Below are 55,977 nucleotides of genomic sequence, written 5' to 3'. Positions count from 1 at the left end.
TCGAGCCGGCCCGCCCCGGTGGCGTGGTCGTACGACGCCCGCAGGTCGACGTCGTCGAGGGCCGCGGCGGGGCGCGACTGCAGGGTGACGCTGCGGAAGATGCCGGGCATCCACCACTGGTCCTGGTCCTCGAGGTAGCTGGCCGCCGACCACTGGTTCACCCGGACCGCGAGGGCGTTGGCCCCCTCGACCAGCGCGTCGGTCACGTCGAACTCGGTGGCGAGGCGGCTGCCCGTCGTCCAGCCGAGCTCGACGCCGTTCAGCCACACGGTCGCGAGGCCGTCGACGCCGTCGAACCGCAGCACGACGCGCGCGCCACTCCGGAACGACGCCGGCACGACGACCGTGCGTCGGTACTCTCCGGTCGGGTTCTCGTCGGGCACGTGCGGCGGATCGATAGGGAACGGGTACTGCAGGTTCGTGTAGATCGGCGACCCGTGCCCGTGCAGCACCCAGTGCGAGGGCACCGGCAGCTCATCCCAGTCGGCGTCGTCGAGTTCGGGGTCGGCGACCTCGGGGACCCGTGCCTCGTCGTCGAGGGGAGCCTCGGGCAGCAGTCGGAACCGCCACGGCCCGTCGAGCGAATGGGTCGGGGCGTCGCTGTGCAGCCACGAGCGGGGGGCTAGCCGTGAGGCGGAACCGGGGGCGACGTCGTCGAGGTGGGTCATGGTGCTCTCTGTGGTGGGGGCGGTCGCAGGAGGCGCGGGGGGCGGGAGGCGCGCGGGAGGCGCGGGGCGGTCAGACCGCGCCCAACGCCTCCCGGTCCGCGACGATCGTGACACGCGGGTGGCGCCGCAGCAGCGAGGCGGGCACCGACTCGGTCACCGGGCCCTGCAAGGCCGCGGCGAGCGCCGCGGCCTTCGCGCGACCGCGCGCGACCAGCAGCACCTGCCGCGCAGCCATGATCGTCCCGAGCCCCTGCGTGATCGCGTGCGACGGCACGGCCCGGGCGTCGCCACCGAAGTAGCGGGCGTTGTCGAGGCGGGTACGGTCGGCCAGTTCGACCACGCGGCTGCGGCCGTCGAACGGCGAACCGGGCTCGTTGAAGCCCAGGTGGCCGTTGGCCCCGATGCCGACGATCTGCAGCCCGACTCCGCCGAGCTCGACGATGCGCCTCTCGTGCGCGTCGGCGGCGAGGGTCGCGTCGACGGGGTCGGGGCACGACCCGTCGGGCACGACGACCCGGTCGTCGTCGACGCCGAGCGGCCTCGCGATGCGGTCACGCACGAACGTACGGTAGCTCTCGGGGTGGTCGGCCTCGAGCCCCACGTACTCGTCGAGCGCGACGAGGGTCAGGCCGCAGGTGCGCAGGCCGTCCTGTCGGCGCAGCACGAGCTCGGCGTAGAGCGGCTCGGGTGACGAGCCGGTCGCCACGCCGAGCACGCCGTGGGGTTCGGCCCGCACGAAGGCGGCGACGACGTCGGCCGCGTGCTGGCCGATCTCGTGGGCCCCCGAGGCCGCGACGACCTCGGGGCCGACGACGGCCTCGGTCACTTCAGCGCCCCCTTCGCGATGTCACCGATGAACTGCTTGGCACCGATGAGGAACACGATGATCAGGGGCAGGACGGCGAGCAGGGCCCCCGCCATGACCATGCCGTAGTCCTTGCCGTGGGCGCTGTTCAGCTGGCTCATCGCGACCTGCAGCGTCAGCGTGCCCGGGTCGTTCAGCACGATCAGGGGCCAGAGGTAGTCGTTCCACGAGGCGATGAAGGTGAAGACGCCCAAGAAGCCGAGGCCCGGGCGGATCAGCGGGATGCAGACCGTGAGGTACTGACGGAAGAACCCGGCGCCGTCGATCTTGGCGGCGTCGATCAGTTCGTCGGGCACGGCCGACACGATGTACTGGCGCAGCCAGAAGATGCCGAAGGCGTTGGCCGCGGCGGGCACGATCAGGGCCTGCAGCTGACCGACCCACCCGAGGTTGATCATCGTGATGAACTGCGGGATCACGCTGAGTTGAGCGGGCAGCATGAAGGTGACGAGCAACAGGGTGAAGAGCAGTTTGCGGCCCGGGAACGAGAACTTCGCGAAGGTGAACGCCGCGATCGAGTCGAAGAACAGCACGAGTGCCGTGACCGACACGGCGACGATCACCGTGTTGAGCAACGAGCCACCGAAGTCGATGGTCTCGAACACCGCGCGGATGTTGTCGAACAGGTGCGTGCCGGGCACGAGCACGGGCGGCGACTTGTAGATGTCGCTCGTCGTGTTGCTCGCCATGACCACGAGCCAGTACAACGGGAACAGCGAGATGACGGCTCCGGCGGCGAGCAGGCCGTGCAGCACGGCTCGCGAGGTCGGCACCTTCGCGCCGCGCCCGGCGGCCCGGCCACGACGCTGCTTCGGATCGTCGTTCGCCGTGGCGTCGACGACCTCGGCGGTCACGCCGCGGGCGGCGTTCACGATCGTGCTCATCGCGCGACCACCTCCTCGCGCGGGGAGACGGGATCGACGTCCACGGGTTTCTCCTTCTTGCCCGATCCGAGCCGCCAGTTGATGATCACGAAGATCACGACGAGCAGGAACACGGCCCAGGCGATGGCTGCTCCGTAGCCGAAGCGGTTGTAGTTGAAGGCCTGCTGGTAGAAGTACAGGACCGTCGTGAGACCGGCTTGACCCGCGCCTCCGGAGTTGGGGTTCGTCGTCGACGACGACGCCGTCAGCACCTGCGCCTCGGTGAAGCTCTGCAGGCCGGTGATCGTCGAGACCACCAGCACGAAGAGGATCGTCGGGCGCAGCAGCGGAAGCGTGATCGACCAGAAACTACGGATCACCCCCGCGCCGTCGAGCTTGGCGGCCTCGTAGACCTCGCCACTGATCGACTGCATGCCGGCCAGGAACAGGATCGCGTTGTAACCGGTCCACTGGTAGGTGATCAGCACGGCGATGGTGACCTGGATCGCCCAGGGGGTCGACAGCCAGGCCACGCCGTCGAAGCCGAGGGTCCGCAGGCCGGCGTTCAGCAGGCCGAAGCTGTCACCGAAGATCGAGCCGAAGAGCACCGCCATCGCGACGACCGAGGTGACGTTCGGCACGAAGAACGCGATGCGGTAGAACGTGCCGAACCGCTTCGCCGAGTTGAGCATGGCCGCCACGATCACGGCGATGACCATCATCGGGAAGGTCGACAGGGCGAAGATGATCAGGGTGTTCTTGATCGACAGCCAGAAGGTCTGGTCGGCGACCAGGGCCCGGAAGTTGTCGAGGCCGACCCATTCGGGCGAGCCGAGGCCGTTCCAGTCCTGGAACGACAGCACCAGCGAGTAGCCCGCGGGGAACAGCCCGAAGATCGCGAAGAGCACGAAGAACGGCGCGATGGCGACGTAGTAGGGCCAGCTCTTGCGCAGCCCCGCCCGGGAGCGCGCGGTGGGGCGCGCTCCCGGGCTCAGCACGGTGGGGATCACTACTCGGCGGCCTTCAGGGCGGCCTCGCCGGCCGAGACGGCGTCGTTCCAGGCCTGGTCGGGGTCCTTGCCGAGCGACTGCACGTTCTGCAGCTCGGTCATGTAGGGCGCCGCGACCTGGTTCTCGAACGGGCTGGTGTACGCGGTGGGCATGTCGGCGGCGGCCTGCGCGAAGACCTCGACGGTCGACTGACCGCCGAAGAACTCGTCGCCCGCGGTCAGCTCGGGGGCCGAGTAGGCGGCCGTGGCCGACGGGAAGATGCCCTTGTCCTGGTAGGCGACGATCTGGTTCTGCTCGCTCAGGATGTCCTTGATCACGGCGAATGCGGCCTCGGGGTCGTCGGTGCCCTCGGGGATCGTCAAGAACGACCCTCCGATGTTGGCAGGGCCGCCGGGCATCGGTGCGACGCGCCAGTCGCCCGAGGTGTCGGCCGTGGCGCTCTTGATGTCGGCCTGGTACCAGGCGGCACCGAGCAGCGTCGGCAGCGAGCCACCGGTGATGGCGGCGGCCCAGTCGGGGCTGCCGTCGGTGAGCCCGGCGGTCAGGCCCTTCTCCTTGGCCTCGACCGCACGGTCCCAGGCCGCCTTGATCTCGTCGCCGTCGCCGGTGAACCCGCCCTCCTCGTTCACGAAGCGGGCGCTGCCCTGGCCGATCGACTTGGTGAACACGTCGCCCATGTCGACCTCGAGGCTCGCCCCCGTCGCCGCCTTGAGCTTCTCGCCGAAGGCGAAGTAGTCGTCCCAGGTCGAGGTCGCCGCGGCGACGTCAGCGGGCTCGGAGGGCAGACCGGCCGCGGCGAGCACATCGGCCCGGTAGTAGAGGGCGGTGGGGCCGATGTCGATCGGGATGCCGATCAGCTTGCCGTCGGCGGTCGTCGCCTCGGCGAGCTTCCAGGCCGGGAACTGGTCGACGATGTCCTTGGCACCGAGGTCGTTCAGGTCGGTGAAGAGGTCGGATTCGCTGAGGAAGTACGGCATGTCCTCACCTTTGACGCCGCTGACGGCGGGCAGGCCGGTGCGGCCGGTGAACGTGGTGACGAGCTTCTGCTTGAAGTCGCCGCCGATCGTCGACACCTTGATCGGCGTCGTCTCGTCCACGCTGCTCAACACCTTGTCGCTCAGGCCGTCGGGCCAGATCCAGACGTCGGTCTCTCCGGAGGCGTTCGCACCCCCGCCCGAACCGGCGCACGAGGCGAGCAGGGGGGTGACGAGGGCGAGCACGGCGACGGTGCCGGCGATCTTGCCGACGAGGCGTCGGGTGGGGAGTGCCATGGGGTCTCTCAATCGGTTGGGGGGAAGCCGAAGTGGGGCGGGGGGGGACGAGCAGGAGGTACGGGTCAGCGGAACAGCGTCGTGCTGCTCTCGCCCTGGTCGTGGAGGGCCTCGAGCACGAAGTCGTAGCGGCCGGGTTCGGCCGCCGTCGGATGGGCACCGAGCCAGCCGGCGAGTTCGTCGAGCCGAGGGGCGCCCGAGGCGCCACCCGGTCGCGAGACGGTGACGCCGGCCACGAGGCAGGCGAAGTCGACGCGCTGCAACAGCGACCAGTCGGACCGCGAGCCGGCCACGGCCAGCGCGGCACCGAACACGTCGCCCGCCCCGGTGGCGTCGACGGCGTGCACCCGCACGGGTGGACGGACCACCTCGTCACCACTGGCGGAGTCGACGGCGACGACGCCGGCCGAGCCCGAGGTCACGACGCTCAGCGGCACGCGGTCACCGAGGCGGCGTGCGGCGTCGATCGCCGAGTCGGTGCCTGTGTAGGCCATGGCCTCGAGGTGGTTCGGCATGAACGCGTGGCAGTCGTCGAGCTGCTCGAGCAGGGAAGGGTCCCAGCGTTCGGACGGGTCCCATCCGACGTCGGCGAAGACGCGGGTGCCCTGGGCGGTGGCCCGCGCGATCCAGGTGCTGCGCGCCTCCTCGAGGTGCACGAGGGCGACGGCGGCGGCGGGCAGGACGTCGGGCAGCAGCGCGTCCGACCCGATCGGAGCGGGCGTGCCGCCGGTGACCAGCGCGCGGTCGTCGCCGTAGCCGAGGGACGCGGTGACGGGCAGGGCCCAGCCGGGCACGGTGACGAGGTACGACAGGTCGATGCCCTCGGCAGCCAAGGAGGCGCGGGTCATGGTCGAGAACGTGTCGCCGCCCACGGCGGCAGCGATCGAGGTGGGGACACCGAGGCGAGCGCCCACCAGGGCGAAGTTGGCGATGCCGCCGGGGCCGGCCCCGAACGACGAGGTCCAGACCTCGTGACCGAGCACGGGCGCACCGGGCAGGTCACCGAACACCACGTCGGCGAACAGCTGCCCCACGACGAGCATGCCGGCGAGGGCGTCGCTCTCGGCGGGTGGGGCGGTGCGGGGTGCGGTCTGCACGGGGTCCTCCTCGGGTCAGATCGGCGTCGGCGTCGACCTGCTGAGACGTTTCTAGCCCATGTGCGCACAAATGTGAATGATTTTGTTTGTTACAAGATTGTTTCTGCTCGAAATTGCGCGCTACTGTTCAGACCATGAAAGACGTCCGAGACATCGTGATCCTCGATCGGCTGCGCTCCGAGCGGGCGGCGACGGTCACCGACCTGGCCCTCGCCACCAGCACGAGCGAGGCCACGATCCGCCGCGACCTGCAGCGCCTCGACGAGGCGGGGGTGCTGAGACGGACCCACGGCGGCGCCGTGCTCGTCGAGGCGGATGCCCCCTTCGCCGAGGTCGAGCAGGTCAATCGCCGCGCGAAAGAGCGCATCGCCGCGGCGGCGGCATCCCAGGTGGCCGACGGTCAGTCGGTCGTGCTCGACATCGGCACCACGACCCTGCACGTCGCCGAACACCTTCGGGGTCGCGACGTCACGGTGATCACGGCGAGCATCGCGGTCTTCGATCTGCTGCGCGACGACCGTGCCGTCCAGCTCATCCTGCTGCCGGGCGACTGGGACCCGGTCTACCGGTCCGTCTCGGGCCCGCTGACGGCCGAGAGCCTGCGACTACTGCACGCCGACCACGCCTTCATGGGCGTCAGTGGCATCGCCGACAACGGCGACCTCCGCGACACGACCATGAGCCAGGTGCCGATCAAGCGCGCCATGGCCGAGGTGAGCGACCGGGCCACGGTGCTCGCGGACTCGAGCAAGTTCCCGGGCACCGGCGCCGGCCGCGTCGCCCCCAGCGCGTCGTTGACGCAGCTGATCACCGAATCGACGCCGCACGAGAACGTCTCGGCTGCGCTGGCACGCAAGGGAGTGACGGTGACCGTCGCATGAAGCTGACCATCCTGGGCGGGGGCGGCTTCCGCGTCCCGCTCGTCTACTCGGCGCTGCTGCGCGACCACGCCGAGGGCCGGGTCACCTCGGTGGCCCTGTACGACACCGACGCGATCAGACTCTCGGCCGTCGCCCGCGTGCTGCGAGAGCAGGCACTCGAGCACCTCGACGCGCCCGTGGTCTCGCTGCACACCGACCTCGACGACGCCCTGCGCGGAGCCGACTTCGTCTTCTCGGCGATCCGGGTCGGCGGCATGGCCGGTCGCTCCTGCGACGAACGGATCGGCCTGTCGCACGGCGTGATCGGTCAAGAGACCGTGGGCTACGGCGGCATCTCGTACGCCCTGCGCACCCTGCCCGTCGTGATGGACCTCGCCGTCCGCGTCAAGGCCCTGGCCCCCGACGCCTTCGTGATCAACTTCACCAACCCGGCCGGCGTCGTGACCGAGGCGATGTCGCGCGTGCTCGGCGACCGGGTGATCGGCATCTGCGACAGCCCCATCGGCCTCGCGCGCCGCGTGCTCGGAGCCCTCGACGTGCGCGTGCCCGACGACGCCTTCGACAGCGTCACCATCGACTACGCGGGCCTCAACCACCTGGGCTGGCTGCGCGGACTGACCGTCGACGGCGTCGACGTGCTGCCCCGGCTCTTCGAGCAGCCGGAGCGCATCGAGACCTTCGAGGAAGGCAAGCTGTTCGGTGCTGACTGGGTCACCGAACTGGGCGCCGTGCCCAACGAGTACCTGCACTACTACTACTTCACCCGCGACGTGCTGCACGCCGACCAGCTGGCCGTGCAGACCCGCGGTGGTTACCTCGTCGACCAACAGGCCCGCTTCTACGACGAACTCGCCGAGGGCGACGGCTCGGCCCTCGCCCTCTGGGAACGCACCCGACTCGAACGCGAGACGACCTACATGGCGACCAACCGGCAGTCCGCAGGCATGGGCGACCGCGACCAGGACGACCTCGTCTCGGGCGGCTACGAGCACGTCGCGCTGGCCCTGATGCGCGGCATCGCCTACGACCAGAGCGCCCGACTCATCCTCAACGTGCGGAACGGCGGCACCTTGCCCGAACTCGACGCGGACGCCGTCGTCGAGGTGCCCTGCGTCGTCGACGCGAGCGGCGCCCACCCCGTCGTGGGCACCTCGCTGCCCGACTTCGGCGTCGGCCTCGTCACGAACGCGAAGTACGTCGAGCGCCAGACGATCGAGGCCGGCGTCGACGGCTCGAAGGCGGCCGCCGTGCGCGCCCTTGCGCACCACCCGCTGGTCGACTCGGTCACCGTCGCCCGCTCGCTGCTCGGCGACGCGATGGCGAGCTTCCCCGGGCTCGACTACCTGCGCTGAGGCGCGACCCCGCAGGGCCGGGGCGACCCGCGCCTCCTCGACCTCCCCCCGACCACCCTCTTACCCGGCGACGCCGCCGGGGCCCCACCCCGTGAGGACTTACCGTGCACCAGAACCAGAAACTCGTCGAAGAGCGCATCGAGCGCGTGCTGAACGAGCGCATCACCCCCGCCGTCCACTCGGCGACCACCCCGGTCACCCTGCGCGCCTGGCAGGTGCCCGACGAACCGGTGCCGGTCGCCGAGGCCCTGGCCCAGACGTACGACCCCTTCGAGATCGGCCAGCCGTGGGGACGCGCCTGGTCGACCTGGTGGTTCGAAGTCCTCGGCGAGGTCCCTGCCGACTGGGCCGGGCATACGGTCGAGCTCGTGCTCGACCCCGGGTTCATCGGCGACTGGCCGGGCAACCAGGCCGAGTGCCTGGTGCACACCCCGGACGGCGTGCCGATCAAGGGCATCCACCCGCGCAACACCTACGTGCGCCTGCACGACGAGGCCGCCGGGGGCGAAGCCGTGCACTTCTTCGTCGAGGCCGCCGGGAACCCCGACATCTTGGTGAACGAGTTCGTTCCGACCGCCTACGGCGAGAAGTCGACCGCGCCGACGGAGCCGATCTACCGGTTCCGCACCGCGCAGCTGGCCGTCTTCGAGCACGAGGTCTGGGGCCTGCGCTTCGACGTCGAGGTGCTCTACCAGATGATGAAGGAGCTGCACCAGGACGACCCGCGTCGCCACGAGGTGCTGCGAGCCCTCGAACGCTCGCTCGACGTGCTGCGCCTCGACGACATCGTCGGCACCGCGGCAGCCGCCCGCGAGGTGCTCGCCCCGGTGCTCGCGAGCCCGGCCGTCCCGAGCGCCCACACCCTGAGCGGCATCGGCCACGCGCACATCGACAGCGCCTGGCTCTGGCCGATCCGCGAGACCAAACGCAAGACGGCCCGCACCTTCTCGAACGTGCTGACGCTGGCGAAGCAGTATCCCGACTTCCGCTTCGCCTGCTCGTCGGCGCAGCAGTACCAGTGGGTGAAAGAGAACTACCCGACCGTCTTCGAGGGCATCAAGCAGGCCATCGCCGACGGAACCTGGTACCCCGTCGGCTCGCAGTGGATCGAACCCGACGGCAACCTGCCGGGCGGCGAGGCCATGGTGCGTCAGATCACCCACGGCCTGCGCTTCTTCGCCGACGAGCTCGGCGTCGAGACGCACGGCGTCTGGCTGCCCGACTCGTTCGGCTACACGGCGTCGTTCCCGCAGATCGCCAAGCTGGCGGGCCTCGAGTGGTTCCTCACCCAGAAGCTGTCGTGGAACCAGACCAACACGTTCCCGCACCACACCTTCTGGTGGGAGGGCATCGACGGTTCGCGGGTCTTCACCCACTTCCCGCCGATCGACACCTACAACTCGACCCTCGAGGCCGAAGAGCTGCACCATGCGGTGCGGCAGTTCCGCGAGAAGGGCGCCGCCACGCGCTCGCTCGTCCCCTTCGGCTACGGCGACGGAGGCGGTGGCCCGATCCGCGAGATGATGGAACGCCAGCGTCGGGTGAAGGACCTCGAGGGTTCGCCCCGGGTCGAGATCGAGCACCCCGACGAGTTCTTCGCCAAGGCCCGTGCCGAGTACGAGGACGCCCCCGTCTGGGTCGGCGAGCTCTACCTCGAGCTGCACCGCGGCACGTTCACCTCGCACGCCCGTGAGAAACGCGGCAACCGCGAGGCCGAGCACCGCCTCCGCGAGGCCGAGCTGTGGTGGACCACCGCGGCCGTCCGCACCGGTGCCGCCTACCCGTACGCCGCCCTCGACCGCCTCTGGAAGCTCACGCTGCTGCAGCAGTTCCACGACATCCTTCCGGGCTCGTCGATCGCCTGGGTGCACCGCGAGAACGAGGACGACTACCGCCGCAGCCTCGCCGAGCTCGACCTGCTGATCGAGGAGGCGCTGGTCGCCGTGGCCTCGCCCGGCAGCGTCGTCAACGCGGCCGGTCACGACCGCGTTGCCCTGGTGGAGGACGCCTCGGGTGTCGCCGCCGCCCTGGTCGCGGTGCCCGGCTCGGGCGTCGCGCCGCTGGTCGCCGTGGACGCGACCTCGCCGGTGGTGGTGACCCGCGCCTCCTCGGGGGGTGCGACGGTCGAGAACGGGCTCGTGCGCATCGTCGTCGACGAGCGCGGCCTGATCACCTCGATCGTCGACCTGCGGCACGACCGCGAGCTGGTGCCGGCCGGCCGCGCGGCCAACCTGCTGCAGCTGCACGAGGACCTGCCGAACGCGTGGGACGCGTGGGACATCGACGCGCACTACCGCCACAGCCGCACCGACCTGGTCGAGGCCGACGCGGTCGAGATCGTCGAAGAAGGGCCGCTGCGCGTCACGGTGCGCGTCGAGCGCTCGTTCGGCCGCTCGCGGGTCGAGCAGTTCGTCTCGCTCGTGGCCGACGACGCCCGCGTGCACGTCCGCACCGAGCTCGACTGGCGCGAGGACGAGAAGCTGCTCAAGGTGAGCTTCCCGCTCGTGCTGCACGCGCAGCACCACAGCGCCGAGATCCAGTTCGGCCACGTCCGCCGCGCCACCCACACCAACACCTCGTGGGACGACGCCCGGTTCGAGGTGATGGCGCACCGCTGGGTGCACGTCGAGGAGCCCGGCTACGGCGTCGGCCTGACGAACTCGGGCAGCTACGGCCACGACATCACCCGCACCGTGGGCGAGACCGGCGAGGTCGAGACCGAGGTGCGCGTCAGCCTGGTGCGCGCGGCCCGCAGCCCGGACCCCGTGCAGGACATCGGTCACCACCGCTTCGACTACGCGCTCGTGCCGGGTGCGACCATCGACGAGGTCGTCCGCGCGGGGTACGAGCAGAACCTGCCCGTGCGCGTGGTCGGCGCCGGACGCGGCGGGGCGACGTTCGTGCTCGGCGCGGGTGCCGGCAGCACGGCGGGTGCGGGGCACGGCGCGTCGACGACTGCGGAGGTCCCTCCGGCCTCGGACGTCTCGGCCAGCTCGACCACCTCGGCCGCCTCGACGCCGTCGACGTCCTCGGCGGTCGGGGGTCTCGTGTCGCTCTCGGGCGAGCAGGTGCGCATCGAGTCGCTCAAACTGGCCGACGACGAGACGGGCGACGTGGTCGTGCGGCTGTACGAGTCGACCGGCGCCCGGGCCGGCACCCGTGTCGACGCCCACTTCGACGTGACCCGCGTGACCGAGGTCGACGTGCTCGAGCGTCCGCTGACCGAGGCCATGCCCAGCGCGCTGCGCTTCGCGCCCGACGCCACCGGGGCCGACCTGACCCTGCGCCCGTTCCAGGTCGTGACACTGCGCCTGCACCGCGCCTGAGTCGCGTCGGGTCGCGACCCGCGCCTCCTTCCCCCTGAACCGGCAGGAGGCGCGGGTCGACCCGGCCGCGGCGGTGCCACCCGACCGACATCGCACCGCCGAATGGACGTCGCACCGCCGAAGTCGGCGGTGCGACGTTCATCCGGCGGTGCGACACGGGCGCCGGCGCGCCGACGGGCGGCACGCGGGCGGGCGGGCGGGTCAGCCGGCGGGCGCGACGACCACGTCGACGCCGGCGGCCGCGAACTCGGCCAGCGCCTCGGTCGTGGCGGTGGCGTCGGTCACGAGCGTCCAGCCCTCGGGCAGCGCCGCGCGGGCGTGGAACGTCGCGCGACCGAGCTTCGACCCGTCCGCCAGCACGTAGACGCGCTCGGACTGCCGGCACATGAGCTCTTTGAGTCGGGTCTGCACGAGGTCGGCCTCGACCACGTGGCCCGAGGCGAGCACGCCGTCGGCGCCGAGGAACACCCGGTCGAAGGTCAGGCGCTCGAGGGCGGCCTCGGCCAGCGGCCCGACGAAGCCCTGGCTGGCCGGGCGCAGCGTGCCGCCGAGGCACTCGAGGTGGATGCCGTCCGAGTCGGCGAGCTGTTGGATCACGGCGATCGAGGTGGTGGCGACGGTCGCGACGAGACCCGAGCGCGCCTCCCGGGCGAGGGCCGCGACCGACGAACCGGCGTCGAACAGCAGCGTCTCGCCGTCGTGGACCAGCGTGCGGGCGTGCCGCGCGATCTCGGCCTTGGCCACCCCGGCCTCGAGGTTGCGCTGACGGAAGGTCGGCTCGGCACCGGGGGCACCGAGCGGCATGGCCCCGCCGTAGGTGCGGGCGATCTCGCCGCGCCGGGTGAGTTCGGCGAGGTCGCGGCGGATGGTCGACGGGGTCACCTCGAAGCGACGACTCAGCTCGTCGACGCTCGCCAGGCCGGTGGTGTGGGCCAGGTCGACGATGTCGCGGCGTCGCTCGCGTGCCGTGGTGCTCATGCGGTGGTGCTCATGCGATGGCCGTCCTGATCGGTGGGGCGGGCGACGTCACGCCGACGACGCACCGACCCGGGCGGCGTCGGCCGGGCTGGGCGACATCTCGACCGCCTGGCGCAACGCCTCGATCATGCTACCGACGGCCACGACGCCCGTGCCGGCGATGTCGAACGCGGTGCCGTGGTCGACCGAGGTGCGGATCACGGGCAGTCCGACGGTGATGTTGACCCCCGCCTCGATGCCGAGCACCTTCACCGGGCCGTGGCCCTGGTCGTGGTACATCGCCACGATGAGGTCGTAGTCGCCGCGGCCGCCGAGGAAGAACGCGGTGTCGGCCGGCAGCGGCCCGACGGCGCGGATGCCGTCGGCCTGGAGCACCTCGAGGGCCGGGGTGATCTTCTCGGCCTCCTCGCCGTAGCCGAAGAGCCCGTTCTCGCCGGCGTGCGGGTTGATCGCGCAGACGCCGATCCTGGGGTCGTCGACGCCGGCCCGGCGCAGCGCCTCCCAGCCGCGGCGCACGGTGCGCTCGACGAGGCCGGGCTCGATCTTCGCGATGGCGTCGATCAACCCGATGTGGGTCGTCACGTGGATCACCTTGATCTTGGGGGTCGAGAGCATCATCGACACCTCGCCGACGCCCATGAAGTGCGCCAGCAGCTCGGTGTGGCCGGGGAACACGTGACCGGCCTCGTGCAGCGCCGCCTTGTTCAGCGGTGCGGTGCAGATGCCCTGCACGAGACCGGCCATGCCGAGCTCGCACGCGATGCGGATGTACTCGTACGCCGCGTGGCCGGCCTCGGCCGAGACGGCGCCCCAGGGCAGGTCGGCCGAGAGCAGGTGCGGGTCGACGACGTTGATGCGGCCGGGGGTGAAGACGGCGTCGGCGGGCCCGTCGACCTCGACGATCTCGGCGTCGACCCCGAGCGCGGCGGCGCCGAGCCGCAGGCGGTGGGCGTCCCCGACGACGACCGGTCGCGCGTCGCGGTAGGCGGCCTCGTCGAGCAGTGCGCCGACGGTGACCTCGGGTCCGACGCCGGCGCCGTCGCCCATGGTGACGGCGATGAACGGCCGCGTGTCGGGGGTCGTCGTGGTCATGGGGTTCTCCGTTTCGTGGGGGCGCCGGACGCTGCCGACGCGGTGAGGTCGTGGGGGTCGACGCCGGCGCGCGTGCGGCGCACCAGGTCGACGAGGTCGGCGAGCACGGTCGGGCCGCCGAAGCTGCCGGGCTTGGTGGCGACGAGCCGGTCGTCGCCCGCGGCCCCCCGCCCGTCGCCCGCGAGGCTGAGGACGGCGCCGTGCTCGAGTTGGGTGAGCGGCCGCAGGGTGGTCGTCGCGAGCCGGTCGAGCACCGCGCGGGCGGTCTCGCCGCCGGTCAGCACGAGGTCGAGCTCGACGTCGGCGTCGATCCGGGCGACGACCTCGGCGAGGGCCGCCGATCCGACGAGCGGGTCGGGCAGGCGCCGGGCGGTGACCGTCAGCACGGCGACGGACGACCGGGACAAGGAGGCGCGGGTCGCCTCGACGAGGAGGCCGGCGTCGTCCGCCGGGTCGAGCACGTGCACGTCCGCACCGGTCGCGGCGAGCGCGTCGGCGTGGCCCCGGGCTACCTCGGCGGCCGAACCGACCACGACGAGGACGGGCCGCTCGGCCCCGGCCCCGTCGCGGGGCCCGGCCTCGTCGCGGACCCCGGCCTCGTCCGACGCGTAAAGACCAGCCTCCGTGCTCGACGCCGGAGGGACCGCGTCGGCCAGGGCAGCGGCGAGCGCCGCACTGCCCGCGAGGGCGACCGGCCGACGGACTCCGGGAGCGGCGACCAGCCGGAGGACGGCGTCGACCACGGCGGCGAGGTCGTCGTCGGTCTCGGCGTCGACCAGGAGCACCGCTCCCCCGGCGAGGGCCGCGTCGAGGTGCGCCGCGGACGCGTCCGGCCCCGACCGCACCACGTCGAGGCCGACGAGCACCGTCGGCCGATCGACGAGTTCGGCCAGGGTCGAGGGGGCGCCGTGCGGTTCGAGATGCCAGAACGGCGTCTCGGCGAGGGGTCGCCCGTCCACCAGGGGCCGCCCGTGGACGACGGTGCGCCCGAGGGCGGGCAGCGCGCCGGCCACGACGAGGTCGTACCCGCGGGCGGCCAGGGCCTCGAGCTCGGGCCCGACGTGACCGCGCCAGAGCGAGTCCGTCTTCTTCAGCACGAGGGCGCCGGCCGTCAGGGGCAGCGTGTCGATCGCGACCCGCGCCTCCTCGGCGGTGCCGGAGCGGGTGCCGACGTCGACGACCGTGACCGCCGCGGCGGGACCCGCCGGCACGCCGAGCGAGACCACGGTCTCGTGACCGCGCAGCCGGAACTGCTCGGCGGTCTCGGCGGCGCCGGAGAGGTCGTCGGCGATGACGGTGATCGGGCTCATGATGCCGCCATCCTGACACGACTGCGCGTTATGCGCTACCGGTCTTGCGCGAAACGCGCAGCGGTGGCACAGTGTCATCCAGCCCGGACGAGGGCGTCGCAGCGCTGCGGGACCGGGCGCCGTCGACCTCGTCGAACCCCTGGATCGAGAGGTCGATGATGACCGTTCCGTTCGCGGACCACGAGATGTCTCGCCGCACCCTGCTCCGCTGGGGTGCCGCGGCCGGCCTCTTCGTGACCGCCACCAGCCTCGCCGGCTGCGCCGGACCGACCGGGTTGCCCGGACCCGGCACGCTGACCCTGGCCCTCAACCGCTCGCTGGTCAGCCTCGACAACAAGCTGAACCAGTTCGACGCGGCCGTCACGGTGCAGCGGGCGGTGCGTCAGGCCCTCACGCAGATCGGCCCCGACATCACGCCCGAGCTCGTGCTCGCCGAGAGCTTCGAGCCGACGAGCGACACACAGTGGACGGTCCGCCTGCGCGAGGGCGTTCGCTACTCGGACGGGACGCCCGTCACGGTCGCCGACGTCGCCACCGCGCTGCAGATGTACGAGCAGGTGCAGGGCTCGTTCGTCGCCAGCTTCTTCCCCGAGTTCCCGACCGTGACCGCGATCGACGAGCGCACCTTCACGCTCGACTCGTCGCAGCCGATCCCGGTGCTCGACGCGTTGATGAGCAACATCCTGATCACCCCGGCCGCGGCGAACAAGCCCGAGGAGCTGCAGGACGGCGTGGGCAGCGGCCCGTTCGTCGTCACCCGGTTCAACCGCGGCGCCGGCACCTACAGCCTGAGCCGCAACGAGCAGTACTGGGGCGAGGCGCCGGGCGTCGACCGGGTCGAGGTGCGGTTCCTGCCCGAGGAGTCCAGCCGCGTGATCGCCCTGCGCAGCGGCGAGGTCGACGTGATCGACTCGATCACGCCCGACTCGGCGACCCAGTTGCAGGGCCTGCCCGGCATCGTCCTCGACGAGGCCTCGAGCCTGCGCATCAACCAGATCTTCTACAACTTCCGCAAGCCCGAGGGGCACCCGCTGGCCGACGCCCGGGTGCGCGGAGCGCTCAGCCACGCGATCGACGGCCGGGCGCTCGTCCGCGACGTGCTCACCGACTCGGTCACGCAGGCCGACGGCGTCGTGCCGCCGAGCCTGCTCGGCTACGCCAAGACGGGCGAGTACACCTACGACCCCGACCTCGCCCGCCGCACGCTCGCCGAGCTCGGGGCGAGCGACCTCACGTTGCGCATCATCTGGGAGACCGGCGAGTTCGCCGGCGACACCTTCATCATGGAGGCGCTCGTCGAGATGTTCGGCGCGATCGGCGTGCGCACCACGCTGCAGCAGTTCGAGCCCGGCGGCGACATCCTCCAGTGGCGCCAGGGCAAGGCCGGCGACTGGGACCTGCTCGGCAACGGCTTCTCGGCCCCCACCGGCCTCGCCTTGACCATCCTGCAGGGCATGTACGCGGGCACCGCCGAGAAGGAACAGACCCGCGACACGTACCAGGGCTACGTGCAGCCCGACGTGGCCGAGGCGATCGCCCGGGCGTCGACCGAGCCGGACGCGACCCTGCGCCAGCAGCGGCTCGCCGAGGCGCAGCAGGCGGCCTGGGACACCTGGCCCTGCGCCTGGGCCTTCGTGCCCAAGTCGGTGCTCGCCCGTCGCGAGCGGGTCGAGCGCCTCGCCCTCGCGTCGTCCAACACGTATCCGCTCGCCGACGTCCGACTGGGGGCCTGACCATGGCGACCTACATCCTCAAGCGCCTCGGCCAGGGCCTGCTCACCGTGTTCCTCACGGTGTCGACGGTCTTCGTGCTGATCCGCCTCGCCCCCGGCGACCCGGCCGTGGCCTACGCCGGGCCGCTCGCGACCAACGAGCAACTCGCCGCCGTGCGCGAGCAGTTCGGCCTGGACGACCCGCTGCTCCAGCAGTACGGCGTGTTCCTGCAGCAGTTGTTCACGGGCAACCTGGGCACCTCGTACTCGTTCCAGGCACCGGCCGTGCAGGTCGTGCTCGAACGGCTGCCGTACACGCTGACCCTGTCGTTCGCGGCGATCCTGTTGGCGGCGGTCGTGTCGATCCCGCTCGGCGTCTGGATGGCCCGTCGCACCGACACCCGCAGCGAGACCGGCGTCAACGTCGTCGCCATCGCGGGCCAGTCGATGCCCGACTTCTGGACCGGCATCCTGCTGCTCAGCGCCTTCGCCGTCGTGATCCCGATCTTCCCGGCCTCGGGCTTCGCCACCTGGGGCGGCCTCGTGCTGCCGACGGTGACGATCGCCATCCTGCAGGTGGCCCTGATCTCCCGGCTCGTGCGCCGCGAGATGGCGACCAACTTCTCGGCGCCCTACCTGACCGTGGCCCGGTCGCGCGGCGTCTCGGAGCGCGCCCTGACCTGGCGCTACGCCATGGGCAACTCGGCGATCCCCGTCTTCACGGCCCTCGGCACGCGCTTCGCGGCGATGCTCAACGGCGTCGTCGTGGTCGAGGTCGTGTTCGCCTGGCCCGGCGTCGGGTCGCTCATCGTGCGGGCGCTCGAGACCCGCGACTACCCCCTCATCCAGGCGACCGTGCTGGTCACGTCGCTGCTCGCCGTCGGCGTCCAGCTGCTGATCGACCTCGCCTACCCCCTGCTCGATCCGCGCGTGCGGCTCGGAAAGGCGAGTGCCGCATGACCCGCACCGAGACCACCGGACAGCCGTCCGGCACGTCGACCGCCGGCGCGGCCGGTCGCACCCCCGAGGAGGCGCGACGCACCGCGGTCACGCCCCGCCTGCTGAAGAGGTCCGAGGCGGCCCGGCGGACCTCCGCCGCACGGGTGAAGCTCTGGGTCGGCGCGATCTGCGCCCTCGTGGTGATCATCCCGATCGTGCTGGCCCAGGCCCTCCCGCTGCCCGACGCGAACGGCCAGGACCTCGGCAACCGCCTCGCGCCTCCGTTTACCGCCGGCCACCTGTTCGGCACCGACCAGCTCGGTCGCGACCTGCTCTCGCGGGTGCTGCACGGCGGTCAGGTCTCGCTCGCGATCGGCGTGCTGGCGGTCATCGTCTCGGGCGCCATCGGCGTCGTCCTGGGCTCGATCGCCGGGTTCTACGGGCGCTGGGCCGACACGCTGATCAGCCGCCTGCTCGAGGCCCAGATGTCGCTGCCGCTGCTGATGATGCTGCTGCTCGTCGTCGCCCTCTTCGGCCCGTCGATCCCGGTGATCACCTTCGTCATCGCGATCGCGCAATGGCCGGAGGTGGCCCGCCTGACCCGGTCGCTCGTGCTCGTCGAACGCGAGAAGCCGTACGTCTCGTCGGCCCGCACGCTCGGCCTGAACCGCTTCACGATCCTGCTGCGCCACGTCGTCCCGAACGTCATCAAGCAGGCGACGCTCGTCGTGCTGCTGCTGCTCGCGCAGGCCGTGCTGCTCGAGAGCGCCCTGAGCTTCCTCGGGGCCGGCCCGCAGCGACCGTTCGCGACCTGGGGCCGCATCATCTCGGACGGCCAGGACTACGTCACAACCGCCTGGTGGATGGTGACGATCCCGGGTCTGTTCATCGTGCTGCTCGTCGTCGGGGTCAACCTGCTGGGCGACGCCCTGCGGGACCGGCCGCGCCGGTCGACGGCCTCGCGCCTCCGTCGGTTCGTCGGGCTGCGCCCGTCGACCCCGGCCTCGACCCCGGCCTCGGCATCGACCCCGGCCCCGACCCCGACCCCGCAGAAGGGAACGATCGCATGACCTCCGTGACCGACGACACCGTCGACCCCGACCTGCTCCTCGAGGTGCGTGACCTGCAGATCGAGCTCATGACGACCAACGGGATCGTGCGCGCCGTCGACGGCGTCTCGTTCCACATCGCCCGGGGCGAGACCGTCACGATCATCGGCGAGTCGGGGTCGGGCAAGTCGACCACCGCCATGGGCGTGCTGCAGCTGCTGCCCGCCGACCTCGCCGTCGTCTCGGGCCACGTGCGCATCACCGGACTCGACGTGCTCGCCTCGGCCTCGGCCGTGCGCAAGGTGCGCGGTCGGGCCGTCGCCCTGATCCCCCAGGACCCCATGACGGCGCTCAGCCCGGTGCGGTCGATCGGCTCGCAGCTCGGCGAGGCCATCCGCATCGCCGGGGCCGCCAGCGGTCGGGCCGCCGTCACCGCCCGGGCCGTGCGCCTCCTCGAGCAGGTGCACATCCCCGACCCTGCGGCCCAGCTGGGGAAGTTCCCGCACCAACTCTCGGGTGGCATGCTGCAACGCGTGCTGATCGCCATCGCGTTGGCCTGCGAGCCGCAGCTGATCGTGGCCGACGAGCCCACCAGCGCCCTCGACGTCACGGTGCAGGCCGGCATCCTCGACCTGTTGCTCGAGCTGCAGGAACAGCGCGGCATCGGCCTGCTGATGATCACCCACGACCTCGGCGTCGCCCGGCTCGTGTCCGACCGCATCCACGTCATGAAGGCCGGCGTGTTCGTCGAGTCCGGCGACGTGCGGCAGATCGTCGAGCACCCCGCCGAGCCCTACACGCAGGGGCTGCTCGCCGCGGTGCCCACCCTGGGCGCCTGGGACGAGACGCCGTCCACGCCCGCCACGACCAGCACCGACCGACCGGAGGCCACCCGTGTCTGACACCATCCTCGAGGTCGACGACCTGGTCGTCGACTACGGCAGCGGCTCGAGTGCCCACCGCGCCGTCGACCACGTGTCGTTCTCGGTGCGCCGCGGCAGCACCTTCGCCATCGTGGGCGAGTCGGGCTGCGGCAAGTCGACGATCGCCAAGGCGGTCATGCGGTTGCTGCAGCCGACCAGCGGGCGCATCGTGCTCGACGGCACCGACCTGGCGACCCTGTCGGAGGCGCGGTTGCGGCCCCTGAGGCACCGCTTCCAGATGGTCTTCCAGGACCCGTACGGCTCGCTCGACCCGCACCTGAGCGCCCGCGACATCGTCGCCGAGCCGCTCCGGCTGAAGGGCGTGCGGTCGGCCCAGGACCGGGCGACCGAGGCGGCGCGCCTGATCGACCGCGTCGGCCTGCCGTCGACGGCGCTCGACCGTCGCCCGCACGAGTTCTCCGGCGGCCAGCGCCAACGCATCGGCATCGCCCGGGCGCTCGCCTCGAGCCCCGACCTGTTGATCTGCGACGAGGCGACGAGCGCGCTCGACGTGTCGGTGCAGGCGCAGGTGCTCGACCTGCTGCGCGAGATCCAGGTCGACACCGGCATCACCTACGTCGTCATCTCGCACAACCTCGGCGTCGTGCAGCAGATCAGCGAGAGCGTCCTCGTCATGAAGCAGGGCGCCGTCGTCGAGCAGGGCGCCACGGCGCAGGTGCTCACGTCGCCCGCCGAGGACTACACGCGGCGGCTGCGCCGGGCCGCCCTCGACCCCGCGACGATGACCGGCGTCAAGCCGCGCCACGTCGTCCGCAGCCTCTCGTTGGGAGCCACCACATGACCCGGACCGACACCGCCCGGACCGACGCCACCCCGCTCGACCCCACCCCGGTCGACACCGCCCCGCTCGACGCCGCGGACACGGTGGCCGAGGCAGCCACGCGCCCCGCGCCTCCTCGGCTCGTGCTCGGCACGATGACCTTCGGCGACACCGTCGACGAGGCCACCGCCGCCCGCATGCTCGACACCGCGCGCGACGCGGGCGTCACCTGGATCGACACGGCCAACGCCTACGTCGGCGGCACGACCGAGACGATGCTCGGCCGCCTGCTCGCCGGGCGGCGCGACGAGGTCGTGCTCGCCTCGAAGGCGGGCATGCCGCACGCCGACGCGGGCGGACTGCCGCCGCTCTCGGCCGTGGCCCTCCGCGCGAGCGCCGAGGCGAGCCTGCGCCGCCTCGGCACCGACCGTCTCGACCTGTTCTACCTGCACCAGCCCGACCGGGCGACCCCGCTCGACGAGACCCTCTCGACCGTCGCCGCCCTGGTCGCCGAGGGCAAGGTGCTCTCGCTCGGCGTCTCGAACTACGCCGCCTGGCAGATCGGCGACGTCGAGCGCGTCGCCGACGCCGTGGGCGCACCCCGGCCGGTCGTCGCCCAGCAGCTGTTCAACCTCGTGGCCCGCCGCCTCGACGACGAGTACCTCGAGTTCGCGAGCGTCCACGGGCTCGAGACGATGGTCTACAACCCGCTCGGCGGCGGCCTCCTGACCGGCCGGCACCGCTTCGACGAGACGCCGGCCGACGGCCGCTTCGGCGACTCGGCCCTCGCCGAGATGTACACGAAGCGCTACTGGGACGCCGACCTGTTCGCCGCAATCGACCGCCTGTCGGGCGTCGCCGCCGAGGCCGGCGTGACGCTCGTCGAGCTCGCCCTGCGCTGGGTGGCGTACCGGCCCGAGGTCGGGTCGGTGCTGCTCGGCGGCTCCCGGCCCGAACAGCTGACGGCCAACGTCGCCGCCGTCGCCGCCGGGCCGCTGCCCGACGAGGTGGTGGCGGCGTGCGACGAGGTCGGGCGTCAGCTGCGAGGGCCGATGCCTCCGTACGCGCGCTGAGCCGCGCCTCCCTGCCCCCGCACCGCGCCGCACGCCCCCGCACCGCACCGCACCGACCGCACGCCCCGCACGAGAGAGAGCACCATGAGCACCGCCAGCGACTTCGCCCGTACGATCCGCCGCCGCGAGAGGGCGGTCGGCTACTGGATCACCCTCGACGCCCCGCCGGCGATCGAGCGCATCGCGCGGCTCGGCTACGACTACGTCTGCCTCGACGCGCAGCACGGCCTCTTCGGCTACCAGGGCATGATGACCGGCCTGCTCGCCATCGACGCGGGGCAGACCTCGGCCGGCCTCGTGCGGGTCGAGGCGAACGACATCACGCCGATCGGCAAGGCCCTCGACGCCGGGGCGGCCGGCGTCATCGTGCCGCTCGTCGACACGGCCGAGGACGCCGCCTCCGCCGTGCGCAGCGCGAAGTACCCGCCCCACGGCCGCCGCTCGTACGGCCCCATGCGGTCGAGCCTGCGCATCGGCCCCGTGCCGGCGGACGCGAACGACACGACGATCGTGCTCGCCATGATCGAGACGCCCGACGGGCTCTCGAACGTCGAGGCGATCGCCGCGACGCCAGGGCTCGACGGCCTCTACGTCGGGCCGAGCGACCTGTGCATCGCGGTCGGCGGGGCCTACCCGGGCGACCCGGCCGTGCAGGAGGCCTTCGACGCCGCCCTCGTCCGCGTCGCGGCGGCGGCCGAGGCCGCGGGCATCGCCGCGGGCATCCACACGCCGCACGGCGACGTCGCCCGGCAGCGGCTCGCCGCGGGTTACACGTTCGCCACGGTCGCCGGCGACCTCAACCACCTCGAGGCCGCCGCCCGCGACCACCTGCAGCGGGCCACCGCGACGGACGAGCCCGACACGACCGCCGGAGGCGCGGCGTGAGCAGGCAGGACGCGGTCGCGGACGACGCGGTCGCGGACGACGCGGTCGCCGACGGCGTGGGCGACGACGGCGTGGTCGCCGACGGACGACTGCGGCCCGAAGCGGCCGGTCGCGCCTGGGCGTACCTGCCGACGGCCACGGTGCAGTCGCACGCGGCCAACCTCGCCGAGCTGCCCGACGGGCGCCTGGCCTGCGTCTGGTTCGGCGGCACGCAGGAGGGCGTCTCGGACATCCACGTCTGGTGCTCGGTCCTCGACGGCGAGGTGTGGTCCGAACCGGTGCGCCTCAGCGACGACCCCGCACGCTCCGAGCAGAACCCGGTGCTCTTCACGGCCCCCTCGGGCGACGTCTGGTTGCTCTACACGGCGCAACGGGCCGGGAACCAGGACTCGGCCGAGGTGCGCCGCCGCATCTCCACCGACGGCGGCGCCACCTGGGCCGAGCCCGCGACCCTCTTCGCGGCCGACGAGACGGGTGGCGTCTTCGTCCGGCAACCGCCGGTCGTCACCCGCGCGGGCGACCTGCTCGTGCCGGTCTTCCGCTGCGTGACGACCCCCGGGCAGGCGTGGGTGGGCGACCATGACACGAGCTCGGTCATGATCTCCCGGGACGGCGGCTCCACGTGGGGTGAGGTCGCCGTCCCGGGGAGCACCGGAGCCGTGCACATGAACGTGCACGAGCTGCCCGACGGATCGCTGCTCGCCCTCTTCCGCAGCCGCTGGGCCGACGCCGTGCACGAGTCGCGCTCGACCGACGGCGGACTCCACTGGTCGGCACCGGTGCCGACCGAGCTGCCCAACAACAACTCCTCGGTGCAGTGGGTTCCGCTCGCCGACGGGCGCCTCGCGATCGTCTACAACCACCGCCGCGCCGACGCGACCACCCCGCGCCGCCTCGGGCTCTACGACGAGATCGACGAATCCGGCATCGTCGAACAGGCCGTGCTGCCCGGCGCGGGCGCAGACCTCGACCAGGAGGCGCGGGCCGGGTCGCCTGCGGAAGCGGGCCGGACGGCGTTCTGGGGCACGCCCCGGGCTCCGATGTCGCTGGCGGTGTCGACGGACGGCGGGCGCAGCTGGCCGCACCGCGTCGACCTCGAGGACGGCGACGGGTGGTGCCTCTCGAACAACTCCCGCGACGGGCTGAACCGCGAGCTGTCGTACCCGAGCATCACGCAGACCGGCGACGGCGCCGTGCACGTGGCGTACACCTGGCACCGCCGGGCGATCCGTCACGTGCGCCTCTCGGCCGCCGATCTGCCCGGACCCGACGTCGAGGGCTGAGCCGTGTCGGACGACGGGACGCCTGACGCCGACCGGGCAGGTCGCGGTGCCGGCACCGAGCGGGCGGGTGACGGTGCCGGCACCGACCGGCACGCCGTGGTGACGGGCTGCAGCTCGGGCATCGGGCGGGCGATCGCCGAGTTCCTGCTGGCCGACGGGTGGCGGGTTACCGGTCTCAGCCGACGCGCGGTCGACCTGGGCGACGGGTTCTCGTGGCTCGGCTGCGACCTCTCCGTGACCGCCGACGTCGCGCGAGCGGTCGCCGACGTCGGGTCGGTCGATGCGATCGTCCACGCGGCCGGCTACCAGGTCGCCGCCCCGCTCGGGCGGCTCGACCCCGCCGCCCTCGAGGGCATGCTCGCCGTGCACGTCGGGGCCGCCGCCGCGCTCGTCGACGCACTCGTCGACCGGCTGTCCGACGGCGGTCGCATCGTGCTGATCGGCAGCCGCACCGCCGTCGGCGTCGCGGGCAAGAGCCAGTACGCGGCGACGAAGGCGGCCCAGGTCGCACTGGCCCGGAGCTGGGCGGCGGAACTGGCGCCGCGCGGCGTCACCGCCAACGTCGTGGCACCGGGGCCCACCGACACGCCGATGCTCGCCGATCCGGCCCGCGCCTCCTCGGCTCCGGTCGTGCCGCCGCTGGGCGCGCTCGTCGACCCGGTGGACGTGGCGGCCCTCGTCGCGTTCGTGCTCGGGCCGCACGGACGGAGCATCACCGGGCAGGCGCTCGTCGTGTGCGGCGGCGCCTCGCTCTGACGTCGCACCGGGTCGGGGTCGCCGCGGGTCGAGGTCACAGCGGCTGCGAGGACGCACCACCATCGCGTCGTCGAACCATCCGCGGGCCTGGTTCGACGACGCGGGCGTGGTGCGGCCTGTCCCGAAAGCGACGATCGGGGCCCCCATTGTTTTGATTCATTCAAAAGAAGGCGTATGGTGGTGTCAACGCCGACGGAGGCCAGGGCCACCGTCGAGCACCTCGGCGCCGCCCTCCTCACCTCCGCTGGCCGCCCGCTCGATCCCCCGATCGCGGGCCCCCGACCAGCACGACCCGCCCATCCCCGAGGAGTCACCGTGAACACCACCGCCACGACCGCCCGCACCGCCGCCACCCCGCTCGGCGGCCGCTACGTCGGCAGCACCACCGCCCCGACGGTCGGCAGCTACGTCGGTTCGCTCGCCGCCGACGTCGCGCCCGGCTCGTACGTGAGCACCTCGGCACGCCGCGACCTGTCGATCGGTCGCTACACCGCCAGCGCGCGGCGTCGCCTCTCGGCCGCCACGGCGTCCGTCCGGACGGCCACGGGCTCGATCCACACCGCCACCGGCTCGATCCGCACCGCGTAGTCGGTGCCGGTCGGGGGCACCCCTCCCCGACCGACCCGGACGGGCCGCCCCACCAGACCCGGGCCCGCCGCGCGACCTGAATCCGCGCGGCGGACCCGTTCCTCTGGGCGATGTCACGACCCACCCGGTCCGCCCACCTCGCCCAGGAGACACGACGTGCCGCTCACCCCCGAAGGTGAGCGGCACGTCGTGTCTCCGGGACGACCGGGCCCGAGCCCGGCACGTCGGACTAGAGGGTCGCGGCGGAAGGGTCCCAGCTCTCGTCGAGCGGCACCGGCTGCTGCACGGCGGACTTGACGGAGACCGGCGCACCCTGCTCGGCGGCCGACGAGATCGCCAGCAGGACGTCGAGAACGTGCGAGGCCACGGCCCCGCTGGCACGCTCGGCGTCGCCACCGCGGATGGCCCGCGCCAGGTCGAGCACGCCCGAACCGCGTCCGTAGGTCGAGCCCGCGGCGGTGAGCGTCTCGGGCTCGTCCCGGCCGAACCGCCAGAGGCTCGAGTCGCCCTCGAAGGTGTTGGGGTCGGGCAGCACGAGGGTGCCCTCGGTGCCGCTGATCTCGACGAAGCCCATGCGGGGCAGCGCGTTCTGGAACGAGAACGTCGACTGGGCCGACTGCCCGCCCGCGAACTCGATGAGCGCCGCGTGGTGCGTCGGTACCTCGACTGGGAAGGTCTCGCCGGCCCGGGGACCGCTGCCGATGGTCCGGGTGTCGAACGACTTCGACGAGACCGCGCTGACGCGGCTGGCCGAGCCGAAGGCGTGCACGAGGGTCGTCACGTAGTACGGCCCCATGTCGAAGAGCGGACCGGCCCCGAGCGCGAACAGGAAGTCGGGGTTCGGGTGCCACGACTCGGGCCCGGGCACGTGGAACATCGTGGTCGCCGTGAGGGGCTGACCGATGTCGCCCCGGGCGATGGCGCGCATGGCGGTCTGGATGCCGGCGCCGAGCACGGTGTCGGGGGCACACGCGACGCGGACGCCGGCCGCCTCGGCGGCGGCGAGCAGGTCTCGGGCCGACTCGTGGTCGAGCGCGAGGGGCTTCTCGCTCCAGACGTTCTTGCCGGCGGCGATGATCTGACGGCCGACCTCGGCGTGTACGGCCGGGATCGTGAGGTTGACGACGATCTCGATCTCGTCGATCGCGAGCAGCTCGTCGACCGTGCCGTGACCCGGGACGCCGTACGCCTCGGCCTGCGCCTGGGCGCGGTCGAGGTCGAGGTCGGCGACGAAGAGCACCTCGAGGTCGGCGAACTGCGTCATGTTCTCGAGGTAGGTGCCGCTGATGACGCCCGCGCCGATGACGCCGACGCCCACGCGTCCCGTGCGGCCGGCGGTCGTGTCGACGCCGCTCACTTGTCGTTCTCCTGCAGCCAGGCGAAGGACTCGGCGACGCCGTCGAAGACGTCCTTCGCGTAGTCGTCGAACTCGACGACGCGCAGCGCGTGCGGCGCGGCGGCGAGGACGGCGGCGACGTCCACGTCGCCCTGACCGGCCGGGGTCTGGTTCTTGAAGGCGGCGGCCAGCGCGTCGGGCACCTCGAGGGCGCTCTCGCTGCTGGGCAGGGCGGTCGCGATGTCGCCGGAGATCTTGCCGTCCTTGACGTGCAGGAACTGCACGCGGTCACCCAGCGAGCGCAGCAGCGCCGGGGTGTCCATGCCGCCGACGGTCGACCAGAAGGTGTCGATCTCGAGGACGACGTCGTCGTTCAGTCGCTCGAGGAAGAAGTCGTAGACGGGGCGGCCGTCGACCTTGTTCGCGAACTCCCACTGGTGGTTGTGGTAGCCGAACTTCAGGCCCGACGCGGCGGCCAGCACCTGCAGTTCGTTGACGCGGTCGGCGATCTTCGCGGCGTCGTCGGCGGTCTGCCAGCGGTCGCTCGGGATGAACGGGTCGATCACGGTGCCGATGCCGAGCTGGGCGGCGGCGGCGAAGGCGCGCTCGGGCTCGTCGGAGTCGATGACCGGGGCGTGGCCCGAAGGCGCGGTGACGCCGGAGGCGGCGAAGGCCTTCTCGAACTCGTCGGCACGCTCGACGAACGAGTAGGGCTCGACCTTGGTGAAGCCGATCTCGGCGATGCGGGCGACGGCGCCCTGCAGGTCGGCCGAGACGGCGTCTCGGACCGTGTAGAGCTGCACGGAGGGTGACGAGGTCATGGGAGTGACTCCTTTGTCGTGAGGGGTTCAGGTGGTCTGGGCCCAACTCTGCCACTTATGTCGACCGATGACAAAAGTTCGTCCCGAATCGACGCATTCTCTTGCCCGGACGACACCCGCTGTGTATTCTGCGAACACCTAGCGCGACTAGGTTTTGACTCGAGGAGGCGTCATGGCCAACCCAGGCCCCATCGGCACGCAGGGCGTGCTCACCCAACCCATCAGCACCGTGCGGGTGTCGCGGGGCTACATGATCGCGCTGGGGCTCGCCCAGTTCGGTCTGTTCGCGGCCCTGCTCTCGCCGGTCTACGTGAGCATGCAGCTCAAGGCGCAGCAGTTGAACCCCGACGACCCGGCGAGCATCATCGGGCTGGTCCTGCCCTTCGGTGCGTTCGGAGCGCTCCTCGCCAACCCGCTCGTCGGCGCGCTGAGCGACCGGACCCGCACGCGGTGGGGCCGTCGTCGGCCCTACCTGATGGGCGGCATCGTCGTGTTCAACCTCGCCCTCGCCTGGCTCGCCTTCGCCCCCACCGTGCTGCAGCTCGGCATCGCCTGGGTCGTCGCGCAGATCGCGGCCAACGCCGTGCTCGCCGCCCTGACCGCGAGCTTCGCCGACAACGTGCCGCAGTTCCAACGTGGCAAGGCCTCGAGCGTCATCGCCCTTGCTCAGAACATCGCCGTCCTCGCCGGCACCTACCTCGCCGTCCTGTTCGTCGCGAACCTGCCGGTGCTCTTCATCGCGCCGGGCGTCCTCGCCGTCGTGCTCATCCTCGTCTACGCGGTCGTCGCCCGCGACGACCTGCCCGAGTACGAACTCAAGCCCTTCACGTTCGTCAACCTGGTCAGCTCGTTCTGGACGAACCCCCTGAAGCACCGCGACTTCGCCTTCGCCTGGTGGTCGCGGTTCCTGATCATCCTCGCGACGTTCATGTTCACGACCTACCGGCTGCTCTACATGCAGGAGCACCTCGGCATCGCGGACGTCGCCGACGCCACGGCCGCGGTCGCCTTCGGCGTCCTGCTCTACACGATCGCGTTGATGGCGAGCGCCGCGCTCTCGGGCTGGCTGAGCGACAAGCTGAAGATGCGCAAGGTCTTCGTCGGGGGCTCCACCGCCCTCTTCGCGGTCGGCCTGATCCTGCTGGCCCACGCCGAGACGGTCACCGGCTTCTACGTCGCCGAGGTCGTCATGGGCTTCGCCTACGGCATCTACGCCGCCGTCGACACGGCGCTCGTCGTCGACGTCCTGCCGAACGCCGACCGTCCCGGCAAGGACCTCGGCGTCATCAACATCGCCAACGCCCTGCCCCAGTCGCTCGCCCCGGCGATCGCCCTGTTCTTCCTCGGCGTCGGCAACGCCGGTTCGGGCAACTACACGCTGATGCTCTGGGCCGCCGGCGTCGCGGCGATCCTCGGCGCCCTGGCCGTCATCCCCATCAAGCGCGTGCGCTGAACCGGGCGGAGGCGTGTGCGACGGCCTACCGTCGCACACGTCATGACGCCCCCGACCGACCCCGCACCCGCCCCCGCCGCCGCCACCGGTCCGGGTGCCGACCGGGTCGTGCCCACGGTCGGGCCGGTCATCGCACCCGACCTGCACCTCATGACCTACAACGTCCGTCGTCGCATGCCGCAGGTGCTGACCACCCGTCACGCGCTGGCCGACCGGTGGTCGACCCGGTTGCCGGCACTGCGCCTCCTGCTCGAGGCCGAGCGACCCTCGGTGCTGGGCATCCAGGAGGCGCTGCCCGACCAGTCCGCGCAGCTCGCGGACGCCCTCGGTGCCGACTACGCCTCGGTCGGCACGGGTCGCGACCGCGACCGCGGCGGCGAACGCGTCGAACTGCACGTCGACACCACACGGCTGCGGATCGTCCGCCACGAGGCGCTCTGGCTCTCGGCCACCCCCACGGTGCCGGGGTCGCGCTCGTACGGCAACATGATCCCCCGCGCGGCCGTCCACGCCGAGCTCGACGACCTCGTGACCGGGGCCCGGCTGCACGTCGTCGTCACGCACTTCGACCACCTCTCGGCCCGCTCGCGGCGTCACTCCGCCGTGCAGCTGCGCACCTTCACCGACGCCCTCGACGGACCCGTCGTCGTGATGGGCGACTTCAACGCCGTGGTCGACTCCCCCGCGCACCGCGAGCTGACCCGCGGCAGGCTGGTCGACAGCCGCGCGGTGGCCGACGCGCGGCTCGACCCGGGCTGGGGCTCGTTCTCGAACTACGGCCCGCCCCGCACCGGCGGCCGCCGCCTGGACTGGCTGCTCGTCGACGCCGGGGCCCACGTCGAGCGGGCCGGCGTCGGCGGGGTCCGTCCCGGCGGCGTCGCCCCCTCCGACCACGACCCCGTGCACGCCGTCGTGCGCTGGCCGTCCGGGCACCCCGCCCCGCGTCCGCCCGACGAGCCCACCACCGAACACCGCACCACCGAACACCGCACCGAGGAGTCCTGAGATGTCCACCGTCGCCGAGACCTTCCTCCGCCGCCCGCACGGGGTCCTCGAGTACGTCGCCGACGCGGTGCGCGTGGTCGCGGCCCTGAGCGTCGTCGTCGCGGGCATCGGCTGGGGCGTGGTCGAGATCGCCGTGCTGATGCTGGCGCTGCTCGGCACCCTCGTGCCCCGCATGCTCGGCCTCCGGGCGAGCGTCGACCTGATGGTCGGCGTCGCCGCCCTGGGCGCCGCCTGGAGCAGCGTCTTCGAGCTCTACACCCGGGTCACGGGCTACGACACGGTGGTGCACTTCCTGCTCAACGGCCTGCTGGCCGCGGTGTTCGTCGTCCTCGCCCGCCGGGCCGGCTGGATCGCCTCGTCGGGCGACACCGGTGGACGAGGAGGCGCGGGTCGCTCGGCCCGCGTCGGCTCAGTCCTGACGACGGTCGCGTTCGGGCTGGCGGCCGGCACCCTGTGGGAGATGGGCGAGTGGGCGGGCCACACCCTCGTCGACTCGGCGATCTTCGTCGGTTACGACGACACGATCGGCGACCTCGCCGCGGGAGGCCTCGGCTCGCTGCTGGCCGGGCTGGCGCTGCCGTTCCTCGTGGGGGGCGACGTCCGCGGCCGAGCCGCGCGCGCCTCCTCGTCCGGAGCCGATGCCGGTGCCGGTGCCGACGGACACGGGGTCGACGCCGTCGGCCACGGCCGCCCGCGCGTCCACCACCGCTGACGGCGTCCAGCCGAGCCGCGTGAAGACGCCGGCCGGGTCGGCGCGCAACCAGCGCGACCACGGCAGGCCGTCGGTGCCGTGCACCGTGAACGAGTGCAGCGCCCGGTACGTCCGCAACCAGGGGGCGTTGCCCGGGTCGAGCGGCCGGGCCGAGATGCCCGTGACGACGTCCCGGCGGTAGGCGATGCGGCCCTGCCCGGCGAGTTGGCGGTCGCCGAGGTGCAGGGCGAGGTCCATGTCGTCGTGCAGCAGGGTCTCGTGTCGGTGCACCTCGTCGCGCACGTCGAGCCAGGCGGTGCGGCGCATCATCATCGTCGAGCCGAACAGCGGCCAGTGCGCCAGGGCGGCCCCGATCACGAGGTGGTACGCGCCCACGTAGAGGGCGGAGAGCAGGCGCTCGACGCCGACGGGCGCGTCGTAGAAGCGGGCGTTCGTGCTGACGGCGAGCACGTCCGGATCGTCGACGAGGGTGCCGACCAGGTCGGCGACCCAGGTGCGGGGCAGGACGCTGTCGGCGTCGACCCGACCGATGAGGTCGACGGGTGCGGCGGCGCCCGGTCCGGCCCCCACGCCGGCGGCGGCGTCGTACCCCGTGCTCGCGGCCGCGGCGATGCCGACCTCGGCCTCGGTCACCACCCGGGCACCGTGTCGCAGGGCCACCTCGACGGTGTCGTCGGTGCTGCCGTTGTCGACGACGATCACCTCGTCGGGCACGCGGGTCTGCCGCGCGAGCGAGCGGAGGCATGCGTCGAGCAGGGCTCCGTCGTCGCGGACGGGGACGACGACACAGACACGCACTCGCCCATCCAACCCGGTCGGGGCGGGTCACGTCGAGCGTTCACACCCCAGGACGTCGCCGAGACCCGTCGGCGCGCACGGGGTCTCGGCGGTTTCGTGGGGTCTGGCCGCACGCCCGCCCGGCGAGAGCAGACTCGGCGCATGATCCCGACCGCCGCCGAACCGATCGTCCCCATGCTCGCGAAGGCCGTGGCCGACGTGCCCGAGCCCGACTCCGTCGAGGGCGGACTCGTCTACGAACCCAAGTGGGACGGGTTCCGCGGCATCGTCTACGCGGAACGCGCCGACTCCGACGCCGACGACCCCGACGCCCCGCTCACCGTCGAGATCGGCAGCCGCGGGTCGAAGATGCTGACCCGCTACTTCCCCGAGCTGGTCGAGGCCCTCGCCCGCCTCCTGCCGGGGCCCTGCGTGCTCGACGGCGAGATCGTCGTGCGCACCGGCGACCCCGGCCACGAGCGGCTCGACTGGGACGCGCTCGGCCAGCGCATCCACCCGGCCGCCTCGCGCGTCGCGAAGCTCAGCGCCGAGACCCCTGCGATGTTCGTCGCGTTCGACCTGCTCGCCCTCGGCGGGCGCGACCTGCTCGACACCCCGTTCGCCGAACGCCGCGCGCTGCTGCTCGAGACGCTCGGCCCCGAGGGAGGCCCCAAGGGAGGCCCCGACGGAGGCGCCGAGGGAGGTGCCGACGCCACGGCAGGAGGCGCGGACCACCCCCTGCACGTCAGCCGGGCCACCGACGACGTCACGACCGCACGTCGGTGGCTGACCGAGTTCGAGGGCGCAGGGCTCGACGGGGTCGTGGCCAAGCCGGCCCGCGCCTCCTACGCTCCCGGCAAGCGCACCATGCTCAAGGTCAAGCACCACCGCACCGCGGACGTGGTGGTGCTCGGCTACCGCGTCCACAAGAGCGGTTCGGGCGTGGGGTCGCTGTTGCTCGGGCTGTACGACGCCGACGGCGAGCTGACGAACGTCGGAGGCGCGTCCGCGTTCTCGGACGCCCGTCGCCTCGAGCTCGTCGACGAGTTGGCGCCGTTCGTCGACCGCGACGACGACGGCGAGGTGCGGCACGCCGAGACCGAGCGCAGCCGCTTCTCGTCGGGCAAGGACGTGTCGTTCGTCCCGCTGCGCCCCGAGCGCGTGGTCGAGGTGCGGTACGACCAGATGGAGGGCTCCCGCTTCCGCCACACCGTGCAGGTCGAACGGTGGCGCGACGACCGCGAGGCGCGTTCGTGCGGTTTCGACCAGCTCGAGGTCCCGGCGGCGTACGACCTGGGCGAGGTGCTCACCTAGGCGACGAGCGCTTCCTCGGGCACAGGGCACCGCGTTTCGGGCATCGCACCCCGACGAGACGCGGTGCCGTGCACGAGACGCGGTGTGGTGCGGGTCAGTCGGCGGCGGGCTTCCGCGCACGGCTGGGCTGCACGCGGGGCGGCTCGCCGGGCATCTTCGGGAAGTCCGGCGGGAAGGGCAGTTCGCCGAGGCCGTCGGCGACGTCGCGTTCCCACCAGGCGAGCAACGTGTCGATGCGCCCCGGCGACTCGTGCATCGAGCCCCACGGGTCGCCATGGGTCTGCAGCCGCTCGGGCACCGTCAGCACGGTGTGCTCGGCCGGGTCGATGCCGGGCAGGTCGTCCCACGTGACCGGCAGGGACACGGAGGCGCGGGGCAGCGCCCGGGGAGACCAGGCCCCCGCCATGGTGCGGTCGCGATTGGCCTGGTTGTAGTCGACGAAGAGGCGGTCGCCGCGTTCCTCCTTCCACCACGCGGTGGTGACGCGATCGGGGGTGCGGCGTTCGAGCTCGCGGGCGGCGGCGATCACGGCGTGCCGCACCTCGAGGAACTCGTGCGTCGGCTCGATCGGCGCGAAGACGTGCAGGCCCCGGTTGCCGCTCGTCTTGACGAACGCGGTGAGACCGGCCTCGTCGAGCACGGCCCGGAGGTCGAGCGCGGCCGTCACGGCGTCCGCGAAGCTCGTGCCCGGCTGCGGGTCGAGGTCGATGCGCAGCTGGTCGGGCAGGTCGGGCTGCTCGGCGCGCGAGGCCCACGGGTGGAAGACCAGGGTGTTCATCTGGGCCGCCCAGACCGCGGCGGCGGGCTCGTCGATCACGAGCTGCGGGTGCACGCGGCCGCTCGGGTAGGTGACGTCGACGGCTCGCACGTAGTCGGGCGTGCCGCGGGGCGGGTTCTTCGAGAAGTACTGGTCGCCGTCGACGTCGCCGCCGAACCGCTGCAGCGAGATCGGACGGTCGCCGTTCGCCGCGACGAAGGGCGTGCCGACCTCGACCAGGTAGCGCGCCAGGTCGAGCTTGGTCACGCCGAGGTCGGGCCAGAGCACGCGGGACGGACTGCTGATGCGGACGTCGCGGTCGCCCACCCGCAGGGTCGTCGCCTCGGATGCCATGTGCGTGACGCTAGTCCCGTCGCGCCGCCGGGGCACGAGGTGCCGGCGTTCACGGGGTGTTCACCCGGGCGTCGCTTCCGTCCGAGATGGTTCGGTCCACACCCGACGAAACGGACACCCGAATGCGCACGCCCCTGCTCCGCCTCGGCGCCCTGACCCTGGCCGGCTCGATCGCCGCCGCCGGGCTCGTGGCCACGAGCGCCCTGCCCGCCCTCGCGGCCGACGCCGACGTCGTCGTCAACGAGATCGACACGACCGACGACTGGGTCGAACTGCTCAACACCGGCCAGACCCCGACCGACGTGTCGGGCTTCGTGCTGCGGGACGACAAGGACACGCGGACGCTCGCGCTGCCCGCGGGCACGGTCCTCGCCGCCGGCGAGCGCCTGGTCGTCGACGTCGCCGACGACGCCGTGTGGGGCGCCGCCGCCTACGGACTCGGACGCGCCGACGCCGTCCGGCTCTACGCCGCCGACGGCACGACCCTGCTCGACTCGTACGCCTGGACGCAGTTCCCGACGACGACCTACGGCCGCTGCGCCGACGGCACCGGCGAGTTCGCGACGACGGCCGCCGGGACGCGAGGCACCGCCAACGAGTGCGCGACGACACCGGCTCCGACCGACCCGACGGACCCCGCCCCGACCGACCCGACGACCCCCGCCGTGCCCGCCACGACCGACGTCGTGATCAACGAGGTCGAGTCGAACGGCGACGACACCGACTGGGTCGAACTGACGAACGTCGGGACGGTGCCCGTGGACGTCTCGGGCTACACCTTCCGCGACGAGGACGACGTGCGCACGCCCTTCACCCTGCCCACCGGTTCGGTCGTGCAGCCCGGCGCCTTCGTCGTGATCGACCAGGCCTCGGGCTCGAACCCGGTCGGCTTCGACTTCGGACTCGGCCAGCCCGACTCGGCACGACTGTTCGACACGGCGGGCACGCTCGTCGCGTCGTACGCCTGGAGCGTCCACAGCACCGTCAGCTACGGCCGCTGCCCCGACGGCACCGGCGAGCTGACGACGACGACCGCGACCACGAAGGGCGCGGCGAACGACTGCTCGTCGCCCGTGCGCATCAACGAGGTCGAGAGCCAGGGAGGCACGCCCGGCGACTGGGTCGAGCTCACGACCGTGGGCACCTCGTCGGTCGACCTCGGCGGCTACGTGCTGACCGACTCCGACCCGACGCACCGCTACGTCGTCCCCGCCGGGACCGTCGTCGCCCCCGGCGGCTTCGTCGTCCTCGACGAGCAGACCCCGACCTCGGCCGGCTTCGACTTCGGACTGGGCGGTGCCGACTCGGTGCGCCTGCTGCTGCCGGACGGCACGACGGCGGCCGACGGTTCGACCCTCGCCGACGAGTACTCGTGGACCTCGCACGCCGCCACCACCTACGGCCGCGGCCCCGACGGCACGGGCGACTTCGCCGTCACGTCGGCCCCGACCAAGGGCTCCGCCAACACCTTCGCCGGCGTCTCCGTGCCGACGGCCTGGCCCGGCGGACCCGACGAGGTCCCCCTGGACGACGAGGGCACCTTCACCGGTGACCTGAGCGGTCTCGACTACGAGCCGACCGGCACCGCGACCCCCGGCACGCTCTGGGCGGTGCAGAACGGCGACGGCCTGCTCTACCGGATCGTCCCGGACGGCGCCGGCGGGTGGGCCCCGCAGACGACCGACGGCTGGGCTGCCGGCAAGAAGCTGCTGTACCCGAGCGGGGTCGCGACCGACATCGTGGACGCCGAGGGCGTCACGGTCGCCGACGACTCGTCCGCGGGCGGCATCTACGTGTCGACCGAGCGCAACAACGCCTCGGGCTCGGTCAGCCGCCCCTCCGTGCTGCGCTACGACGCCTCGAGCCCGGCCACGACCCTGGTCGCCACCGACGAGTGGAACCTCGCCGCGGACTTCCCCGGCCTGGGGGCCAACGCGGGCCTCGAGGGCATCACCTGGGTGCCCGACGCCTGGCTGACCGAGGCGGGGTTCGTCGACGAGGCGACCGGCGCCTCCTACGACCCCGCGACGTACGCCGGCCACGGTGACGGGCTCTTCTTCGTCGGCGTCGAGGGCACCGCGAGCGTCTACGCCTACGCCCTGATGGACGACGGTTCGTTCGAGCGCGTCGCCACCATCGCGACGTCGTTCGCCCTGGTCGCCGACCTGCAGTTCGACGCCGACCTCGACGCGCTCTGGGTCGTCTGCGACGAGGCCTGCTCGGGCCGTACGGCACTGTTCTCGGTCGACGAGTCGGGGGCGTTCGTCGAGGACGTCGTCCACGAGGCACCGACGAACGCCGACCGCGGGCTCGCCAACGAAGGCTTCGCGATCGCCCCGGCGGCGACGAGCGTCGACGGGTTCCGTCAGACGTTCTACGCGGACGACAACGACACCGACGGGTTCTCGCTGCGCGCCGGGACGTTCCCCGGCGTGGCGGCCGAGCCCGGGACGCCCGGCGACCCCGGCAACCCCGGGACGCCCGGCACGCCCGGCGACCCCGCCGCCCCCGCCGATCCCGGTACGGGCGTGACGCCGATCGGTCAGGGGTCGGCCCCGGCGACGGTCGACGGGCAGCTCGCCTTCACCGGTTCGGACGCCCGATGGGCAGCGGCCGCGGCCCTGCTGCTCGTGCTCGCCGGGGCGGGCACCCTGATCGCCCGCCGCCGTCGACTCACCCGCGACTGAGTCACGACGCCCCACGACCCCGTGTCGAGCGATGCACCCGGAAGCGTCCGGGCGCGTCGCTCGACACGGGGTTCGTCGTCGTGGGCGCCCGGGCCGCGGCCGTGGCGGCCGACCGGTCAGCGGGTCAGCGGGTCAGCGGCGTCGCCGTGCCGGTGACCGTGACGCCGCCGACGACCGGGACGTCGACCACGAGGCGGCTCGGACGCCCGACGTGCCGCCCCTGCCTCACCACGACGCGGGCAGGAGGCGCGATCAGGTCGAGCGCGCGGAGGTAGCCGCCCAGCGACGCGGCCGCCGACCCCGTCGCCGGGTCCTCGGTGAGGGAGCCGACGGGGAACAGGTTGCGTGCCTCGACCACGGTCGCCCCGGACGCGTCGACACCCTGGGCGTGGATCACCGTGATCGTGCCCGCCCAGCCCTGTTCGTCCATGAGGGTCCGCACGGCGACCGGGTCGAACCCGAAGGCGTCGAAGACCCGCTGGTCGCGGACCGCCACCACGGGGTGCCGGTTGCCCGCGAAGGACTCCCGCAGCGGACGACGCTCGTCGAGGTCGGCGTGCGTGAGGCCGAGCACCGCCAGCAACCGGTCGGCGACGGTCGGGTCCAGGTCGCGCACGACGGGGTCGACGCTCGTGAACGACGCCGTCACCGGGCCCGCGACGACGTCGGCACCCCCACGCGAGGTCTCGATCACGACCGGCCCGACCGCCGTCTCGAGCGTGAACGCTCCGACCCCGCGACGCTCGGCCAGGGCGACGGCGGTGGCGATCGTCGCGTGGCCGCAGAACGGGACCTCGGCCCCGGGCGAGAAGTAGCGCACGGCCACGTGCCGGTCGTCGCCGGCGCGGGACGGATCGACCACGAACGCGGTCTCGGCGTACCCCACCTCGGCGGCGATCCGCCGCATGTCGGCGGCCGAGAGGGCCGACGCGTTCAGCACGACGCCGGCCGGGTTGCCGCCGCCCGGTCCGTCGGCGAAGGCCGTGAGGTGCAGCACCTCGACGGTCGGGGCGGACGGCGAGGGAGCGGCGGGGCCGGCGGGCGGCGAGGGTCTGCGGTCGGTCACGACGCCACTGTGCCGCACCGCGCCTCCTCGTCGCCAGCGCCACCTCGGGCCGGGTGGCCGGCCCGGACCTCGAGACCGTGCCGAACCGTGTCGGACCCCGAGCCGCCTCACACGACCCGACCGGCCTCGAGCCGCACCACGTGGTGCGCGGCGTCGAGCAGCAACGGATCGTGCGAGACCGCGAGCACCCCCGTGCCCCGGGCCGCCTCGTCGAGCAGCGTGGCCCGGATGCGGTCGGCGCTGTCGGCGTCGAGCCCGGTCGTGGGCTCGTCGAGCAGCAGCAGGTCGGCCCCGCGCGCGAGTCCGTGGGCCAGGAGCGCACGCTGCCGCTGGCCACCCGAGAGCGCGGCGAAGGGTCGGGGCGCCAGGTCGGCGACGTGCAGGCGCTCGAGCGCCTCGTCGACGGCGGCGCGGGCTCGACGGTCGAGGGGACGCCACCGGCCCACGCGACCCCAGGCACCGACCGTCACGACGTCGCGCACGGTGACCGGGAGCCCGTCCGGGATCGACGTGCGCTGCGGGACGAAGGCGATCGTCGACGTCGTCGAGCGCGTGCCCGACGACGGTTCGCGGACGCCCGCGACGACCTCGAGCAGCGTCGACTTGCCGGCGCCGTTGGGGCCCGCGACCACCGTCAGGGCACCGCCGCGCACGTCGAGGTCGACGTCGGCCAGGGCCATCCGGTCACCGAACGTGCACCCCACCCCGAGGAGGCGCGCCAGGGACGAGGGAGCGGCGGCGGTGGTCGTCGTCATGCCGTCAGCCTAGTTGATAAGCGTTCTCATTCTCAGCTACGGTCGTGTCTCGTGCCCTTCCTCTCCACCGCCGTCCTCGAGCCGTTCTCGCTCGACTTCGTCCAGCGCGCCCTCGTCGGCGGCGGCCTCGTCGCGATCCTCTGCGGCGTCGTCGGCACCTGGGTCGTGGTGCGCGGCATGGCCTTCCTCGGCGAGGCGCTCGCGCACGGCATGCTGCCCGGCGTCGCCCTCGCGACCGTGCTCGGTGCGCCCGTCCTCGTCGGCGGGGCCCTCAGCGCCGTCGTCATGAGCCTCGGCGTGGCGGCGCTGCAACGACGCGGTCGCCTGTCGTACGACACGAGCATCGGCCTCCTCTTCGTCGCGATGCTCGCCCTCGGCGTCGTCGTCATCTCGCACTCGGGCAGCTTCGCCACCGACGCCACGTCGATCCTGTTCGGCGACGTCCTCGCGATCACGACGGCGGACCTCGGCCTGCTCGCCGGCGCGACGATCGTCGGCGTCGGCCTCGCGGCCGCCTTCCACCGCCCCCTGCTGGCCCTCGCCCTCGACCCGCGCCTGGCCGCCGTGCTGGGGCTCGGTCCGCGCTCGGCCCAGGCCGTGCTCGTGGGCCTGGTCACGCTCGCCGTCGTCGCCTCGTACCAGGCCGTCGGGTCGTTGCTCGTCGTCGGACTGCTGCTCGCACCGGCCGTCGCCGCGGGCCACTGGACGACGCGCCTGCCCACGCGGATGGTCCTCGCCTCGGTCGTCGGCGTGCTCGCCGTCGCCGTCGGCCTGCTCGTCTCGTGGCACGCCGCGACGGCCGCCGGCGCCTCGATCGCGGCGACGGCCATCGCGTTCGCCGGCCTCTCGGGGGCCGGCCACGCCGCCCTCGGCCGTCGGCGGGCACGTCGGGTCGACACCGCCGCCCCGGGTCGCACGGGTACGGCGCCCGTCGCGACCCCCGCCTCCTGACCCGCCCGCACGACCCCACGTCCGCACTCCCCCGCCTCCGCACTCCCCCGCCCGTCTCCCCGACCCACCCCACGCCCACCCGGAAGGACCGCATGCGATCCCCCCTCCTCACGACCTGCCTGCTCGGCACGCTCACCCTCGGCCTGACCGCCTGCTCGACCGACACCTCGCCGGGCGGCGACCCCGCCGCCGGGACGACGGCCGACGAGACCGGCGCCAGCGGCGAGGGCCACGGCGCCGTCGCGGGCGCCGAGGAACTCGCCGAGCCCCGTCTCGGCCTCACCACGATCGACCCGTCGGGCACGGTCGCACACCTCGACCTGCTCGACGAGGGCGTCGTCGAGCTCGGGTCGGTCGACGCCCCCACCGCCGTGGAGACCGACGGGCGGTACCTGTTCGCCGAGACCACCGGCGGCCTCGAGGTCGTCGACAGCGGGGTCTGGACGTGGGACCACGGGGACCACTTCCACTACTACCGGGCCGACCCGCGCCTCCTCGGCACCGTCGAGGGCGACGGCGCGGCGACCGTCGCGACCACGAACCTGTCGACCTCGGGTTCGACCGGCGTGCACTTCGCCGGCTCGGGCGACGCCGTGCTGCTCGACACCGAGGCGCTGTCGCGGGGCGAGCTGCGGGAGCGGTTCCGACTCGACGGCGAACCGGGCACCGGCATGGTCGTCCCCGTGGGCTCGTACGCCCTGGTGACCGAGGGGCGCGGCGAGGCGACGACGCTCGTCGGACGCACCGCCGACGGTGACGAGACGGGCCTGCGCGAGGCCTGCCCGGACGCCTCGGGCACGATCACGACCCGCGTCGGGGCGGTCGTCGGCTGCTCGGACGGCGCCCTGCTCGCGACCGTCGCCGACGACGAGCTCGTCGTCGAACGCATCCCCTACCCGGCCGGCTCGACCCCGTCGTCGGGCGGCACGGCGGCCCCGGCCACCTCGTTCGACAACCGGGAGGGGCGACCCACCGTGGCCGGGCTCGCCGGCTCCGAGGGCGTCTGGCTGCTCGACACCCGGGCCCGGGCCTGGACGCTGCTGCCGGCACCGACCCCGCTGGTCACGGTGACCGCCGTGGACGACGCCGACCAACGCCTCCTCGCCCTCGCCCGGGACGGCCGCGTGCTCGTCCTCGACTGCACCACCGGCCAGGTCGTCGCCGAGACCGCGCCCCTCGTCGCGGACTCGCTCGCCGCGGGCCGGACGCCGACGCTGATCGCCGACCAGCAGCGCGCGTACCTCTCGGCCCCGGTCGAGGGGCGGCTGTACGAGATCGACGCCGCCGACGGCGCGCGGATCGCCCGCAGCTTCGAGACGGCGGGCGAGCCGGCCTTCGTCGCGGAGACGGGCCGATGACGGCGCCGTCGACAACCCGCCGCCGGGCCCGGCTCGCCACCGCCAGCCGCAGCACCGCCGCCCGCGTCGCCGCCGTCCGCGTCGCCGCTCTCACGGTCGCGGCCGCGCTGGCCCTGACCGGCTGCGCACCCGCCGGCGACGACCGTCCGGTCGTGTTCGTGTCGACGAACATCCTCGGCGACGTCGTCGACGAACTGGTCGGCGACCAGGCCGAGGTCGTCACCCTGATGAAGCCGGACGCCGACCCGCACTCGTTCGAGATCTCGGCGCAGCAGGCGGCACGGATGCGGGCGGCCGACCTCGTCGTCTCGAACGGCCTCGGCCTCGAGGAGGGGCTGCAGCAGCACCTCGACGCGGCGGTCGACTCCGGCGTGGCCTCGTTCGTCGCCGCGGACGCGATCGACGTCCTCGACTACCTCGACGGCGACGCCGTCGGCACCCCCGACCCGCACTTCTGGACCGACCCGGGCCGCATGCTCGACGTCGTCGACGCCCTCGGGCCGGTGCTCGCCGAGGTCGACGGCGTCGACGCCGCGGCGCTCACCGCGCGCACCACCGACTACCGCGCCGGGCTCGAGCGGCTCGACGCCGACATGGTCGACGCCTTCGCCGCGATCCCCGCCGAACGGCGCGCACTCGTGACGAACCACCACGTCTTCGGCTACCTCGCCGACCGGTTCGACTTCGACGTCGTCGGGGCCGTGATCCCCGGCGGCACGACGCTCGCGGCGCCGTCGGCGTCCGACCTCGCCGACCTGGTCGACGCCGTCGAGACGACGGGCGTCCCCACCGTGTTCGCCGAGTCGTCCTCGCCCGACCGGCTCGTGCAGGCCCTGGCGAGCGAGGCGGACGTCCACGTCGACGTCGTCGAACTGTTCACCGAGTCGCTCACCGCGGCCGACGGCGACGCCCCCGACTACCTGACCATGATGCGCGTCGACACCGAGCGCATCGCCACCGGACTCTCCCCGTGAGCGTCCGACCACCAGAAAGAGGAACACCCATGCGCACCACCCACCTGCGACGGACCGGCGGCACGCTGGTCGCCCTCGGCGTCGCCGCGACCCTCGTCGCCTGCTCGACCGGCGGACCCGGCTCCGCGTCCGACGCGACGGGCGGCGCCGCCGCGACCGGCGCCTCCTCGTCCGGCCCCCGCCTCGCCGTCTCGTCCGAGGGCCGCGTCACCGTGCTCGACGGCGAGACCCTCGAAACCGTCGGCGCGTTCGACTCCGAGGAGTTCACCCGCCTCAACCCGGCCGGCGACGGCCGACACGTCATGGTCACGACGAGCGGCGGGTTCCAGGTGCTCGACACCGCGGCCGGCAGCTCGTCCGAGCCCGCCCTGACCGACCTCGTGTTCGACGCCGACACCGCGGGCCACGTCGTCCGGCACGGCGGCAAGACGATCCTCTATGCCGACGGTACGAGCGACACCACGGTGTTCGAGTCCGGCGACCTGACCGACGCCGTCACCGACGGCGAGCTGCCCACGGTCGAGACGATCGAGGGCGTCGAGGCCCACCACGGCGTCTCGGTCGTGCTCGAGGACGGCACCTTCCTCACGACGGTCGGCGACTCCGACGGCCGCACGGGCATCGAGGTGCGCGACGCCGACGGTGCGGTCGTCGCGCAGAGCGACGAGTGCCCGGGCGTCCACGGCGAGGGCACCGCGGCCGACGAGGCCGTCGTCCTCGGCTGCGAGGACGGAGCGCTCGTCTACCACGACGGGACGATCACCAAGCTCGCCTCGCCCTCGCAGCCCTACGGCCGCATGGGCAACGCGTACGTCAGCGAGACCAGCCCGCTCGTCGTCGGCGACCACAAGGACGACCCCGACGCCGAGGGCTACCTGCTGCACGCGGTCACCCTGATCGACACGGCCGCCGACACCCTCGACGTCGTCGACCTGCCCGAGGGCGTCGAGTACACCTTCCGGGGCGTCGCCCGCGGCCCGGGCGACCTCGCGTACCTGATCGGCACCGACGGCGCCGTGCACGTGCTCGACCCCGCGACCGGCGAGCTCACGGCGTCGTGGCCCGTGATCGGCGCCTGGGAGGGCCCGGCCGAGTGGCAGGACGCCCACCCCGCGATCGTCGTCGCGGGTGACGTCGGCTACGTCACCGAGCCGGCGACGGACAGCGTGCACGCGGTCGACCTGACCACGGGCGAGGTGCTGTCGTCGCGCGAGCTCGACGTCACGCCCAACGAGGTCGCGGTGGCCACGGCCGACTGACGCGACCACCCCCGGGACGAGGAGGCGCGGTGCGAGGGCACCGCGCCTCCTTCGCGGTCGGGGGCTGCGCACGGCTCGTCCGGCCGGCCCGGCGCGCTCGGCCGACCCGGCCGGCCCCACCCCGCCGGCCCGGCCCGCCCGCCGGTCGCCGACCCGTCCTCTGGGGGTACCTCGAGCCCCGTCCCCGCGTCCCGCGGCACCGAAGACCGGGAGAGTCCGACGAATTCGTGACGTTTCGCCCTCGGGCCACGTCTCCATCGTGTGCCGCCCACGGCGGCGCCGCAGGACCACGGATCGAGAGGACCCCATGCCGAGCTTCTACGTCAGCGCGCCCGACGGAGAACCGGAACCCACCGGCGGGGTCTCCGCGCACCCCGTCGACCTCGCGGGCGGCGGCGACGACGGGGGCGGGTCGACCTACCGGCGCGTCCAGGACGGCGGCACCGACCTCCGCGAGGCGACCCGCCGCCTCGAGACGCACTACCGGGGCCGACGGTTCCGGTCCCAGTCGGGAGGCAGCCCGTTCGAGTACTCGTACGTGCTCGCCGGCGACGACCGCCTCGTCATGCAGACCTCGTCGTTCAGTGCACCGATGCAGGGCGAGATCCCCTTCCCGGGGCAGTACATCGTCGCGTGGAACCGCAGCGGACGCACCACCCTGCACCAGCGCGGCCACACGTTCACGAGCGAGGGCTCCACGCCGTTCCTCATGCCGGCCGAGGAGGCCTTCTCGTTCGAGTCGACCCCGCGGAGGAACGGCATGGTGCAGGTCGGCAGCGACTTCCTCGAACGGACCGCCGCCGAACGCCACGGCGGACCGTCACAGCGCGTCGTGTTCGACTACGCGGTCACCCCGCGCCCCCAGGCGGTCGCGGCCTGGCGGACCGCCGTCGGGTCGAGCGCCGCGGCCGTCGTGGCCGAGCAGGCGTCACCGCTCGTGCGGCTCGAGGCCCAGCTCACCCTCGCCCGGGCCATGCTCGACCTGTTCCCGTGGCGCGCCGTCGACGTGCCCGTCGGCCTGCGCACACAGGAGGCCGCCCGCGTCCGGCACGCGGTCGAGTACATCCACGCCCACGCGGCCGAGCCGCTCACCCCGGCCGACATCGCCGAGGCGTCGGGCATGCACACCCGCACCCTGCAGACGTCGATGAAGGAACACCTCGGCACGTCACCGGCGGCGTACCTGCGCCAGGTGCGCCTCGACCGCGTCCACGACGAACTGCTCGCGGCGGCCCCGAACGAGACCCGCGTCTCGGACGTCGCCCGACGCTGGGGCTTCGGCAACTTCGGCCGGTTCGCGGGGTCGTACGCCGCTCGCTTCGACGAGTACCCCCGCGACACGCTCGCCCGCTAGCGGCGGCCTGGCCCCGCGCGGCCCCGCCCCGCCCCGCCCCGCCCCGCCCCGAGGAGGCGGTTGGTCGAGTGGGCAGAAATCGTCCTTCCCGGTCGCACGAAGGACATTTTCTGCCCACTCGATCGTCAGTCGCCCTGCTGCTGGGCGTAGGCCTCGGGGCCCTGTTCAGCCGCCGACGGGTCCATCCAGCCGAACTCGAGGATGTTGCCGTCCGGGTCGGTCAGCTGGCGCTGGTACATGAAGCCGTAGTCCGACGCGGGGCGCGCCTCCGTGCCTCCGGCGCCGAGGCCGGCGGTGACCGTCGTGTCGACCTCGTCACGGGAGTCGAGCATGACGGCGGTGGCGACCGAGGGGGCCGTGGTGGGATCACCGATGGGCAGGTCGGTGAAGGTCTGGAAGTACTCACGCCGGAGGATCATGAACGCGCTGTGGTCCTCCTCCACGATCACGCACGCGGCGTTCTCGTCCGTGAAGAGCGGGTTGATGGTGAACCCGAGGGCCGCGTAGAACGACTTCGCCCGGTCGAGGTCGGTCACGGGCAGGTTGACGAACATCATGGCCACGGGGTTCTCCTTCGAACGGTCCACGGGTGGTGACGCACAGCGTGGCCCCGCCCGTGTCGGCCGTCAAGACCTCGGCGGCAGCTCAGAAGTCGAGCAGGCGCACCGTGACGCCCACGGTGTCGCCGACGCCGAGGCCCTCGGCGTCGCGCACGGCCCGCTTCACGGGCAGGGCGTAGGCGTTCTCGTCGCCGAGGGGGAAGACCGACGTGGTGAACGTCGACGAGCCGACCCGCGCCTCCACGCGGACGGAACCCCAGCCGCGCAGCAGGTCGCCGGCCACCATCAGGACGTGGTCCTCGACGTCGGGCGGCAGGCTGACGAAGGTGTAGAAGGCTCGCCGGCTCTCCCACCGCCACAGGTCGGCGTCGAAGTGGAATTCCATCCGGCCTGTCTACTCCCGACCCATGCGGCCCGACGCCCGCGGCAGCGTGACCTCGATCGTCGTGCCCGCGCCCGACGTCGTCACGACCCGGACCTCGCCGCCGTGGCGGTGGGCGATCTCGCGGACGAGGGCGAGACCGATGCCGAAGCTCGGACGCACCGGGGCCGAGGTCTGGCCCGACGGCGACTCGGCCCGGGCGAAGCGGTCGAAGACGCGCGCGGGGTCGATCCCGATGATGCCGAGCCCCTGGTCGGCGACCGTGATCACCACGCTCGCCGCCTCGCCCCGGCCCTCGACCCGGACGGTCGTCACGACCACCGACCCCACGGGCGCATGGCCGAGGGCGTTGTCGACCAGGGCGAGGACCGACCGTCGCAGGCTCGTCCGCGGCACTGCGACCCGCGCCTCCTCGCCGCCGGGGACCAGCTCGAGACGGACGTCACGCTGGTCGGCCAGCACGGCCAGGGACGAGAGGACCTCGGCCACCACGGCGTCCACGCCGACGGCCCCGAGGACGTCCCCGGGGTGGTCCTCGCCCCCGGCGGCCTCCAGCAGGTCGCCGACGATGTCGATCAGGGCCCGGGAGTCGTCCCGGAGGTGCGCGACGTCCGACGCGACCTTCTCGTCCGCCGACACCGCGCCTCCGGAGATCCCGCGTTCGAGGGCCTGGAGGCGCGCGTCGAGGACGGCCAGCGGGGTGCGCAACTCGTGGCTCGCGTCGGCGACGAACCGACGCTGCAGGCGCAGGGCGTCGCCGAGCGGTCGGACGGCCCGCCGCGCGATGACGACGCTCACGACCCCGGCGAAGACGACACCGGCGAGCCCGAGCACGACCAGGCCGGCCACCACGTCGGTGGCGCTCACGAAGACCTCGCCGCGCCGCGCCGCCGCGACCTGCTCGAGTCGCTCGGTCGGCACCGTCTGGTGCAGTACCCACGCGATCGTCAGCGTGAGAGCGGCCACGACCACCACGGCGGAGACGAGCACGATCTGACGACCGACCGACCGAGCCGCCGCCTGGAGCGCCACCGCGTCGGGGTCCGGCCGCCGCACGCTCGGGGTGGCGCCGGGGCGACGTCGACCGCGCCCCGCTGCTCGGCGGGATCGCGCGGTCACAGCGCCCCGATCCGGTAACCGCGCCCGCGCACGGTCAACACGACGTCGCGATCGATCTTGCGCCGGAGGTAGCTGACGTAGGTGTCGACGGTGCCGAGCTGTTCACCGCGGGGGAAGACCGCCGCCAACAGCTCGGACCGGTCGAAGGTGTGGTCGGGCCGCTCGGCGAGCGCGGCCAGCAGGCCGGCCTCGCGGTCGCTCAGCACCACCCGGCTCGACCACGGCGTGACCACGATGCGGCTCTCGGGGAAGAACCGGCCGGCACCGACGTCGAGCCACGCCTCGTGGGCGGCGAAGGACCGGGTGAGGGCGCGCAGCCGCGCGAACAGCTCGTCGAACTCGAACGGCTTCACGAGGTAGTCGTCGGCTCCGAGGTCGAGGCCCTCGACCCGGTCGGCCGTCGAGCCGAGCGCGGTGAGCATCAGCACGGGCGTGGTGACGTGTTCGCGACGCAGGGCCGCGACGAGCGCGGTGCCGTCGAGTCCGGGCAGGCGTCGGTCGACGACCAGCACGGCGTGGACGCCGGTGCGGGCCGCGTCGAGCCCCCGACGACCGTCGGCGACGAGGTCGACTCGCCACGCCTCGGCGAGCACGTCGGCGACGATCGGCCCCAGCGCGGGGTCGTCCTCGACCAGCAGGAGGCGCGGGCGCGGATCAGGATCGGTCACCCAGGGCCTCCTTCCGCCGTCGTGTCCCCGCCGATCGTCGCACAGCGGTGAGCACGAGGGGCAGCACCGACACCGCGACGAGCGCGATCGCGAGCAGGTCGATGTGGTCGGCGACGAACGGCAGGCCGCCGAGGAGCGAGCCGAGCACGGTCATGCCCGCGGCCCAGAGGAACGCCCCGGCGAGGTTCCACACGACGAAGCGGCGGTACGGGTAGCCGCTGGTCCCGGCCGCGAGCGGCACGAACGTGCGCACCACCGGGACGAAGCGGCCGAGCACGAGCGCCGGGCCGCCGTGCCGCGCGAAGAACGCCTCGGCCCGCTCGAGGTGTGCCGTCTTGAGCACCCGCGCGTCGGGCCGGAACCACCGTCGACCGAAGCGGTGACCGAGGAAGAACCCGACCTGGTCACCCGCCGCGGCGGCCACGAAGGCGCAGAGGGCGATCACCGCGACGCTCAGCCCGAGGCCCTGGTGCAGCAGCCCCGCCGTGACGAGCAGGGAGTCGCCGGGCAGGAAGGGGAAGAGCAGGCCGGACTCGACGAACACCATGAGGGACAGCCCGCCCAGGGCCCAGGGGCCGAGGGCGGTGAGCAGCGTCTGCGGGTCGAAGAGGGTCATGGGGCGTTCCGTTCGGTGTCGGGTGCCGTCAGGGCACCGGGTGGTGTGGTGGCAGGTCGGTCGAGTCGGTCGAGTCGGTCGAGTCGGTCGACGATCCGTCGCCAGAGGGGCAGGGCGAGGGCGACGACCGAGCAGCCGAGCACCACCGACGCGATCGTGTCGGTGGGGTAGTGCACGCCGATCCAGACGCGGGAGGCCGCCACCAGGACGACGCCGAGCGCGGCCACGACGGCGACCGGCTGCCACCCCCGCCGTCCGTTCCGTCCTCTCACGACGAGCACGATCGCCAGGGCGAGGCCGGTCGCCAGCGCGGTGTGGCCGCTGGGGAACGAGAACGAGTGCGGTTCGACCAGCAGGGGGTCGACGAGGAGGCGCGGGTCGGGTCGGTCGCGTCCGACGACCAGCTTGACGGTCTCGGCCGCAGCCCACGGCAGCACCGAGACGCCGACGACGGTCAGCGCCTCCGCTGCCCGCCGGGTCGTCACCCCCACGGCGACGGCCAACAGCAGGACGAGCGCCACCCCGAGCTGCGGCCCGAGCAGCCGGTCGATCAGCAGCGCCGCCCCGTCGAGCAGGGGCGAGTGCATCCGGCCGACGCGCTCGACGACGTCGAGGTCGGCCGCCCCCACTCCCCCGGCGCCCGACGTGATGAGCAGACCTCCCAGGACGACCGCCACGACGCCCGCCCCACCCGCCGCCGCGATCCCGACGTCGCGGCGGACCGGCCGACGGTCGGGACGAGGGTCAGGAGGCGCGGGTCGTCCACCCCGGGACGTCACCGGGGGCCTTCCGTCGAGTGCGGTCATGGTCCGAGGGTCGCCGCATCCCTCCCAGAAACCGCCCAGCGGCGGGTTCGAGCCGACCCGCGCCTCCTCGATCGGGCGTCTGGGCGGTTTCTGGGACAGACCCCGCGAGGGTCTCCTCCATGACGACACGAGCCGAACGCACCGAGCCGGCGATCCGCCGACCCGCGTCGCTGCTGAACAAGGTCCCCGAGGTCACCACGGCCTTCTGGGTGGTCAAGGTGCTCTGCACCACGGTGGGCGAGACGTTCGCCGACTTCCTGAACGACGGTCTCGGCCTCGGCCTCACGGTCACCAGCGTGGTCATGACGGCGCTGCTCGTCGTCGCGCTCGTGCTGCAGGTGCGGAGGCGGCGGTACGTGCCCTGGGTCTACTGGCTCACGGTGGTGCTCATCAGCGTCGTGGGGACGCTGCTGACCGACACCCTGACCGACTCGCTCGGGGTGAGCCTCTGGACCTCGACCATCGTCTTCTCCGTCGCGCTCGCCGTGCTGTTCGGCGTCTGGTACTCGGTCGAGCGGACGCTGTCGGTGCACGACATCACGACTCGTCGCCGGGAAGGCTTCTACTGGGCGACCATCCTGGTCACCTTCGCGCTCGGAACCGCCGTCGGCGACCTCCTGGGCGAGCAGCTCGCCCTCGGGTACCTGCCGTCGGTGTTCGTCTTCGCGGGGGTCATCGCCCTCGTCGCCCTGGCCCACCGTTTCCTCGGCCTCGGCGCGGTCGTCGCCTTCTGGTCGGCCTACGTGCTCACCCGGCCGTTGGGCGCGTCCCTCGGCGACCTCCTCTCGCAAGACCGGTCCGACGGAGGACTCGGGCTGGGTCCGACGGCGACGAGCCTCGTCTTCCTCGTGGCGATCGCCGGGGTGGTGGGAGCGATGACCGTGTCGGCCCGGCGCGAGGTCTCGACCGCACGCCACGCCTGACCCCTCACCTACCCCACCCGCACCGACCCGACCAGAAGAGAGACGCCATGGACTGGCAACTGAACGGACTCCCCCTCCACCCGCTGATCGTTCACCTCGTCACGGTCGCCTTCCCGACGGCCTCGCTGCTGATCGTGGCCGGTGCCGTGTCGTCGCGGCTGCGCCGACGACTGGGCGTCATCACACCGCTCGTCGCCCTCCTGTCGCTCGTCGCGGTGCCACTCGCGACATCGTCGGGCGAATCGCTCGAGGCGAGGGTCGGGCACAGCGCCCTGCTCGAGGCGCACACGCAGCTCGGCGACACGCTGTTGCCTTGGGCGATCGCGGTGTTCGTCGCCGCCGTGGCGCAGTGGGCGTGGCAGCACTACGTGCTGACCCCGGACGCCAAGCGACCGCATCCCACCCTGAAGAAGGGCACGCGCACGATCGTCGGGGTCGCGCTCACCGTGGCGGTCGCCGTCGCCGCGATCGGCGGCATCGTCACGACGGTGCGCATCGGCGATTCGGGCGCGAAGGCGGTCTGGTCGGATTCGAGCGAGGGCTGAGATGGAGCAGATCACCGTCGACCGGTTGGCCGCCCTCACGACACCGCTGGTGATCGATGTGAGAGCCGCCGACCGCTTCGCCGAGGGCCACGTCCCCGGGGCGCTCAACCTCCACCCCTCGCAACTGGCGGATCGACTCGACGAGATGCCGCACGAGACCGCCGTCTACCTGATCTGCCAGAGCGGCGCACGGAGCGCCCGGGCGGCCGAGGCCCTGTCAGCTCGAGGGATCACCGCCGTCGACGTGATCGGCGGCACCGCGGCCTGGGTCGCGGCAGGGCTGCCGCTCGTTCAGTCCTGAGGGGCGAGCCGGGCGACCGGCGCCGGGGTGATCGTGAAGGCGTCGAGGTTCGGGAGCGCACCGCGGACGCGCAGGCCCGCTTGGTCGGCGATCCGCAACGCGTCGACCAGGTCGTGCGTGTCGACCTGGACGGTCGCCGACCCCGTCAGCCGGTGGCCGATCCACCGCAGGCGGAGGTCGCGCACGGCGACGACCCCCTCGGTGTGTTCGAGTGCGTGCTCGGCCCGGTCGAGCAGGTCGGGGTCGACGGCGTCCATCAGGCGGGCCCCGACGGACTTCATGGTGCCCCACAGCAGGACCATGATCGACACGGCGATCAGCAGGCCGATGATCGGGTCCGCGAGGGGGAAGCCGAGCAGCACCCCGACGGCGCCCAGCACGACCGACAGCGATGTGAACCCGTCGAGACGAGCGTGCACCCCGTCTGCCACCAGGGCGGCCGAGCCGATCCGGCGACCGACTCGGATGCGGTAGATCGCGACCACCTCGTTGCCGGCGAAACCGACGAGGCCGGCCAGGACGAGCAACCAGGGCGCCTGGACGGGCTGCGGGTGGACGAGACGGTCGATCGCCTCCCACCCGGCGACCACGGCCGAGAGGGCCACGACGATGACGATGAACAGACCGGCGAGGTCCTCGGCGCGTCCGAAGCCGAAGGTGTGACGGCGGGTGGCGACCCGCCGGCCGAGGACGAACGCGATCCAGAGAGGCACCGCTGTCAGCGCGTCGGCGAAGTTGTGGATCGTGTCGGCCAGCAGGGCGACCGACCCGGTGGCCACGACGAGGACGGCCTGCACCACCGTCGTCGCGAGCAGGACGAACAAGCTGATCTTGACCGCCCGGACACCCGCCGTCGACGCCTCGAGGGCGTCGTCGACGGAATCGGCGGAGTCGTGCGTGTGCGGGACGAACAGGTCGTAGAGCCAGGCCTTCACCCGGCCGTTCGGGTGCCCGTGCTCGTACCCGGGCTCGTGCCCGTGCCCGCGCCCGTACCCGTGCTCGTGCTCGTGCTCGTGCTCGTGCTCGTGCTCGTGCTCGTGCTCGCGGTCGTGGTCGTGGTCGTGCCCGTACCCGACCACCTCACTGCCCCCCTGCGTGGTGCGGTGCGTTGCCGACGACGTGCTCTGCCTGCCTCACGGCGTCGCTGACGAGCGCGGACGCGTGCTCGTCGGTCAGACGGTAGAAGGCGGTCGTCCCCTCACGGCGCGGCTGCACCATGCGGGCGAGGCGAAGCTTGGCCAGGTGTTGCGACACCGCCGCCGGGCTCTTGTCGACGATGTCGGCGAGGTGGTTCACCGACAGCTCTTCGGCGTTCCGAAGCGCCAGGATGATGCGGATGCGGGTCGCGTCGGCGAGCATCGAGAACACCTCGACGGCGAGTTCGACGTACTCGGAATCCGGGTCGAGTCCGCAAACCTTCTTATCTACGTGCATGCGCAGATACTAGTACGACGTCGACCGGTTCCGTCGTCTGGCAGGATCTCCTGATGCCCACCAAGCGGACCCCCCGCCGACCCGACGTCACGACCACCGAGATCGTGGGCGGCGCCGAGGCCGTCCACGTCTCGTTGCACGAGTACGACGAGCGCTGGCCTGCCGCGTTCGCCGAGCACCGACGCCGCATCGTCGAGGCCCTCGCGCCGTCGGGCATCGCGGTCGGCGTCGAGCACATCGGCTCCACGTCGGTGCCGGGCCTCGCGGCGAAGCCGATCGTCGACGTCGTGGTCGCGGTGCCCGACATCACCGCGGAAGAGGACTACCTCGACCCGTTGCTCGCCGCGGGCTACGAGCTGCGGGTGCGCGAGCCGGGGCACCGACTCGTGCGGACGCCGGAGCGCAGCGTCCACGTGCACGTCTACGAGCAGGGTGCCGACGCGATCGCCGGGTACCTGCTGTTGCGCGACCACCTGCGCACCGACGCCGCCGACCGCGAGCTCTACGCCGGCGTCAAGCGGGCCCTGCTCGACCGCCGCTGGGACGACATGAACGACTACGCCGACGCCAAGACCGAGGTCGTCACGGCCATCACGGCGCGGGCTCGCGCCGCCCGGGACGTCGCCCGGGAGGCAGCCCGCGAGGGCTGACCCGGGCCGGCACGGCCTCAGCCGGCCGAGGTCGCCGCCATCGACTGCAGCCCGGTGACGCGCAGCAGGTCGAGTCGCGCCTCGTCGTCGGACCCCGGCGCGACCGTGTAGACGACGATCCTCAGGTCGCCGGGCGCGGTCAGCACGTCGCAGTCGATCGCGATCGGGCCGACCGGGGTGCCCGTCACGGTCTTGCGACTGGCCCGGTGCTCGGCGACCTTGGCCTCGGCCCAGCGGCGTGCGAACTCGGGCGACGTCTCGAGCAGGCGCGACACGAGGTGGCCGAGCGAGGGGTCCGACGGATAGCGCCCCACCGCTGCCCGCAGGTCGGCGGCGAGGTCGCTCGCGAAGTCCTCCTCGTGCCGGGCGTCGAACTCGGTGCCCTCGTGGCCCGACGTGAAGTGACGCCAGACGAGGTTGCGCTCGAGCCCGACCAGGCGCGACGGGTCGCCGTTCACCGCGGCCCAGAGGGGGTTCCAGAGCAGGATGTCGTGGGTCGCCGAGAAGACGGCCAGCGGCACGTCCCCGAGCCGGTCGACGATGCGCTGCACGCCGGGCCCCACGTGGCGCGGGACGATCCCGGCCGACGGAGGCGCGGCGCCGGCCGAGCGGTAGAGGTGGTCGCGTTCGTCGTCGCTCAGGCGCAGGGCGACCGCCAGGGCGCGGAGCATCTGCGGGGACGGGTTGGTCGCCCGGCCCTGCTCGAGGCGGACGACGTAGTCGACGCTCACCCCGGCGAGCGCCGCCAGCTCTTCGCGGCGGAGACCCGTCGTGCGGCGCCCCACCCCCGCGGGCAGCCCCACGTCGGCCGGGCCGACCCGGTCACGCCACGACCGCAACACGTCCGCGAACTCGCTCATGCAGCCATCCTCCCCCGGCCCGGTCGCCCCAGGGTGGTACCGGCAGTCCTCCCGTCGTGCGGGGCCTGGGTGCCGAGGCGGGGCCGGGCGCAGCATGGACCCATGACCACCACACTCATCACCGGGGCCAACAAGAGCCTCGGACTCGAGACCGCCCGCCGTCTGCTCGAGGCGGGCCACACCGTGTACGCCGGCGTGCGCGACCTCGACTCGGGCGACGCCGTCCGGGCCCTGGGCGCCCACGCCGTGCAGCTCGACGTCACCGACCAGGCCGGCGTCGACGCGGCGCTCGCCTCCCTGCCCGAGCTCGACGTCCTCGTCAACAACGCGGGCGTCCTCGGGTCGTCGTTCGGCGTCGACGACCTCACCCCCGAGACGATGCAGGAGGTGCTCGACGTGAACGTCGTCGGGCTCGTCCGCGTCACCCAGGCCGCGATGCCCCTGCTGCGCCGCTCCGACCGTCCCGTGATCGTCAACGTCGCGTCGGGCGTCGGCTGGCCGCGCTGGCTGAGCACCGAGGGCCACGACGAGTACCCCGTCGCCGCGGTGCCCTACGCGTCCTCGAAGGCGGCCGTGATCGCCCTGACCGTGCAGTACGCGAAGAACCTGCCGACCTTCCGCGTGAACGTCAGCGACCCCGGCTACACCGCCACCGACTTCAACGGGCACGGCGGCCACCAGACGGTCACCGAGGGCACGGACGCCACCGTCGCCCTCGCCCTGCTCGGGCCCGACGGCCCGACCGGCGAGTTCCACGACCGCCGGGGCCGCATCGACTACTGAGCGGCGACCGCAGGAGGCGCGGTGCGAGTCCTCGGGACCGGCACCGCGCCTCCTGCGCGTCCGGTGGGCCGGCCGTTCAGCAGCAGTCGCAGGCCTCGGCTCCGCGTTCGCCCGTGAGGGCCGAGACGGGTGTCGTGCAGGCCTCGCCGCGCCAGGCCTCGACCCCCTCACGGACGGCGAAGACGACGATGACGAGTCCTGCGACGGGGTCCGCCCAGGTCCACCCGAAGGCGAGGTTGAGCACCAGGCCGAGCAGGACGGCGGCCGAGAGGTAGCTGCAGATGAGGGTCTGCTTGGAGTCGGCGACGGCGGAGGCCGAGCCGAGCTCGGTGCCGGTTCGTCGCTCGACGAGGCTGAGGAACGGCATGACCGCCAGGCTGACGGCGGCCAGCACGATGCCGACCGGGGAGTGGTCGGGTTCGCGGGCGCCGGCCAGGGCGAGGACCGCGTCCACGCCGACGTAGGCGGCGAGACCGAAGAACGAGAGGGCGATCACGCGGAGGGCGAGCCGTTCGCGCCTCTCGGGGTCGGGGGCCGCGAACTGCCAGGCGACCGCGGCGGCCGAGAGCACCTCGACGACGGAGTCGAGGCCGAAGCCGATCAACGCGGTCGAGGACGCGACCGTGCCCGCGGCGATCGCGACGATCGCCTCGACCACGTTGTAGCCGATCGTGATCGCCACGACGAGACGGATGCGCCGCTGCAGCAGGAGGCGACGGGCCGGGGCGATCGGCGCGGGCGACAGTGCGGCGGAGGTCATGCACCGCCCCCGCAGCAGAACGGCACGTCGCACGAGTCGTCCGGACACGGCAGACCGTCGTCGACCGCGAGGACCACCTCGACGAGGGCGGTCAGTGCTCGGGTCAGGTGGACGTCGGCGATCTCGTACCGGGTGGATCGCCCCTCGGGGGCGGCCACGACGAGACCGCACCCGCGGAGGCATGCGAGGTGGTTCGACACGTTCGACCTGGTCAGGCCGAGTTCCGTCGCGAGGACGCCGGGGTAGCCGGGGCCCTCGAGCAGGGTCAGCAGGATGCGTGAGCGGGTCGGGTCGGCCATCGCCCGCCCCAGGCGGTTCATCACGTCGACGCGGGACGACAGGGTCAGCATGTGCTGACCATACAGCACTCGCTGACCGGTCAGGGCGCCCGGGGCACACGTCCATCCCCCGCGGGTCCGGTCCTCGGGACCGGCACCGCGCCTCCTGCGCACGGAAGGACTAGACACGTCCTCGTGCCCTCACCGCTCCTCCTCGCCTCTCTCGCCGGCCTGCTCTCGGGCCTCTCCCTGGTCGTCGGGGCGGCGGTGTCGTGGTTCGTCAGGGTGCCCCGCGAGGTGGTCGCCCTGGTCATGGCGTTCGGCGCCGGCGTCCTGATCTCCGCACTCTCGTTCGACCTCGTCGACGAGGCCACGAGCAGCGGCGGGCTGCTCCCGACCCTCGGCGGGTTCCTCGCGGGCGCCGTCGTCTACGTCGTCCTGGACCAGCTGCTCGAGCACGGCGGGTTCCGGCGCAAGCACCACCGTCGCGGGTCGGCCGGCTCGGGCACCGGCCTGGGCATCGCCCTCGGCGCCCTGCTCGACGGCGTCCCCGAGACCGCGGTGCAGGGCGTCAGCCTGACGGGCGGCGGGTCCCTCAGCATCGCCGTGCTGGTGGCCGTGGTGATCTCGAACTTCCCCGAGGGCATGTCGAGCACGGCCGACCTCAAGTCGTCGGGCCGGTCGGCCGGGTACGTCTTCGGCCTCTGGTCGGGGATCGCCGTGGTGTGCGCGCTGTCCGCGCTCGGCGGGTACGCCCTGCTGGGCGGGGTGCCCGAGGGCGGGCAGTCGTTCGTCATGGCGTTCGCCGCCGGGGCGATCCTCGCGATGATCTGCGACACGATGATCCCCGAGGCCTTCCGCAAGACGCAGACGCTGACGGGACTCGTGACGGTGCTCGGCTTCGTCGCGAGCTACGTCGTGCACCAGGTCGCCTGAGCGGGTCGCCTGAGTGGGTCGTCGCGCCCCGAACTGGGTCATCCGTTCTGCGCAACGGTGCCGACACCGGGGGCGATGCTCGGTACCCTGCTGTCGTGAGCCCCGACCTTCCCGCCACTCCGGAGAACCACCCGGAGTCCGTCCGGCGCCTCGCCGCGACGCTGCAGACCCTGGACGAGGCCCACCGCCGCTACCGACTCCACGCCGCGAAGGTCTTCGGGATGGGCCACACCGAGCTGGCGGCCCTGCTCGCCGTCGCCGACGCCCCGGGGCTCACCCCGGGAGCACTCGCCCAACAGCTGCTGCTGAGCACGGGGGCGACGACGGCCGTGGTCGACCGGCTCGAGAAGTCGGGGCAGGTCACGCGCAGCCGTCACCCGGGCGACCGCCGCAGCCTCTTCCTCCACCTGACCACGCAGGGCGAGGACACCACGACCACCCTGCGCGAGGCGTACCAGTACGTCCTCTCGACCACGGGCACGGACGAGACGATCGCCGAGGCCCTCCCCCAGCTCGACAGCATCGCCGCCGCGCTCGACGCCGCCGCCCGCGAATCCGCGTCCTGACCCGGGCCGGCCGGTGCCGGACTCGGGCGCCCGGTCGCGCCGCGCCTCCTCGCGCCGCGCCTCCTCGCCCGCCGCGCCGCGCCTCCTCGCCCGCTCTTGCCGCGCCTCCTCGCCCGCTCTTGCCGCGCCTCCTCGCCCGCTCTCGCCGCGCCTCCT

55 protein-coding genes (1 of these 55 only partly in view) are annotated in these 55,977 nt (G+C 73.0%); 29 read left to right on the top strand and 26 right to left on the bottom strand.

Annotated elements, in window-relative coordinates; genetic code table 11:
- From IFT79_RS11790 to IFT79_RS11765, 6 genes are all read right to left on the bottom strand, one after another.
- Positions 1-668, bottom strand: partial view of a glycoside hydrolase family 2 TIM barrel-domain containing protein gene (locus IFT79_RS11790; protein WP_192124345.1) — the start only. It extends 2,338 nt beyond the left edge of the window; only the first 668 of its 3,006 coding nucleotides appear in the window; its start codon is at positions 666-668; its stop codon lies beyond the left edge, outside the window.
- A 70-nt stretch (positions 669-738) separates the two neighbouring features.
- On the bottom strand, positions 739-1,494 hold the full coding sequence (locus IFT79_RS11785; protein ID WP_192124343.1) for a 6-phosphogluconolactonase: 756 nt from the start codon (positions 1,492-1,494) through the stop codon (positions 739-741).
- Complete coding sequence (locus IFT79_RS11780; RefSeq protein WP_192124341.1) at positions 1,491-2,417, bottom strand: carbohydrate ABC transporter permease; 927 nt, start codon at positions 2,415-2,417, stop codon at positions 1,491-1,493. The genes IFT79_RS11785 and IFT79_RS11780 overlap by 4 nt, the downstream gene beginning before the upstream one ends.
- The gene (locus IFT79_RS11775; protein WP_192124339.1) at positions 2,414-3,406 is read right to left on the bottom strand and encodes an ABC transporter permease subunit; all 993 of its coding nucleotides are present in this window, start codon (positions 3,404-3,406) and stop codon (positions 2,414-2,416) included. The genes IFT79_RS11780 and IFT79_RS11775 overlap by 4 nt, the downstream gene beginning before the upstream one ends.
- Positions 3,406-4,677: an ABC transporter substrate-binding protein gene (locus IFT79_RS11770; RefSeq protein WP_192124338.1), complete on the bottom strand. Its 1,272-nt coding sequence runs from the start codon at positions 4,675-4,677 to the stop codon at positions 3,406-3,408. The genes IFT79_RS11775 and IFT79_RS11770 overlap by 1 nt, the downstream gene beginning before the upstream one ends.
- A gap of 65 nt (positions 4,678-4,742) precedes the next feature.
- Positions 4,743-5,774, bottom strand: coding sequence for a carbohydrate kinase family protein (locus IFT79_RS11765; protein ID WP_342211836.1), 1,032 nt, complete (start codon positions 5,772-5,774; stop codon positions 4,743-4,745).
- A gap of 134 nt (positions 5,775-5,908) precedes the next feature.
- On the opposite strand from IFT79_RS11765, the gene IFT79_RS11760 reads away from it, so the two are divergent.
- The 3 genes from IFT79_RS11760 (at position 5,909) to IFT79_RS11750 (ending at position 11,333) form a co-directional block, all read left to right on the top strand.
- Positions 5,909-6,655, top strand: a complete 747-nt coding sequence (locus tag IFT79_RS11760) for a DeoR/GlpR family DNA-binding transcription regulator (protein WP_199859672.1) — start codon at positions 5,909-5,911, stop codon at positions 6,653-6,655.
- On the top strand, positions 6,652-8,007 hold the full coding sequence (locus IFT79_RS11755; protein WP_056046903.1) for a 6-phospho-beta-glucosidase: 1,356 nt from the start codon (positions 6,652-6,654) through the stop codon (positions 8,005-8,007). The genes IFT79_RS11760 and IFT79_RS11755 overlap by 4 nt, the downstream gene beginning before the upstream one ends.
- 104 nt (positions 8,008-8,111) lie before the next feature.
- Positions 8,112-11,333: a glycoside hydrolase family 38 N-terminal domain-containing protein gene (locus IFT79_RS11750; RefSeq protein ID WP_192124336.1), complete on the top strand. Its 3,222-nt coding sequence runs from the start codon at positions 8,112-8,114 to the stop codon at positions 11,331-11,333.
- 201 nt (positions 11,334-11,534) lie between these two features.
- On the opposite strand, the gene IFT79_RS11745 is transcribed toward IFT79_RS11750, so the two are convergent.
- The 3 genes from IFT79_RS11745 to IFT79_RS16440 are packed head-to-tail and all read right to left on the bottom strand — an operon-like array spanning position 11,535 to position 14,713.
- Positions 11,535-12,311: a DeoR/GlpR family DNA-binding transcription regulator gene (locus tag IFT79_RS11745; RefSeq protein WP_056046906.1), complete on the bottom strand. Its 777-nt coding sequence runs from the start codon at positions 12,309-12,311 to the stop codon at positions 11,535-11,537.
- 48 nt (positions 12,312-12,359) lie between these two features.
- Positions 12,360-13,403 (bottom strand): 4-hydroxythreonine-4-phosphate dehydrogenase PdxA, encoded by a 1,044-nt coding sequence (pdxA, locus tag IFT79_RS16445; protein WP_056046908.1) that lies wholly within the window; start codon positions 13,401-13,403, stop codon positions 12,360-12,362.
- Positions 13,400-14,713: a four-carbon acid sugar kinase family protein gene (locus IFT79_RS16440; protein ID WP_192124334.1), complete on the bottom strand. Its 1,314-nt coding sequence runs from the start codon at positions 14,711-14,713 to the stop codon at positions 13,400-13,402. The genes pdxA and IFT79_RS16440 overlap by 4 nt, the downstream gene beginning before the upstream one ends.
- Positions 14,714-14,784: 71 nt before the next feature.
- Between IFT79_RS16440 and IFT79_RS11730 the strand changes: the two genes are divergently transcribed.
- The 10 genes from IFT79_RS11730 to IFT79_RS11685 all read left to right on the top strand — a co-directional run bounded on the left by IFT79_RS11730 (position 14,785) and on the right by IFT79_RS11685 (position 24,701).
- The gene (locus IFT79_RS11730; protein WP_267658825.1) at positions 14,785-16,446 is read left to right on the top strand and encodes an ABC transporter substrate-binding protein; all 1,662 of its coding nucleotides are present in this window, start codon (positions 14,785-14,787) and stop codon (positions 16,444-16,446) included.
- A 2-nt stretch (positions 16,447-16,448) separates the two neighbouring features.
- Positions 16,449-17,384, top strand: coding sequence for an ABC transporter permease (locus IFT79_RS11725; RefSeq protein ID WP_043594466.1), 936 nt, complete (start codon positions 16,449-16,451; stop codon positions 17,382-17,384).
- Complete coding sequence (locus IFT79_RS11720; RefSeq protein WP_192124332.1) at positions 17,381-18,433, top strand: ABC transporter permease; 1,053 nt, start codon at positions 17,381-17,383, stop codon at positions 18,431-18,433. Before IFT79_RS11725 ends, IFT79_RS11720 begins: the two co-directional genes overlap by 4 nt.
- Entirely contained in the window at positions 18,430-19,314 is an 885-nt protein-coding gene (locus IFT79_RS11715) for an ABC transporter ATP-binding protein (protein WP_056046912.1), read from the top strand. The genes IFT79_RS11720 and IFT79_RS11715 overlap by 4 nt, the downstream gene beginning before the upstream one ends.
- Positions 19,307-20,137, top strand: coding sequence for an ABC transporter ATP-binding protein (locus tag IFT79_RS11710; RefSeq protein WP_056046914.1), 831 nt, complete (start codon positions 19,307-19,309; stop codon positions 20,135-20,137). The genes IFT79_RS11715 and IFT79_RS11710 overlap by 8 nt, the downstream gene beginning before the upstream one ends.
- Positions 20,134-21,189 (top strand): aldo/keto reductase, encoded by a 1,056-nt coding sequence (locus IFT79_RS11705; protein ID WP_192124330.1) that lies wholly within the window; start codon positions 20,134-20,136, stop codon positions 21,187-21,189. The genes IFT79_RS11710 and IFT79_RS11705 overlap by 4 nt, the downstream gene beginning before the upstream one ends.
- An 84-nt stretch (positions 21,190-21,273) precedes the next feature.
- Positions 21,274-22,074 carry an HpcH/HpaI aldolase family protein gene (locus IFT79_RS11700; RefSeq protein WP_192124328.1) on the top strand — a complete coding sequence of 267 codons (801 nt, stop codon included), beginning with the start codon at positions 21,274-21,276 and terminating at the stop codon, positions 22,072-22,074.
- Between the two features lie 56 nt (positions 22,075-22,130).
- Positions 22,131-23,357: an exo-alpha-sialidase gene (locus tag IFT79_RS11695; protein WP_192124786.1), complete on the top strand. Its 1,227-nt coding sequence runs from the start codon at positions 22,131-22,133 to the stop codon at positions 23,355-23,357.
- Between the two features lie 3 nt (positions 23,358-23,360).
- Positions 23,361-24,113 (top strand): SDR family NAD(P)-dependent oxidoreductase, encoded by a 753-nt coding sequence (locus IFT79_RS11690; protein WP_342211834.1) that lies wholly within the window; start codon positions 23,361-23,363, stop codon positions 24,111-24,113.
- Positions 24,114-24,428: 315 nt separating this feature from the next.
- Positions 24,429-24,701, top strand: a complete 273-nt coding sequence (locus tag IFT79_RS11685; RefSeq protein WP_123570673.1) for a hypothetical protein — start codon at positions 24,429-24,431, stop codon at positions 24,699-24,701.
- 229 nt (positions 24,702-24,930) lie between these two features.
- On the opposite strand, the gene IFT79_RS11680 is transcribed toward IFT79_RS11685, so the two are convergent.
- Together IFT79_RS11680 and IFT79_RS11675 are read right to left on the bottom strand one after the other, a co-directional pair.
- Positions 24,931-26,058 carry a Gfo/Idh/MocA family protein gene (locus IFT79_RS11680; RefSeq protein ID WP_192124326.1) on the bottom strand — a complete coding sequence of 376 codons (1,128 nt, stop codon included), beginning with the start codon at positions 26,056-26,058 and terminating at the stop codon, positions 24,931-24,933.
- Positions 26,055-26,858, bottom strand: coding sequence for a sugar phosphate isomerase/epimerase family protein (locus tag IFT79_RS11675; RefSeq protein ID WP_123570674.1), 804 nt, complete (start codon positions 26,856-26,858; stop codon positions 26,055-26,057). The genes IFT79_RS11680 and IFT79_RS11675 overlap by 4 nt, the downstream gene beginning before the upstream one ends.
- A 172-nt stretch (positions 26,859-27,030) precedes the next feature.
- Between IFT79_RS11675 and IFT79_RS11670 the strand changes: the two genes are divergently transcribed.
- Positions 27,031-28,311 (top strand): MFS transporter, encoded by a 1,281-nt coding sequence (locus IFT79_RS11670; RefSeq protein WP_192124324.1) that lies wholly within the window; start codon positions 27,031-27,033, stop codon positions 28,309-28,311.
- A 42-nt stretch (positions 28,312-28,353) separates the two neighbouring features.
- Positions 28,354-29,316 (top strand): endonuclease/exonuclease/phosphatase family protein, encoded by a 963-nt coding sequence (locus IFT79_RS11665; protein WP_192124322.1) that lies wholly within the window; start codon positions 28,354-28,356, stop codon positions 29,314-29,316.
- A gap of 409 nt (positions 29,317-29,725) precedes the next feature.
- On the opposite strand, the gene IFT79_RS16925 is transcribed toward IFT79_RS11665, so the two are convergent.
- On the bottom strand, positions 29,726-30,826 hold the full coding sequence (locus tag IFT79_RS16925; protein WP_342211833.1) for a glycosyltransferase family A protein: 1,101 nt from the start codon (positions 30,824-30,826) through the stop codon (positions 29,726-29,728).
- A 141-nt stretch (positions 30,827-30,967) separates the two neighbouring features.
- On the opposite strand from IFT79_RS16925, the gene IFT79_RS11650 reads away from it, so the two are divergent.
- Entirely contained in the window at positions 30,968-32,119 is a 1,152-nt protein-coding gene (locus tag IFT79_RS11650) for an ATP-dependent DNA ligase (RefSeq protein ID WP_249407984.1), read from the top strand.
- A gap of 94 nt (positions 32,120-32,213) precedes the next feature.
- Here the strand turns inward: IFT79_RS11650 and ligD are convergent, their stop codons facing one another.
- On the bottom strand, positions 32,214-33,230 hold the full coding sequence (gene ligD / locus IFT79_RS11645; RefSeq protein ID WP_123570679.1) for a non-homologous end-joining DNA ligase: 1,017 nt from the start codon (positions 33,228-33,230) through the stop codon (positions 32,214-32,216).
- Positions 33,231-33,352: 122 nt separating this feature from the next.
- Here ligD and IFT79_RS11640 point away from each other — a divergent pair, with 122 nt between their 5' ends.
- Positions 33,353-35,917 carry a lamin tail domain-containing protein gene (locus tag IFT79_RS11640; RefSeq protein WP_192124318.1) on the top strand — a complete coding sequence of 855 codons (2,565 nt, stop codon included), beginning with the start codon at positions 33,353-33,355 and terminating at the stop codon, positions 35,915-35,917.
- A 124-nt stretch (positions 35,918-36,041) separates the two neighbouring features.
- Here IFT79_RS11640 and IFT79_RS11635 read toward each other — a convergent pair whose 3' ends face one another.
- Both IFT79_RS11635 and aztA read right to left on the bottom strand, forming a co-directional pair.
- Complete coding sequence (locus IFT79_RS11635) at positions 36,042-36,983, bottom strand: PhzF family phenazine biosynthesis isomerase (protein WP_192124316.1); 942 nt, start codon at positions 36,981-36,983, stop codon at positions 36,042-36,044.
- Between the two features lie 107 nt (positions 36,984-37,090).
- Positions 37,091-37,738: a zinc ABC transporter ATP-binding protein AztA gene (aztA, locus tag IFT79_RS11630; RefSeq protein WP_192124314.1), complete on the bottom strand. Its 648-nt coding sequence runs from the start codon at positions 37,736-37,738 to the stop codon at positions 37,091-37,093.
- Positions 37,739-37,789: 51 nt separating this feature from the next.
- Here aztA and aztB point away from each other — a divergent pair, with 51 nt between their 5' ends.
- The 5 genes from aztB (at position 37,790) to IFT79_RS11605 (ending at position 43,634) form a co-directional block, all read left to right on the top strand.
- Entirely contained in the window at positions 37,790-38,689 is a 900-nt protein-coding gene (aztB, locus tag IFT79_RS11625) for a zinc ABC transporter permease AztB (protein ID WP_056046937.1), read from the top strand.
- Positions 38,690-38,781: 92 nt separating this feature from the next.
- Positions 38,782-40,047: an ABC transporter gene (locus tag IFT79_RS11620; protein WP_192124312.1), complete on the top strand. Its 1,266-nt coding sequence runs from the start codon at positions 38,782-38,784 to the stop codon at positions 40,045-40,047.
- Positions 40,044-41,021 carry a zinc ABC transporter substrate-binding protein AztC gene (gene aztC, locus IFT79_RS11615; RefSeq protein ID WP_192124311.1) on the top strand — a complete coding sequence of 326 codons (978 nt, stop codon included), beginning with the start codon at positions 40,044-40,046 and terminating at the stop codon, positions 41,019-41,021. The genes IFT79_RS11620 and aztC overlap by 4 nt, the downstream gene beginning before the upstream one ends.
- 29 nt (positions 41,022-41,050) lie before the next feature.
- A complete protein-coding gene (aztD, locus tag IFT79_RS11610) occupies positions 41,051-42,280 on the top strand; it encodes a zinc metallochaperone AztD (RefSeq protein WP_192124309.1) in 1,230 nt (409 codons plus the stop codon).
- Positions 42,281-42,587: 307 nt separating this feature from the next.
- Positions 42,588-43,634, top strand: a complete 1,047-nt coding sequence (locus tag IFT79_RS11605) for a helix-turn-helix transcriptional regulator (protein ID WP_192124307.1) — start codon at positions 42,588-42,590, stop codon at positions 43,632-43,634.
- 125 nt (positions 43,635-43,759) lie between these two features.
- Here IFT79_RS11605 and IFT79_RS11600 read toward each other — a convergent pair whose 3' ends face one another.
- The 6 genes from IFT79_RS11600 to IFT79_RS11575 all read right to left on the bottom strand — a co-directional run bounded on the left by IFT79_RS11600 (position 43,760) and on the right by IFT79_RS11575 (position 47,785).
- Positions 43,760-44,197, bottom strand: coding sequence for a VOC family protein (locus tag IFT79_RS11600; protein WP_157485471.1), 438 nt, complete (start codon positions 44,195-44,197; stop codon positions 43,760-43,762).
- A gap of 82 nt (positions 44,198-44,279) precedes the next feature.
- Complete coding sequence (locus IFT79_RS11595; RefSeq protein ID WP_056046945.1) at positions 44,280-44,579, bottom strand: DUF1905 domain-containing protein; 300 nt, start codon at positions 44,577-44,579, stop codon at positions 44,280-44,282.
- Positions 44,580-44,588: 9 nt separating this feature from the next.
- A complete protein-coding gene (locus IFT79_RS11590; protein ID WP_157485387.1) occupies positions 44,589-45,608 on the bottom strand; it encodes a sensor histidine kinase in 1,020 nt (339 codons plus the stop codon).
- Between the two features lie 83 nt (positions 45,609-45,691).
- Positions 45,692-46,363: a response regulator transcription factor gene (locus IFT79_RS11585; RefSeq protein ID WP_056046949.1), complete on the bottom strand. Its 672-nt coding sequence runs from the start codon at positions 46,361-46,363 to the stop codon at positions 45,692-45,694.
- On the bottom strand, positions 46,350-46,979 hold the full coding sequence (locus tag IFT79_RS11580) for a DedA family protein (RefSeq protein WP_056046951.1): 630 nt from the start codon (positions 46,977-46,979) through the stop codon (positions 46,350-46,352). The genes IFT79_RS11585 and IFT79_RS11580 overlap by 14 nt, the downstream gene beginning before the upstream one ends.
- Positions 46,976-47,785: a phosphatase PAP2 family protein gene (locus IFT79_RS11575; RefSeq protein WP_157485389.1), complete on the bottom strand. Its 810-nt coding sequence runs from the start codon at positions 47,783-47,785 to the stop codon at positions 46,976-46,978. The genes IFT79_RS11580 and IFT79_RS11575 overlap by 4 nt, the downstream gene beginning before the upstream one ends.
- A gap of 119 nt (positions 47,786-47,904) precedes the next feature.
- Between IFT79_RS11575 and IFT79_RS11570 the strand changes: the two genes are divergently transcribed.
- The 3 genes from IFT79_RS11570 to IFT79_RS11560 are packed head-to-tail and all read left to right on the top strand — an operon-like array spanning position 47,905 to position 49,554.
- Positions 47,905-48,708 carry a COG4705 family protein gene (locus tag IFT79_RS11570; RefSeq protein WP_043595662.1) on the top strand — a complete coding sequence of 268 codons (804 nt, stop codon included), beginning with the start codon at positions 47,905-47,907 and terminating at the stop codon, positions 48,706-48,708.
- Between the two features lie 47 nt (positions 48,709-48,755).
- The gene (locus tag IFT79_RS11565; protein WP_043595663.1) at positions 48,756-49,253 is read left to right on the top strand and encodes a DUF2231 domain-containing protein; all 498 of its coding nucleotides are present in this window, start codon (positions 48,756-48,758) and stop codon (positions 49,251-49,253) included.
- Position 49,254: 1 nt separating this feature from the next.
- Positions 49,255-49,554 (top strand): rhodanese-like domain-containing protein, encoded by a 300-nt coding sequence (locus IFT79_RS11560; RefSeq protein WP_192124305.1) that lies wholly within the window; start codon positions 49,255-49,257, stop codon positions 49,552-49,554.
- On the opposite strand, the gene IFT79_RS11555 is transcribed toward IFT79_RS11560, so the two are convergent.
- Together IFT79_RS11555 and IFT79_RS11550 are read right to left on the bottom strand one after the other, a co-directional pair.
- Entirely contained in the window at positions 49,545-50,633 is a 1,089-nt protein-coding gene (locus IFT79_RS11555) for a cation diffusion facilitator family transporter (protein WP_192124303.1), read from the bottom strand. The two genes, IFT79_RS11560 and IFT79_RS11555, sit on opposite strands and share 10 nt — an antisense overlap.
- 1 nt (position 50,634) lies before the next feature.
- Positions 50,635-50,988 (bottom strand): ArsR/SmtB family transcription factor, encoded by a 354-nt coding sequence (locus IFT79_RS11550; RefSeq protein WP_056046956.1) that lies wholly within the window; start codon positions 50,986-50,988, stop codon positions 50,635-50,637.
- 53 nt (positions 50,989-51,041) lie between these two features.
- Here IFT79_RS11550 and IFT79_RS11545 point away from each other — a divergent pair, with 53 nt between their 5' ends.
- Positions 51,042-51,638, top strand: a complete 597-nt coding sequence (locus tag IFT79_RS11545) for a GrpB family protein (RefSeq protein WP_192124301.1) — start codon at positions 51,042-51,044, stop codon at positions 51,636-51,638.
- Between the two features lie 17 nt (positions 51,639-51,655).
- Here the strand turns inward: IFT79_RS11545 and IFT79_RS11540 are convergent, their stop codons facing one another.
- Positions 51,656-52,498 (bottom strand): helix-turn-helix transcriptional regulator, encoded by an 843-nt coding sequence (locus tag IFT79_RS11540; protein WP_192124299.1) that lies wholly within the window; start codon positions 52,496-52,498, stop codon positions 51,656-51,658.
- Between the two features lie 102 nt (positions 52,499-52,600).
- Between IFT79_RS11540 and IFT79_RS11535 the strand changes: the two genes are divergently transcribed.
- Positions 52,601-53,281, top strand: a complete 681-nt coding sequence (locus IFT79_RS11535) for an SDR family NAD(P)-dependent oxidoreductase (protein WP_192124298.1) — start codon at positions 52,601-52,603, stop codon at positions 53,279-53,281.
- A gap of 76 nt (positions 53,282-53,357) precedes the next feature.
- On the opposite strand, the gene IFT79_RS11530 is transcribed toward IFT79_RS11535, so the two are convergent.
- Together IFT79_RS11530 and cmtR are read right to left on the bottom strand one after the other, a co-directional pair.
- Entirely contained in the window at positions 53,358-54,041 is a 684-nt protein-coding gene (locus IFT79_RS11530; protein ID WP_173151709.1) for a cation diffusion facilitator family transporter, read from the bottom strand.
- Complete coding sequence (cmtR, locus tag IFT79_RS11525; protein ID WP_159825897.1) at positions 54,038-54,391, bottom strand: Cd(II)/Pb(II)-sensing metalloregulatory transcriptional regulator CmtR; 354 nt, start codon at positions 54,389-54,391, stop codon at positions 54,038-54,040. The genes IFT79_RS11530 and cmtR overlap by 4 nt, the downstream gene beginning before the upstream one ends.
- A gap of 123 nt (positions 54,392-54,514) precedes the next feature.
- Between cmtR and IFT79_RS11520 the strand changes: the two genes are divergently transcribed.
- A complete protein-coding gene (locus IFT79_RS11520; protein WP_123570692.1) occupies positions 54,515-55,255 on the top strand; it encodes a ZIP family metal transporter in 741 nt (246 codons plus the stop codon).
- Between the two features lie 95 nt (positions 55,256-55,350).
- Entirely contained in the window at positions 55,351-55,821 is a 471-nt protein-coding gene (locus IFT79_RS11515; protein ID WP_056046983.1) for a MarR family transcriptional regulator, read from the top strand.
- Positions 55,822-55,977: the final 156 nt, after the last annotated feature.

Source organism: Frigoribacterium sp. CFBP 8759 (assembly GCF_014841655.1).
Taxonomy (GTDB): Bacteria; Actinomycetota; Actinomycetes; order Actinomycetales; family Microbacteriaceae; genus Frigoribacterium.
This window is presented reverse-complemented; position numbering and strand designations above follow the sequence as displayed.

What these genes read in the sequence shown, in the direction of transcription:
- IFT79_RS11780 (WP_192124341.1), bottom strand. Translation starts at nt 2,417, where the DNA reads ATGAGCACGATCGTGAACGCCGCCCGCGGCGTGACCGCCGAGGTCGTC.
- IFT79_RS11770 (WP_192124338.1), bottom strand. Translation starts at nt 4,677, where the DNA reads ATGGCACTCCCCACCCGACGCCTCGTCGGCAAGATCGCCGGCACCGTC.
- IFT79_RS11760 (WP_199859672.1), top strand. Translation starts at nt 5,909, where the DNA reads ATGAAAGACGTCCGAGACATCGTGATCCTCGATCGGCTGCGCTCCGAG.
- IFT79_RS11755 (WP_056046903.1), top strand. Translation starts at nt 6,652, where the DNA reads ATGAAGCTGACCATCCTGGGCGGGGGCGGCTTCCGCGTCCCGCTCGTC.
- IFT79_RS11745 (WP_056046906.1), bottom strand. Translation starts at nt 12,311, where the DNA reads ATGAGCACCACGGCACGCGAGCGACGCCGCGACATCGTCGACCTGGCC.
- pdxA (WP_056046908.1), bottom strand. Translation starts at nt 13,403, where the DNA reads ATGACCACGACGACCCCCGACACGCGGCCGTTCATCGCCGTCACCATG.
- IFT79_RS16440 (WP_192124334.1), bottom strand. Translation starts at nt 14,713, where the DNA reads ATGAGCCCGATCACCGTCATCGCCGACGACCTCTCCGGCGCCGCCGAG.
- IFT79_RS11725 (WP_043594466.1), top strand. Translation starts at nt 16,449, where the DNA reads ATGGCGACCTACATCCTCAAGCGCCTCGGCCAGGGCCTGCTCACCGTG.
- IFT79_RS11720 (WP_192124332.1), top strand. Translation starts at nt 17,381, where the DNA reads ATGACCCGCACCGAGACCACCGGACAGCCGTCCGGCACGTCGACCGCC.
- IFT79_RS11715 (WP_056046912.1), top strand. Translation starts at nt 18,430, where the DNA reads ATGACCTCCGTGACCGACGACACCGTCGACCCCGACCTGCTCCTCGAG.
- IFT79_RS11705 (WP_192124330.1), top strand. Translation starts at nt 20,134, where the DNA reads ATGACCCGGACCGACACCGCCCGGACCGACGCCACCCCGCTCGACCCC.
- IFT79_RS11700 (WP_192124328.1), top strand. Translation starts at nt 21,274, where the DNA reads ATGAGCACCGCCAGCGACTTCGCCCGTACGATCCGCCGCCGCGAGAGG.
- IFT79_RS11675 (WP_123570674.1), bottom strand. Translation starts at nt 26,858, where the DNA reads ATGACCTCGTCACCCTCCGTGCAGCTCTACACGGTCCGAGACGCCGTC.
- IFT79_RS11670 (WP_192124324.1), top strand. Translation starts at nt 27,031, where the DNA reads ATGGCCAACCCAGGCCCCATCGGCACGCAGGGCGTGCTCACCCAACCC.
- IFT79_RS11665 (WP_192124322.1), top strand. Translation starts at nt 28,354, where the DNA reads ATGACGCCCCCGACCGACCCCGCACCCGCCCCCGCCGCCGCCACCGGT.
- IFT79_RS11650 (WP_249407984.1), top strand. Translation starts at nt 30,968, where the DNA reads ATGATCCCGACCGCCGCCGAACCGATCGTCCCCATGCTCGCGAAGGCC.
- ligD (WP_123570679.1), bottom strand. Translation starts at nt 33,230, where the DNA reads ATGGCATCCGAGGCGACGACCCTGCGGGTGGGCGACCGCGACGTCCGC.
- IFT79_RS11640 (WP_192124318.1), top strand. Translation starts at nt 33,353, where the DNA reads ATGCGCACGCCCCTGCTCCGCCTCGGCGCCCTGACCCTGGCCGGCTCG.
- aztA (WP_192124314.1), bottom strand. Translation starts at nt 37,738, where the DNA reads ATGACGACGACCACCGCCGCCGCTCCCTCGTCCCTGGCGCGCCTCCTC.
- IFT79_RS11620 (WP_192124312.1), top strand. Translation starts at nt 38,782, where the DNA reads ATGCGATCCCCCCTCCTCACGACCTGCCTGCTCGGCACGCTCACCCTC.
- aztC (WP_192124311.1), top strand. Translation starts at nt 40,044, where the DNA reads ATGACGGCGCCGTCGACAACCCGCCGCCGGGCCCGGCTCGCCACCGCC.
- aztD (WP_192124309.1), top strand. Translation starts at nt 41,051, where the DNA reads ATGCGCACCACCCACCTGCGACGGACCGGCGGCACGCTGGTCGCCCTC.
- IFT79_RS11605 (WP_192124307.1), top strand. Translation starts at nt 42,588, where the DNA reads ATGCCGAGCTTCTACGTCAGCGCGCCCGACGGAGAACCGGAACCCACC.
- IFT79_RS11595 (WP_056046945.1), bottom strand. Translation starts at nt 44,579, where the DNA reads ATGGAATTCCACTTCGACGCCGACCTGTGGCGGTGGGAGAGCCGGCGA.
- IFT79_RS11580 (WP_056046951.1), bottom strand. Translation starts at nt 46,979, where the DNA reads ATGACCCTCTTCGACCCGCAGACGCTGCTCACCGCCCTCGGCCCCTGG.
- IFT79_RS11575 (WP_157485389.1), bottom strand. Translation starts at nt 47,785, where the DNA reads ATGACCGCACTCGACGGAAGGCCCCCGGTGACGTCCCGGGGTGGACGA.
- IFT79_RS11570 (WP_043595662.1), top strand. Translation starts at nt 47,905, where the DNA reads ATGACGACACGAGCCGAACGCACCGAGCCGGCGATCCGCCGACCCGCG.
- IFT79_RS11565 (WP_043595663.1), top strand. Translation starts at nt 48,756, where the DNA reads ATGGACTGGCAACTGAACGGACTCCCCCTCCACCCGCTGATCGTTCAC.
- IFT79_RS11560 (WP_192124305.1), top strand. Translation starts at nt 49,255, where the DNA reads ATGGAGCAGATCACCGTCGACCGGTTGGCCGCCCTCACGACACCGCTG.
- IFT79_RS11550 (WP_056046956.1), bottom strand. Translation starts at nt 50,988, where the DNA reads ATGCACGTAGATAAGAAGGTTTGCGGACTCGACCCGGATTCCGAGTAC.
- IFT79_RS11545 (WP_192124301.1), top strand. Translation starts at nt 51,042, where the DNA reads ATGCCCACCAAGCGGACCCCCCGCCGACCCGACGTCACGACCACCGAG.
- IFT79_RS11540 (WP_192124299.1), bottom strand. Translation starts at nt 52,498, where the DNA reads ATGAGCGAGTTCGCGGACGTGTTGCGGTCGTGGCGTGACCGGGTCGGC.
- IFT79_RS11535 (WP_192124298.1), top strand. Translation starts at nt 52,601, where the DNA reads ATGACCACCACACTCATCACCGGGGCCAACAAGAGCCTCGGACTCGAG.
- IFT79_RS11530 (WP_173151709.1), bottom strand. Translation starts at nt 54,041, where the DNA reads ATGACCTCCGCCGCACTGTCGCCCGCGCCGATCGCCCCGGCCCGTCGC.
- cmtR (WP_159825897.1), bottom strand. Translation starts at nt 54,391, where the DNA reads ATGCTGACCCTGTCGTCCCGCGTCGACGTGATGAACCGCCTGGGGCGG.